A 57,671-nucleotide genomic window follows, 5' to 3' on the forward strand; every position below is an offset into this window, starting at 1 on the left:
TGCGGCGATGGTGTGCTGCCTGCCCCGGGGTCCGTCACCACCAGCCCGGGGGAGAGCACCACCGCAAGGCTGCATGCCTGGGCCGGTGCCGTGCCGGTGTTGCGCAGGGTGGCGGTATAGGTGACGAGTTCGCCCTTGCGTGCCTGGATGCGGCCATTGGAAAGGGTGGCGGTCAGCTTCGGGCTGGTCTCAATTCCGCCCATCAGCAGGGGGTAGGGGGTGTAGAGTGTGAACTGGTTGTTGACATCCGCCGTGAGGTGAATGGTCCACCAGCCGGCGGCGGGAGCCGAGATGATATCGCCCCCCGGCGGCGGCAAGGATGCACTGGAGCTGTTGTTCCAGGTTACGTCATTGGAGAGGGTGCCCGTAAGGCTGTCACCGGCAGGGGAGGTGTACCAGATCGAACGGTTCGAATCCATCCCAAAATTGGCCAGACAGATCGCGGCGGCATCGGGCGGCACATGGAACTTGAGGGCGGCGGCTGTGGTCGATACCATTTGCAGAGAGCTCTTGCCGATGGCCAGGTTCATCTCGTCCCCGCTGTTCGCCATGCCATCCGGATCACTTTCCACGATTTTCAGACGGTAGGTGTTTTCATCGTCTCCCGCTGTCGTGACGAGAATCCGGTAGATTCCATGGCCGTATTGCCCGGCGGTGAACTGGACAAAGCTGGACCAGAGATTCGAGGTGGCGGCAGCCGGCGCAAAGGTCCGGTCCGCAATGACCGTTAGGCCATCGGGTGCGAGAAGTTCGAATCGTGTCGCATCCCAGGACAAGCCTTTGCGCTCATCCAGTTCGCCATTCGTCTGAAAGCATTCCGGATCGAAGAGTTCCAACCGGATGACAAACGCGTCCGGCACACCATAGGGGACGTAGAGGTAGTAGCAATGGGGCTGATTTCCGCCGGCACTGTTGCTCCACCAGTCACCATGACTGAGGGGTGCCTGGGGACCGTTGGTCTGTACGACGGCGGACGCGGTCAGCGGCGGCAGGACCACCTCCCCGGCAAGCGCCTTTCCGGCAAAGCTGGCCAGAACGAGCCCGATGAAAAGAGAGAATGGAGTGGATAAGCGGTTCATGTTTGCCTCCTGATTCGCCGGAGGAGTCAACTTCCGGCGGGCCGCTGCATCGTGGAGGTCAAGGGCGAAGGTGTCTGGTGATGCAGCCGTATGATACATTCGTTGCGTGTGCACCAGACCGCTGCCATCAGCACAGTGGTCTGGGTGGACTTATTTGACCAGGTTCATAATGCGTTTCTCGGTCTGATCTCCGGCGCGCAGCAGGTAGAGATAGACTCCGCTCGCCACGGGTAGATCATAGCCATCGGTACCATCCCAGCGCACCTCATGTTCGCCGGCGGACCACTCCTGATCGCAGAGCTGTTTGACGATCTGACCCAGCCGGTTGTAAATCGTCAAATTTGCCTTTCCAGCCTCGTGCATCCGGAATCGAATCCGGGTTTCGCTGTTGAAAGGATTGGGATAGTTTTGCGACAGCTCAAATTGAGCCGGCCGGGCGGCGGTGACGGCGATGGGTCCGTGCCAGGCTACCTTGCCGCTGTAGTCGATATCCTGAAGCTTGTAGAAATAGGTGGCGCCCTTGGTGACGTCGGTGTCGAGGAATTCGTACCGGTGCTCCGAGGAGGTCGTTCCTGCCCCCTCGATCAGTTCAGACGTGACCTTGACGTAGTGTCCCTGCTCGGAATCGGCGCGCCAGAGTTGGAACCCGTAATTTTCGGTCTCAGATGCGGTGATCCAGTGCAGCAGGATCCCGCGGTTGTCGAAACGGGCGAGAAATTCTGTCAGCTCAACCGGAACGCTGTTATGGAAAAAATAGGTATGGCAGTTGTCGCCGAGGTCGGGGTCTTCCGTCGTGGTGGTCAGGCAGATCTCGCCGGTGGCGTCGCCCTCATGGACGACCGCCACCTGCAGGGTAATCCGGTACTCTGCGCCCGTCACCAGAGAGGGTAGCGCCCAGCGCAGGGGATTGGCGGCCGTGTTTTCCGGTGCCGGATTCGAGGTCTGCAGTTCCAGGGCGGGATCCAACTGCATCGTCAGGATCGGCGATATCGAAGGATCAGGACCGTTGTTGGTCACATCGATGGTGAATTCGATGTATTGCCCGATCTGGGCCGAGTCGGCACTGGTGGCGACATTTAGGAACAGATTGGCGGCGGGTTGTCGCTCGGGCACCAGCGGCGTGGTCATGTAGCCGGCATTCCACCCCAAAGCGTTGGCATGGTCGGCCAATGTGAAGAGGGGTGTCTGGCCGCTGCTCGTATCGGCATCCGAATCGACGAAATCATTCAGACCCCGATTCGGCGGGCTGAAGTACATGGTCTGGACTTTCTCGAAGCGCAGGTAGAATTCACCCGGGAGCAAATCGCCCGATACCAGGATAAGAAACGAGCCGTCACTCTGCGTGCGCAAGGCGGTCAGGGATTCATAGGTGCCGCCGCTGAGGCGGTGAAACAACTCGACACGAACACCCGAAAAACCGCGCTCCCCGGCACCCTGGATGCCGTCCTTGTTCAGATCCATCCAGGCATAGCCGCTGATGGAAGCCTGCCCGAAGCTCCTGCCGCTGAAGAGAATCAAAAAGAGAATAATCAGCAGGCAGAACCACCACAGCCGGACCACCTCGGTGCTCCAGGTGCGCGATTCAAATTCGCTCGAATTCTTTTTCACTACAGTTCTCCTCGACATGCTTATGTCCCATTCATGCCCCATTGAATATCCCTGTCATGGAGAGGCGGCGCCACAGAAACCGATCGCGAACGGGGTGCACAGGATATTTCAACTTCTTGTTATTAAATAATATATTTAACAAATTGCATCGCCGGTGTGAAGTGAATTCATACCCGCTCAGTCAAATTGTGTGCCAATCCCCATTTTTTTTGTGCAACCGCCAAGGTAATCCTTGTTTTTTTAACCGGAGTTTGATATAATGGTCCGTCCGGGCGAGCCGTTTCGGGAAGAGCATGCGGCTTACGGCTTTAACCATCTAAGGATTACCTTCATGAAAAAATTCACTGTGCCGTGCACCCACTTTGCTGCCGTGTTTGTTCTGCTGCTTCTGTGCCCTGACTTGCAGGCGCAGAGCTCGCAGACGATCGAAAAGGGCCGGATCACCCTGCCCAATGGTTGGAAACTGACACCAGTGGGCCGACTGGTATCCCTGGGCGACCTGCCCTTGAACATCGTGCTTTCTCCCTCCAAAAGGCTGCTGGCCGTCGCCAACAATGGCCAGAGCGATCAATCCATCCAGCTCTTTGACCGCAACAAAAATATCATGACCGATTCGGTGGCTATCGCCAAGTCCTGGGTGGGTCTGGCCTTCTCGGAGGACGAAAAATATCTCTATGCCTCCGGAGGCAACGACAACTGGATCCTCAAATATGCCGTTGTCAAGGGCAAATTATCCGCGGTTGATACCCTGATTATCGGCAAACCCTGGCCCGAGCTCATCTCGGTAGCGGGCATCGCCCTCGATACCCCACGCCATCTCCTCTATGCCGTGACCCGGGAGAACAATTCGCTCTATACCCTGGATACAGAGAGCGGGCAGGTCGTGGCCCGTTTCCCTCTTGGCAGCGAGGCCTATACCTGCCTCCTCGCGCCGGACGGCTCCATGCTCTATATTTCCTGCTGGGGCGCCAATAGGGTCATCCTCTTCGACACCCGGCGGCAGCAGCTGGCCGGCTCGATCCCTGTGGGGGATAATCCGAACGAGCTCTGTCTCAGTAGCAAGGGGGAGTGGCTCTTTGTCGCCAACGCCAATGACAACAGCGTCTCGGTCATTGACACCCGGGCCCGCAAGGTGATCGAGACTCTTAACACTGCGCTGTTCCCTGACGCTCCGAGCGGCTCCACGGCCAACAGCCTCGCTCTCAGCGAGGACGGCGGGACCCTCTATGTCGCCAACGCCGATAACAATTGCCTTGCCGTCTTTAACATCGAGGAACCCGGCGCCAGCGTCAGCCGCGGTTTCATCCCGACGGGCTGGTATCCCACCTGCGTGCGCGTAGCGGATCATCGGATTTATGTCGCCAATGGTAAGGGCCTTGCTTCGGCGGCCAATCCCTACGGCCCCAATCCGGCCAGAAACCGCAGCGAGGTGGGCTATCAACAGGGGAGCCAGCAGAAGGAGCAGTACATTGGCGGCCTCTTTCGCGGCGTTTTGGCCATCATCGACGAGCCAGATGCCGCTCAGCTCGGTGTTTACTCCCGGGCGGTTTATGCCAATACTCCTTACACCAAGGCCGGAGAAACCCTGAGCGAGGGCGAATCGGGCAATCCGATACCGATGCGCATCGGCGACCCCTCGCCGATCCGGTATGTCTTCTATGTCATCAAGGAAAACCGCACCTATGACCAGGTGCTGGGCGATCTGCCTCAAGGCAATGGCGATACAACCCTGGTCCTTTTCGGCGACAAGATCTCGCCCAACCATCATGCTCTGGCGCGCGAGTTTGTCCTCCTGGACAATTTCTATGCCAATGGCGAGGTGAGCGCCGACGGCCACAACTGGAGCCTCGGGGCCTACGCCACCGACTATCTGGAAAAGACCTGGCCGACCAGCTATGGCGGCCGAGGCGGGTTTTATACCGCGGAGGGGAAACGCGAGATCGCCAACCCCCGCGACGGCTTCCTTTGGGACTTCTGCAAACGCTATGGCGTCAGTTATCGCACCTACGGGGAGTTTGCGGATAATTACAAACCCAACATCCCGGTGCTGAAAGACCACTTTTGCCGCTATTTCACCGGCTGGGACCAGACGGTGCGCGATACCACCCGGTTTTATCAGTGGAAGCGGGATTTCGACAGCCTCTATGCCGCCGACGCCGTGCCGCAGTTGAATACCATTCGCTTCATCAATGACCATACGGAGGGATTGGTGGTCGGCCGGCCGACGCCTTTTGCGCATATGGCCGACAACGACCTGGCGGTCGGCCTCTTCATTGACTATCTCAGTCATCATCCAATCTGGAACCAGACCGCTGTCTTCATCGTAGAGGATGACGCGCAGAACGGCCCCGACCATGTCGACGCCCACCGCTCGGTGGCCTTGCTGGCGGGCGGCTTCGTCAAGAGCGGCCTCGTTGATCATACCATCTATTCCACCGCCTCGATGCTGCGCACCATCGAGTTGATCCTCGGACTGCCGCCAATGAGCCAGTACGATGCGGCCGCTACCCCCATGTGGCGCTGCTTTGCACAGACCGCCGGCCATGCGCCCTATCACGCTCGGCCGATCACGGTTGACCTCAATGACCGGAATATCAAGGTGAGCAAATGGTCGGAACTGAGTGTAAAATTCGATTGGTCGAAAGAAGACCGCTGCCCGGACGGCCTCTTCAACGAGGTGATCTGGCGGGCGGTAAAGGGGTTGGAGCGGCCCTGCCCGCCGCCGGTGCATGCGGCCTTTTTCCTGCCGGCCGGTGAGGAGGAAGAGTAAAAAAAAGTCCGTGACGTATAGTCACGGACTTTTTTTACCATGGGATGGTGTCTGCCTGGATGTAAAGACCAGGCGAGTAACGGAATTTCAGATCAGCCGTTCGGAGACCGACTTGGCCTGCATGAACAAGCCTAGATAGTCCATGCCGCCGGCCTTGGAGTCGGTGCCGGACATGTTGAAGCCGCCAAAGGGATGGGCGCCGACCATGGCGCCGGTGCACTTGCGGTTGATGTAGAGGTTGCCGACGTGGAATTTTTTCTTGGCTTCTTCGATCTGATAGCGGTCGCGGGTCCAGACCGCGCCGGTGAGACCGAATTCGGTGCTGTTGGCGATGTGGATAGCCTCTGCGAAATTCTTCGCCTTGATCACCGCCAGCACCGGCCCGAAGATCTCCTCCTGGTCCAGGGGCGTGCCCGGCTGAATATCGGCGAAGATCGTCGGCTGGATGTAGTAGCCGTCGCCAGGGGCCTTGGCCCCGCCGCAGATGAGGCGGCCGTCCTTCTTGCCGATCTCGATATAGCCGAGGATCTTTTCCTCCGAGGTCTTGTTCGCGACGGGACCCATGTAGGTGGCGGGATCCTCGGGGGGGCCGACCGTCAGCTTTTTAACTCGTTCGCTGAGCAGGGCGATGATCTGGTCATAGACTTCCTCGACCACGATGGCGCGGGAGCAGGCCGAACATTTCTGCCCCTGAAAGCCGAAGGCCGAAGCGGCAATGGCGGTGGCCGCCTCTTCCAGGTCGGCATCGGCAGCGACGACGATGGTGTCTTTGCCGCCCATCTCGGCGACGACGCGTTTGACCCAGATCTGGCCCGGGGAAACCTGGGCGGCGAGGTTGATGATGCGCAGGCCGACTTCTTTGGAGCCGGTGAAAGAGATGAAGCGGGTCTTGGGATGGGTGACAATATAGTCGCCGATCTCGCCGCCGCTGCCGGGGATGAAGTTGAGCACGCCGGCCGGCAGCCCCACTTCCTGCATGATTTCGACGAGCAGATAGCCGATACAGGGGGTGTCTGAAGCGGGCTTGAGCAGCACGGTATTGCCGGTGACGATGGCCGCGGCGGTCATGCCGGTGAGGATGGCCATCGGGAAATTCCAGGGCGGGATGATGGCGCCGACGCCGAGAGGGATATAGTTCAGTTCGGGGAACTCGTTGGGAAAGGGGGTGGCACCCTTGACCTCACTCCAGCGCAGGGCTTCACGAGCGTAGAATTCGAGGAAATCGATCGCTTCGGAGGTGTCGGCATCGGCCTCGGGCCAGCTTTTGCCGATCTCGGTGATCATCCAGGCGTTGACCTCGAGTTTGCGCCGGCGCATCACCGCCGCCGCCTTGAGCAGAACGATGGCTCGCTCCTTGGGGGCGACCCAGCGCCATTTTTCGAAGGCTTCCAGGGCGGCCTTCATGGCGAGATCGACCTCGGCTTGTCCGGCCTTGTGAAAGGTCCCCACCACCTGGTTGGTGTGGGAGGGATTCATGGACTTGAAGGTCTTGCCGGTGGTCACGTCCTTGCCGCCGATATACAGCGGATATTCGCGGCCGGACTGGCCAGTGACCCGCTTCAGGGCCTCTTCCTGTTTTTGTCGGTTTTCCGGCTTGCTGAAATCGGTGAAAGATTCATTGCGGAACGGGGAAAGCATAAGGCTCCTCCTGGGGATGGGGTCCGACGGGCGCGGTGAAAAGGAAGGGCCGCGCCGCACGATTTCACGCCTTATTTTAGCGGATTAAAGGCTGAAAGTCAAGGCAATTCTGGCAGACTCCGGGGTGGGAGCGAGAGGGGGAGGGTGGCAAGAAGACGAGGCGGGAGCGAGTGAGTGGGAGCGAGGCCTCACAGATTGAGCAGGCGGATGCGCTCCATATCGACATAGAAGGAGTGGAACGCGACCTGAATCAGCGCGGCCAGGAGTTCCTCCTCGATATTTTGCACCATCTGCTGCAGCATCCGGTCTTCATCGTCGGCGATGGCATAGAGCAGCATCAGCCCCATGGCGGGGCGCAGCGGCAGGAGGGGGATGAGTTGCTGAAGGGCGCTCGCCGCGATCCGGTCCCCTTCGAGGCCCAGATCCCCGGCAAATTGACGGAGATGTTCGAGCTGCATGGCCATGATCAGCCGCGCCACTTCAGACCATTGGCCCGCTTCGAGGTGCTTCAGGCTCTCCAGGCCAAAACGGGCATCCGTTTCACTCGCGGCGAAGTCCTGGAGGATCTGGCACAGCCGCTCCCTGGCGCCTTCGGGGCTGAGGGTTTCTCCGGGTGCCAGGATGCGGATCAGCGCAGCCGCGCGCTGCTGCCGCCGCTCGGCCCGCGAGGCCGTGTAGAGTTCATAGACAGGCATGTTGATCGAAAACCAGCGATTGCGCGGCTGGAGATTGCCGGTTTGCACCATTTCCTGGGCGTCGAGATACATTTGCTCCAGATCGTGGTACTCGCTGCGTTCCAGGGCGTGTTCAATGACCACCTCGATGGGGGCCTCCTCGTCCCATTCCTCCCCCGACTTGACCAGATGCATCAGCATCGTCAAGCACTCGGTCATGCGACCGCAGCAGTAGGCGCACACCGCCGCCAGCAGCGCTGTCTCCCCCAGAAGATCCGCACGGACGAGCGGAGCAAGGAGGGTGAGGCTCGAGCGCGGCTGGCCGAGGATCAGGGCCGCCTCGGCCCGGGCTGCCGGCGAGAAGAGTTTTTCCTGCTGCAGCAGATAGGAGTAGATTTTTCCGGCCGCGGCATGTTGACGTAATGCCATGTCGCAACGGGCTTGCAGGAGCAGCGCGGGTTCATTCAGACTGTTTTCGGCGACGACAGGGACAAGAAGCTCCACCGCTTTGGCATACTCTTTTCTGGAGATAGCCTGCCGGACTGCAGCAAGGGGATCGTCGGTCATTTTACATCCTGCGATAGGGATCTACAGCAAGTTTTCAGGATTCAGGCCCTGCAATTCCGGCGGCACGAAGCGGCCATCGCGGCGCACCAGCTGGCCGTCGAACCAGATCGCGCCGCCACCGAATTCGGGGTTTTGAATGCAAACCATATCCCAGTGAATCTGAGAGGAATTGCCATTGGGCGTATTGTCGAGGCAACTGCCCGGTGTCAAATGGAACGAACCGGCAATCTTTTCATCGAAGAGGGTGTCGAGCAGCGGCCGGGTGATATGAGGATTAACCCCCAGGGCAAATTCGCCGATATAGCGGGCTCCGTCATCGCTATCGAGCACCTGATTGAGGATCGTGCTCTGATTCGAGCGTGCGGCGAGGATGCGCCCTTGACTGAATTCTAGTTCGATGCCTTCATGGACCGTCCCCCGGAAGATGCTGCTGGCGGTGAACCGGACCTGGCCTTCCACGGACTCCCTGAGGGGCGCGGTATAGACTTCGCCATCGGGCAGATTGTACTGGCCGGCGCAGGGAATCACTGCCATCCCCTTAATGGAGAAGGTAAGGTCGGTCCCCGGCCCCTCGATGTGCACCCGATCCGTCGCTTCCATCAGCCGTACCAGTGGCGTCATCGCCGCGGCCATCCGGCCATAGTCGAGTGTGCACACGTCGAAGTAAAAGTCCTCGAAAGCCTCGGTGCTCATCTGTGCCTGCTGCGCCATCGCGGGATGCGGCCAGCGCAGCACCACCCAGCGGGTTTTAGGAATGCGGATGGCCTGGTGCACCGGCTGCCACCAGTGCCGCTGGTAAAGCCGCATCTGCTCCTCCGGCACATCGGCAAGCTCGGCGCTGTTGAGCGTGCCGCGCAGGCCGATATAAGCCTGGACATCCGCCAGTTGCGCCGCCTCATGACGCCCCAGGAGTTCCATCCCTTCACGGCTGCTTTGTCGGTACAACTCTCGCAGCACTGTGCTCTGCCGCAAGGTGACAAGGGGCAGCGCGCCTGCCTGAGCGATTTCACGGAGCAGCGCCGTGATCGCCTCCGCCGGTATGTCGATCGCTTCGAGATAGACCTTTTCGCCGCTCTGCAATCGCAAAGCATGGCGGACGATGATGCGGGCGAGCTTATGGAGGCGTGGATCCAGCATAGGGCGTTCCAGCAAGTTCGGGTTCAAAGATCGATACCGTGGTTAAATATACGCAAATGGCACCCCATTGTCAACATGCGCAGCGGCAATACTGCACTTTGGCCTTGATATTGAGTGCATCGTTTTATACCTTAAGGTAGACCAGACCGGCTCGCCGGCCTGGCCGGGTGGCAGAATGGGGATGCTCATCAATTTACGGAGCCCGTCATGGGAAAAAAGGTAGGATTGCTCCTCCTGCTGGCAGGAAGCTTGTCCGCAGCGGATATAGAAAGCCGTATCGTCCGGGTGACGGTCTACCCGGGCATGGCCCTGGTGGAACGGCAAGCCAGCCCGGTCCTTCAGGCCGGGACCAACCCGCTTGTCCTCAACGGCCTGCCGGCAGCGCTGGTCGATGAATCAGTCCATGCCCGAATCACCTCCGGACAGGGATTGGTCCTCGATGAAGTGAATGTCGAAAAATGGTTCCTCGCCCGCTCCGGAGAGAGCGAGATTCACAAGTTGGAGGAGGCCATCCGCGACCTGGAGCGGCAGATCAGCCAGCAGGAGGGGGAACAAAAGAATCTTGTCACCCGGGAAAAGTTTCTCCAGTCCATTCAAGCCACTACAATCCCTGCCGCGGGCCAGACAGCGGCCGCGATGCGGCCCGATCCCGCCTCCTGGAACAGTACCCTCAGCTATCTCGGCACCGCGCTGCAAAAAATCTATGATGGGATGGTCGAGGTCGAATTCAAAATCCGTGAACTCAAGGCCGACAAAGAGGCCCTCGAAAAGCAGCTAGCCGAACAGCAGTCGGCCAAACCGCGCGAAGAAAAGTCGATCACCTTGAACATCCGGGCTGAAAAACCGGTTACCGGTCAGATCAGCCTCACCTACCTCGTGAACGCCGTGGAGTGGTGGCCGGCCTATGAATTCCGCGCTCTACCCGCCGAACGAAGTCTGGAACTGATCTATTCGGGGATGGTGCGCCAGAAAACCGGAGAGGACTGGGAGGACGTGGAGCTGGTCCTTTCAACCGCCCAGCCGGCCCGGGAAGCCACCGCGCCCGAACCCTCTCCGTGGAATGTACGGATCTGGGAGCCGACGCGGGCCTTTCTCAAGTCCGCCAATGCCGAGATGGAAACCAGTAACCTGAAGGCGGATCTGACCAACGTGGCGGGGGCTGCCGCGGCTCCGTCCCAGGCCAGTGTAGAGGAGCGTTCGACCTCCGTCCTTTTTGCCATTCCCGGGGTGCACCGCGTCGCCAGCGGCGATGAACCTGGCAAGGTGCTGATCGCCCGGAAGAATTTTGCGGCGCAAATGAACTACATTACGCTCCCCAGGCGCTCCCCGTTTGTCTATTTTCAGGGGCGGTTCACCCATGATGCCCTGTATCCCCTCTTGCAAGGCCCTGCGATGATCTATGTCGATGGCGATTATGTCGGCAGGACGACGATCAAACCACTGGCTGCAGGCGAAAGCGTCGATCTCTCCCTTGGAATCGATGAAGGTCTCAAGGTCAAGCGCGAGCTGGTGAAAAAATTCGAGCGCAATACGGGGACGCTGAGCAAGAAGCGTGAGATAGAGTACGATTACCGGATTACGGTTGCGAGTTACAAGAAAGAGGCGGTTGAGGTCAAGGTGGTGGATCATCTACCCCGATCGCAGCAGGATGAAATTGAAGTCAGCGATGTGCGGCTCCTCCCCGAGCCCGCTCTCTGGGATAAGGATCAGCAGCAGCTGACCTGGTCGCTGACGCTGAAGCCCGGTGAAAAGCGGGAACTGAATCTCCACTTCACCATTTCCTATCCGCGGGATGCCCGCGTGACCGGACTCGAATGAGCAGAATGGAGGCGGGTCTGCCTTCTGGCGGGCCCCGGCTTTTTCTCCCGTCCTGAAGTCAGCTTCGCGAGATGCCTTTTTACTGCCGCTGCAGGATGATCATCGTGATGTCATCATGGGTGGGCGCCTCGGCGGCAAAGAACTGCAATCGGCTGATCAGTTTTTCGCCCATCTGTTCCGCGCTGCCCTTGGTCATGGCGGCCAGGCTGGCGCGCAACCGTTCCTCCCCCCAAAAATCTCCCTCCAGATTGCGCGCCTCGACCAGCCCATCGGAGTAGAAAAAGAGCGTTTCACCCGGATTGAGCGTTACGCTGTGAGTGGAATAGAGGGCCTTAGGTTGGATGCCCAGCGCGGGATCCCCTTTCGGCCATTCGGTCACATCATCGCCCCGAATGAGGAGGGGCGGCTGGTGCCCGGCATTGATAAAGCGCACCAGACCCTCCTCTGCCGTGATCTCGAAGTAGATCATCGAAGCGAAGCGGTTGGCCATGGTGTCGCGGATGTAGATGCGGTTCATCTTGCGGCCCAGCTCCGAGGGATCGTTGCACTCCGGCGCGAGTGCGCGCAGGGTGGCCTGGAGCTTGGCCATGAGCAGAGCCGCCCCCAGCCCCTTGTCGGAGATATCCCCGAGTGCAAATCCATGGCGATGGCTGTTGATGGGCAGATAATCGAGGAGATCGCCGCCCACCTCGTTGGCGGGATGATAATAGAGCCAGATCGACCAGCCGGCGATGACCGGCGGTTGATCGGGGATCAGGGCCTTCTGCACGATCCGGCCCGCCTGAAGCTCGCTGCGGGCCAGCATTTTATCCTTGACCTCAAGCATTAGGAGAAAGATCAGGAGGATGATGCCGGAAAGGCTGGTGTCATTACTGGCCTGGATGTTTTGAGAATGCCACTCACACCGGGGGGAGACGGTCAGCAGCAGGGCGATGATCAGCATCAACCGTCGGAAACTGCTCATATGCAGCAGCAAGCTTTTAAGCAGCCATAACGTGGTGGCAAAAAAACGCCACACGCTTCTCATGGCGCGCAACCGACTGCGTTGTTCATCGCTGAGATAGAACTGCTTCAGCTCGGCGTTCTCCCTGCGGATTTGGGACCAATAGCCTCCTTTCCGCAGATCGTCGCGAAGCACCTTGCGCAGGTGCGGGTCGGCTGTCGATTCATGTCCGGTCATGATGTGCTCCCTTTGCGAGAATCCATCTGTTTGTACGCAGAGTGGGCGGAAAAGTAACACCGCAACCAGCCCCTGTTCATTTCATTTGCCTTTTTGCGGGGAAAGATGTAATTTTAGCGGTGCAAAAAGGGCTTAGAGGAGGAACCGAATGTCCATGTCGCGCAAGGAATTCATGAAAACCGCAGGGAAAGGCCTGATGGCGGCCGGAGCGGCTGCGGCGGCGCCGGCCCTGGCCAGGGGCAAAAAGAAAAACACCCAGAGCAACGGTGGCTTCAAAATGGAGATCAAGACCAGGCGTCTTGAACTGCGCCATGCCTGGACCATTGCCCGCAACACCAGCACCTACAAGGAATATGCTTTTGTAAAACTTGAAAAAGACGGTATTTATGGCCTTGGTGAAGCTGCGCATAACGTCCGTTACGGCGAGTCGCTCGAATCGATCATCGCCACCCTCGAAAAGGCGCGGCCGATCCTCGAACACGGTGATCCCTGGCAATTCGTCGACCTCAATGCGGCGGTGCAGGCCGTTTGCGAAGGCCAGACGGCCGCCAAGGCGGCCATCGATATCGCCATGATGGACTGGATCGGCAAGTCGCTGGAGATCCCCCTCTATCAGTTCTGGGGGCTGGACCCGAAGAAGGCGCCCCGGACTACCTTTTCCATCGGCATCGACACCATGGAGATGGTCAAGCAGAAGGTCGAGGAGGCGGCGCCCTATCCCCTGCTCAAGATCAAGATGGGCAAGGAGAATGATGAGGAGATCCTCGAGGCTGTGCGCAGCGTCACTAATAAGACCCTGCGCGTCGATGCCAATGAGGGGTGGAAGGACAAGGAACTGGCGCTGCGCAAGGTGGAATGGCTGGCGGCCAACGGCGTCGACCTCGTCGAGCAGCCAATGCCCAGCCAGATGCTCGAGGAGACCGCCTGGGTGAAGGAGCGCGCTTCGATCCCCATCATCGCCGATGAATCGGTCAAGACCAGCGCGGACATCCCTAAACTGGCCGAAGCCTTCGACGGGATCAACATCAAGGTGGACAAGGCGGGGGGGCTGCAGGAGTCGCTGCGGATGATCTGGATGGCCCGCTCCCTTGGCCTCAAGATCATGCTCGGTTGCATGGTCTCCAGTTCCCTCTCGATCACGGCCGCAGCGCACCTCTCTCCCCTGACCGACTTTCCCGATCTGGATGGCAATCTGCTGTTGGCGCAGGATCCCTTCACCGGGGTGAGGGTGAAGGATGGCTGGTTGATCCTGCCCGACGGGCCGGGGCTGGGCGTGAAAGGAAGTTTTTGATTGAAAGTGCTGCTCTTTGATATCGACGGCACCCTGGTCCTCTCCGGCGGGGCCGGCCTTCGCGCCATGAACCGGGCTTTTGCGGATCTTTATGACCTTCCGGATGCCTTTGCGGGGATACAATTGGCCGGTCGTACGGACCGCGCGATTCTCCAGGATGGCTTGGCCCGATACCAGCTGGCCTGGTCCCCTGAAGCGGAGGAGATCTTCAAGCAGCGCTACTTTGAGCTCTTGCCGGAGGAGATGCTGCTGCCGGCGGCGGGCAAGCGGATCATGCCCGGCGTCCTGCCGCTGCTCGAGATTCTCTCGCAGCGGCCCGGGCTTCATCTCGGGCTGCTGACCGGCAACTGGCGCACCAGCGGTTATCTCAAACTGGCCGAATTTGGACTCGACCGGTATTTTACCTTTGGAGCGTTTGCGGATGACTCGGGGGCGCGCGAGGAACTGCTCCCCTTCGCCGTGACGCGGTTTGCCGCGGTGCACGGTCGCCGGCCGCTGCCGCACGAGGTCTATGTCATCGGCGATACGCCTCACGACATCCAGTGCGCCCGGCCGCATGGCGCGGTCGCTGTGGGCGTCGCAGCCGCTGCGCATTCCGCCGCCGATCTGGCGGTGCACCATCCCGATTACCTGTTGGAAGATTTGCAGGATACCGCGGCCGCGCTGCAGGTCCTGGGCTGAGCGGTTTGAGCGTCCATGCACGGTGCCGGCTACGCCAGCAACGCCCGGATTTCATCGACCATCTGGTCCCGGCCGACGGTGACCTGTCCCACTTTCTTTTTCACCCACTCGCTGCGTTCCTTGATCTCATTTTGCTCGCTGCGCATGGCGCGCAGGTCCTTGATCGAGACCTGTCCGGCGGCGAACTCGTCGGATCCGGCGATCACCGCGACCGGAATCATCTGCAGGTCGGCGTATTTCAGCTGTTTGCCGAGACTCTTCTCCCGCCCGATGTAGAGTTCGGTGTTGAATCCGGCGGCGCGCAATTCCCTGGCGATCTTTTGATACTCGATAATCCGTTCGCGGTCCATGACGGTGACCAGGACCTCCGCGGTGGAGGGACGGCCCGGCGCACCGCCGATTTTTTGCAGCGCAGAGAGCAGCCGGTCGACTCCGATCGAGGCGCCGGTGGCGGGAATCTCCTCGCCGAGGAACTTGCCGATCAGGTGGTCGTAGCGGCCGCCGCCCATAACGCTGCCGAAATTCCCCAGTTTCTCATCGATCAGGACCGCCTCGAAAATGGGCCCGGTGTAGTAATCGAGGCCCCGGGCGATGGTAGGATCGATGATCACACGGTGGTCCGCGATCTCCATCGCATCAAGGTAGTGATGAATCTCTTCGAGCTCGCCGATGCCCTCTCCGGCGCCCTCGACCTCGGCAAAGAGGCGCTTCAGGGCGTTGAGGGTCTTGACGCGCCCCGCTTCGCCGATGGTTAGAAACTGCACGATCCGCCCAATCTGCTCCGTATCGAGATGTAGCCCGGGGATGGGATCTCCCGAGGCATCGATGCGGCCGGGCCCGAGTTCCTTCTTGATATTTTCGAGACCCTGCTTCTCCAGCTTGTCGATGATACGGAAGAGGGCGTGCGCCCGGTCCGCTGGAATATTGGCGTAGGTGAGAAGCGAGTTGAGCACCTTGCGGCTGCTGTAACGGATGCGGTAATTCAGCCCCAGCTTGTCCAGAGATTCGTGCATGGCGGCGATGATCTCGGCGTCGGCCATGAGGGAATCGGTGCCTACCGTGTCGATATCGAATTGGGCGAATTCACGGAAGCGGCCCGGATCGGGTTTGTCGTAGCGCCAGACCGGCTGGAACTGATAGCGCTTGAAGGGCCGGGGGAGCTCCGGATGGTCGGCGACAAAACGGGACATCGGCACCGTCAGGTCGAAGCGCAGGCCGACCGCGCTGCCGTCGGGCTCCTGGAAAAGATAGATCTGCTTGTCGGCCATGGCCCGCCCGACGATGCGCTCGAGGCAGGAGACCCCCAGTTCATTCTGCTGCTGGATCGAAAGCGCGCTGAGGGGGATGAAAACGAGCCCACCCTCCTCACGGAGCACCGGCTGCAACGTAGTTCGGGCGGCGGGAAACTCCACCAGCAGATGGTCAAATTCATCCCGCGTCAGCTCGGCGGTGGCTTCGCTGTAGGCCAGCAGCACCCGCTTGTATTCAAGAGCGGGGGTGGCGATCGGGACAAAACCGTAGGATTCGAAGACCTCCTTGATGACCGCGACCATCCGGTCCCGCGCAAGCATCTCTGCGGGCAGCAAATCCTTGAAGCCTTTGAGGGACAATTCCATGACCTTCTCCCATTAAAAATAAAAAGCTCATTAACGAGGAATACAGATAATGAGCCAGAATACGGCGAAACCTATGTACGGATAAAACCGGGTACCGATGATGGGGCTCGAACCCATGACCTCCTGATCCACAGTCAGGCACTCTAGCCAGCTGAGCTACATCGGCATGGATCCTGCAGCGGGGCAGGTCCGGAATGCGAACATAAGTTTACAATTTTTTTACAACAAAGTCAAGGTCTTATTTTTCGCTTGATTCGGATGGCGGGATTGGCTATCTTTCTTGCTCGATGCAACCATCATACGCTTTGCTGAGGGTGACGAACCATCGTGATAGACAACATTATCTTCAATTTTGATTCCACGCTTATTCATACCGAGGGGGTGGAGCTTATTCTCGAGCAGGCGCTGCAGCGGCAGGAACCGCGGCGCCGTGCCGGTTTGATGGAAACCCTGAGCCAGACCTCGATGCTGGCGGATATCGGCGAGCTGTCCGTTGCCGATGCATTGCACCAGTGTTTTGCCTTGGCGCAGGTGACGCGGCCGGATGTCGAGGTCGTAGCCGCGCGGGTCCGTGAGGCGCTCAATCCCTGGGTGGTCGAGTCCCTGGCCGCGCTGCAGCAGGCGGGCAAGCGCCTTTTCATTTTCAGCACCGGATTTGAGGAATTGGTCCGTCCGGTGACCCGGGCGCTGCAGGTGCCCGACGACCATGTTTTCACCAACCAGTTGATCTACGATTACAAGGGGGAGGTGATTGGATTCAACGAGAAAAATCCCCTCTTCCTCAGTGCCGGCAAGGGTTTTCTGGTCGAGCAGCTCAAGAACGATGGCCGGCTGCCCGGCGGCACGGCGGTAGTCGGCCGCAGTGCTTCCGACCTGGCTATTCGCAAGAATAATGTCGCCCAGATCTTCGTCTACTACGCCGGGGCCCGCACTCATGAGGAGATACGCCGCCAGGCCGATTTCGTGGTGGACCGTTTCGACCACCTGCTGCCGCTTTTTTTTTCGGAGGAGGAACTCTCCAACGAAAAGATGCAGGTTTATTACGAGCAGAACGGGCATACAGAAGTCACCGGCAAGCCCCGGATCCTGCTGTTGGAAAATATTCACGACGAGGCGGTGCAGCGCTTTCGGCGGGAGGGACTCGAACCGCGGCTATACAAGGGGGCGATGCGCGCCGAGGAACTAAGCAACCAGGCGTCCAGCGTCCAGGTCCTCGGCATCCGCTCGCAGACCCGGGTGACGGCGCGGCTCCTCGCCGCCCTGCCCGGCCTTTGGGTGATCGGCGCCTTTTGCATCGGCACCAACCAGATCGACCTGGGGGAGGCCGCCAGAGCCGGCATCCCGGTGTTCAATGCGCCCTACAGTAATACCCGCAGTGTCGCGGAGCTGGTGGTGGGCGAGATCATCATGTTGATGCGGCGCATCCCGGAGAAAAGCCAGGCGGCGCACGCCGGCCTCTGGCTTAAGAGTGCCGAGGGCTGTTCGGAGATCCGTGGCAAGACGGCGGGCATCATCGGTTACGGCCACATCGGTTCACAGGTCTCGGTGCTGCTCGAAAGCCTCGGCATGTCGGTCTGCTTCCACGACATCGTCGACAAATTGCCGTTGGGCAATGCCACCCGGGCTGCCAGCCTGGAAGATCTGCTGGATCGCGCCGACGTGGTCACCCTGCATGTGCCGGATACCCCGGAGACCCGCAACCTGATGAACGCGGCCCGGATTCGGCGGATGAAGCGGGGCGCCTGTCTGATCAATTCGAGCCGGGGCCGGGTGGTGGACCTGGTGGCACTGCGGGAGGCGCTGGACCAGGGCGCCCTCGCCGGAGCAGCGGTGGATGTCTTTCCCGAGGAGCCGAACCAGACGCAGGAGAGTTTTTCCTCGCCGTTGCAGGGTGCGGCCAATACCATCCTCACCCCCCATATCGGCGGCAGCACCGAAGAAGCCCAGGTCAACATCGCCCACTATGTCAGCGACAAGCTGCTGCGCTTCCTCCAGACCGGCGCGACCACCGGGGCGACCAATTTTCCTGAAGTCGATCTGCCGCGTGTGGCCAACACCCACCGCATTCTCCATGTGCACCATAATGTGCCTGGCGTCCTGGCCAAGATCAACAACCTCTTCGCCCGCCGCAATATCAATGTCGCCGGACAGTTGCTGCAGACTCGCGGCGAAATCGGCTATCTGATCGTCGATGTGGACCAGCAGGTCTCCAGTCAGGTGCTGGATCTGATGGGACATATCGCCGAGACGATCAAGGTGCGCAAAATCGCCTGAGGCTGTCTCCGGTCCGCTATAAAAAAAGCCCGTACGCATCGGGATGGCACGGGCTTGATGGTTTACGTCTGTGCTAGAAGCGGACACTGGCGCCCAGCTTGATGAGCAGTAGATCCGTCCTTGATTTGCTGACATCGTAGCTGACCTTGCCATTCTCGCGGCGGATCGAGCCTTTTTTGAGATACTCCGCTTCACCCCCGCGCAAATAATGGCCCTGCAGATCGACCAGAATCTGCACCTTGCCGCTGCTCTCCTGCCAGACCGGTATCATGCAGCCGCCGCCGAATCCCCAGCTGAAAGCGCTGTCATCGAAATTGGTGGTGCTGAAGACATCGTGATCGCCGTCGTCCCACTCATCATGCCAGTCATCATCCTTGATGCTGGTCTCGGTGAAGAGATAGTCGAACCCCAGCAAACCATCCACATAGGGCTGGACTGCCCCCTGCCGGGTCTGGGCACGCAGGAAAAGATGTCCGAGCAGGATCGAATTGGTTGTCGTGACGTCCACCATGACATCGGGGATCGAGGTGGAGAAGGGCTCGGTGCGGGTTTCGGACCCGTAAATGAGATAATTGAACGACATGCCCACGGCAATCGGACCGGCGCCGGGGGCCCAGAGGAACTCGCCGCCGAAGCCGCCGCCGGTATTCACCTGGTCCGCGAAATCTTTCTGCGGGATTCCCGCGAGGAATCCCAGACTACCTTCGAGTCCGGTCTGTGCCAGCAGCGGGCCCGCCGGCAGGAACAACACTGCCATCATCAGGGTAAGTAGGGTTCTTTCACTTCGCATGTGCTACCTCCTTGCTTCGCGTGGTGACGACGAATAAAAGCAGCAGGGCCGCCAGCAAGGCCATGCCACCGCCGAAAGCGAATGCGGCGAGGGGTGAAAACCGGTACCAAAGCACCCCCATGATCGCGCTGGCTGGCAGTGCGCTCAGCCCGATGGCCAGGTTATAAAGGCCAAAGGCTGAGCCGCGCAGTTCCGGCGGGACCAGGTCGGCCACCAGAGCTTTCTCCGCCCCTTCGGTAAGGGCGTAGAAGAGGCCGTAGAGGGCGAAAAGAGCCCAGATCTGCCAGCTTGCGGCCGCTAGCCCGAAGCCCAGGTACACCAGAGCGTAGAGCAGCCAGCCGAGAGCGATGACGCGTCTGCGCTCGATCCGGTCCGAGAGCGCGCCACCCGCTGTGGATAAGGCCATTTTGACCACATGGAAGAAGGCCCACAACAGTGGAATCAGGGCCGGCGCTACACCTAAATCCTTCGCCCGCAACAATAAAAAGGCATCGCTGGAATTGCCCAAGGTGAATACCAATAGTACGGCCATATAAAGGTGAAAGTTTCGGTCGAAAAGAGAGAGCCGGAAGGAGGGAGGGGTGGCAGCGCGTTCAGGCCGGATCTCGCGGGCGCCGAGGACGAGAATGGCCACGCTCAGAGCTGCGGGCAGGACCGCCAGCCAGAAGACCAGCCGGTAGTTATCGGTGGCAAGCGCCAAAACAGCCATTGCCAGGAGGGGACCCAAGACCGCTCCGGCGTGGTCCATGGCGCGATGAAAACCGAAGGCCCGGCCGCGAGCGGCCGCGTCGGTCGAATCGGCGATGAGGGCGTCACGCGGTGCGGTGCGGACGCCTTTGCCCACCCGGTCACTGAAGCGGACGAGCAGCACGTGCCAGCCCGCCGTCGCCATGGCGATGAGGGGCCGGGTGACCGCCGAAAGGGTATAGCCCGTCACGGTCAGCGCCTTGCGCCGGCCGAGACGGTCGGAGAGCCAGCCCGAAAAAAGTTTGAGCACAGCCGCGGTGGTTTCAGCAATCCCCTCGATGAGGCCGAGCATCTCGGCGGTAGCACCGAGGGTTGAGGTCAGAAATAGCGGGAGCAGCGGATAGATCATTTCGCTGCTGGCGTCATTGCAGAGGCTGACCAGACCGAGGACGATGACGTTGCGCGCAAGTCGGGGTTTGTCGGATTTCATGGGTTCCTTCCTGTGCCGGAGTCCGGCAGCGGCCGCAAGCTGTCCATTTCCGGTTTGCTGAGGTCAGGGCGTCAGGGGTGGCACCGGATAGGCGCGGCGGAAAAGCTGGTTTTTGCCATTATCGAATTCGAGGCGTAAGGAGATCAGGACCATCTCCGCCTGTGCGGCCCCGGCGGAATCATACGGCGCAACGTAAACGCCGTAGCGGACCTTTTTGCCGGCCCCCGCCGGCAAGGCGAGTTTGAATTCCAAAGCACTGCGATCCGTACCCCACTTTTCCTTGAGCAGGCGCGGATTCTCCTGGTAGCTCCTGAGCGGTTGATCGAGCAGGAAGAGGCGCGGCTTGAGGTCGACTGCAGCAAGGGTTTGCCCCTTGAGGGCAACGAGCCAGCCGGATCCTTCCTCGGCTTTGACGAGCCGCGTCAGGAGTACGGCCGGGCCTGCTGCATTAGTGACCTCGAGTTCACAGAGGATGAGAAAGCCGTATTGGCTACGCTCTTCATCGTAGACTGGGAGGGTGAGAGATTCCCCCTCCTCCACCTGAAGCGTCGAAAGGGCAAGCTGACGGCTGTCACGCGCGATCATCAGCGCCGCAACGGCGACGATCAAGGCGATGAGAGCGATGAGGAGTGTGCATACTGGCATGGGGGCTTTATTGTGCATGGGTGGCCTTTCCGGCTCTGTCTGACACGCTGATGGCAAAAAAAGGGTTAAAAAGCGAAATAATATGGGAAAATATTTACTTTTTTCCAATTTTATTTTATATTCGGAGGGGAAATCCGTGGCCCAAAAGCCGCCCGCATGGGCTGTTGCTGCAGGACTTTCCTCATCATGGAATCTGAAAGGGAGCCGTGCATACCACCGAATCGGCCATTGTCTCAACGCTGCTCTATTTTGATATTTTTGAGTATCCGCTCAGCAGGGAGCAGCTGTATCGCTTTCTGATGCAGGTCAAGCCGGAACGGGAGGAATTTGACCGCGCCCTCGACCGGCTGCTCCTTGACAACCAGGTGGGGATGACGGCGGGGTGGCATTTTCTGGCCGGCCGCGAGCAACTCGTCCTCAAACGGCAGGAGGGCGAATCCCATGCCCAACGGCTCTGGAGCATGGCCTATCAGGCCGCCGGACGCATGCGGCATCTGCCCTTTGTCCGTGGCATCTATCTTTCGGGAGACCTCTCCAAAGGCGTAGCCGGCCCGGAAAGCGACATCGATTTTTTCATCATCACAGCCCGGCGCAGGGTCTGGATTTGCAAGCTGTTTCTTGCCCTTTTCCGCCGCATCAGCCGGTGCAACCGCCACAAACTCCTCTGTTTCAACTATCTCCTTTCGGAAAGTCACCTCGAGCTGGATGAGCGCAACCTCTTCACCGCCGCCGAAGTGATCGGCCTGGCCCCGCTTTATGGCCTGCGGGTGTTCCGCCGTTTTCTTGCCCATAACGAGTGGGTGGCGAGCTATTTTCCACGTTACCGCAGAGCGCCGAACGAATCCTGCTGCGTCTATCACGGCCAAAGCCGCCGTCAAAAGATCACCGAGTTCTTTTTCCGCAATCCCCTCGCGGATGGACTGGAATTTCTGCTGCCGCGCCTGTGGCGGCTGGCCTGGGGCTGGAAATACCGCCGTAAACCGCAAACGCGATCGGCCCTGCTCAAGGGGATCCATCGCAGCTACAGCAAGGCGCACGGCTATCCCACCGACCGCGAAATCATGCAGGAATATTCCCGACGTCTGGAGGAGGCCTCCTGATGATGTCCTCCGCGGAGCGGGAGAGGTATTATGCGCAGGTAGCGCAGTATTTCGATGCGGAAGCCCCTCTCTTCGAGCTTCATTATCGCAACAATCCCGTGCTGCAGCGCATCCGCGCTGATTTCCGCCGTATCACCACGACGGCTACCTTCGGCTCCGGTCTCGAGATCGGCTGCGGCCCGGGCCTTGACATCGCCTGGTTCGCGGCGCGGTATCCGCAGGGGCGCTGGCGGGCCATCGATGTGGCCCCGCGCATGGTCGAGCAGGCGCAGGCCAAGCTCGCCGCCCTCCCCGGTGTCGATGCGCGCGCCGCAGTGGGGTCCCCGGAAGATCTTGCGACGCTCTTTCCGGGTGAGACTTTTGATCTCATTTATTGCTATTTTGGTGCGCTGAATACCGTGCCCGATCTGCGCGCCGCCGCGGCGGCTCTGGAGCGTGCCTTAACCCCGCAGGGGACCCTGGTCCTCACCTTCGTCAATCGCTGGTTTCTCCTCGATATGCTCTGGAACCTGCTGCGGCTGCGGCCGCGCCGGGCTCTGGCGCGGGTGACCGGCGCCTGGGCCGGCTACGCCCCCGGGCGGCCGCTCGCCAGCTCGGCGTGCTCAGCCCGCAAGGTGCGGCGCGCCTTCGCTCCCGAATTCGCCGTGAAGCGGCACAAGGGGTATTCGATTGTCTATCCCGCCTGGTACCGGCACCGTTTTCTGCCGGTCGAGGGCTGGCTGGGCAACCTCCTCTGGTCCATCGATGCACTGCTCAACCGCACCCCTTTCTGGAATCTCGGCGAGTACAGCCTCTACCTCTTCAAACGCCGCACTTGACGGCGGAAAATCTCTTCGGGCGCCAACATGAGATCGACCTGTGCATCCTGAAAACCATTTTTACCGTCCCGCTTGGGTCGAAATTGACCTTGACGCGATAACGGCCAATTACCGGCAGATCCGCGCCGCCCTGGGCGAGGTACAGCTTTGCGCGGTGGTCAAGGCCGATGCCTATGGCGCCGGGGCCGTCATGGTCGCACGTCACCTGCAGGCGCTCGGCGTCGCCCGGATGGCGGTCGTCTCGCTCGATGAAGCGCTCGAACTGCACCGGGCCGGTGTCCGCACCCCCCTGCTCAACATGGGCCCGATCTTTCCGCACCAGGCTCGTGTGGTGCTTGAGCAGGATTTCGAACAGATGGCGTACCAGCCGGAGGTGCTCGAGGCCCTTGCACGGGAGGCAAGGTGGACCGGGCGCAAGGCCCGAATCCATCTCAAGGTCGATACCGGCATGAGCCGCTACGGCGTCCCACTGGCGGAAGCAGCTGCCATGCTGGAACGGCTCGCGGCATCGCCCGATCTCGAGTGCTGCGGCGTCATGACCCATTTCCCGATGTCGGATGGGCTGGACAAGAGCTTCGCCCTGTTGCAGATCGCCGGCTTCACCGCCCTGCGCCGTGAAACCGAAGCCAGGGGGATCCGGATTCCGCTCTGGCATATGTGCAACAGCGGCGGTGTGCTCGATTTGCCCCAAGCGCATCTGGACATGGTGCGCGTCGGCCTGTTGCTGCACGGCTACTATCCATCGCGCGAGGTGCGCCGCCCCTTCGATCTGCATCCTGCGATGCAGGTCAAGACGCGCATCGCCGCGCTGCGCACGATCGGCCGCGGCGATACCGTCGGATACGGCCGCCGCTGGATGGCGCAAAGAAGTGAACGGATTGCGGTGCTGCCGATCGGCTATGCCGATGGCTACGACCGCAAGCTGCGCAACATCGGTGAGGTGCTGCTTGGGGGCAGGAGGGCTCCCATCGTCGGCGGGCTGTGCATGGATGCCTGCTTCATCCGGGTGACAGAGTTTTCTGAAGCGGCAGAGGGCATGGAAGTGACCTTGATGGGCCGCGATGGGGCAGAGGAGATCTCGCCGCACGACATTGCCGCGTGGATAGATTCGGTCTCTTATGAGGTAATGGCGCGCTGGGGCCGTCGGCTGCCGCGTGTATACCGCCGCGACGGCGCTCCGGTTGCGGTGCGGAATGATCTCGAAACCCCGATTTTAACCCTTTGAAATTTCCAAATTATGCTGTATACTGGAGAGTCCTTTTACTTTACGAACGGGAGGCTTGTTCATGTCTGTCCCTACAGTACGCAGGGTGGGTGTGCTGACCGCGGGCGGGGATTGCCCCGGGCTGAATGCGGTCATTCGCGCGGTCGCCAAATCCCTGATGCTCAAGGCCGACATCGAGGTCATCGGTATCGAGGATGGCTTCGAGGGCTTGATCCAGAACCGGATGCGCAAGCTCAATTATGAAGATGTATCCGGGATCCTGCAGAGAGGCGGCACCATTCTAGGCACCTCCAACAAGGCCGATCCCTTCGCCCAGGCCACTGTGATCGGCGACCGGATCGTGAAGGAAGATGTTTCGGCGCAGACGATCGCCAACATTGACCAATGGCAATTGGATGCCCTGGTTTGTATCGGCGGGGATGGCTCGATGTCCATTTCGCGCAAACTGGTGGAGAAGGGCGTGCCGGTCGTGGGCGTGCCGAAGACGATTGACAACGATCTTTACGGGACCGACGTCACCTTCGGTTTCGATACGGCTGTCTCCATTGCCACCGATGCAATCGACCGGATTCATACCACGGCACAATCCCACCATCGCGTCATGTTGGTGGAGATCATGGGCCGTTACGCCGGCTGGCTGACCATCTCCGCGGGGATCGCTGGCGGCGCCGATGTGATCATCCTGCCGGAGATGGAGTACGATCTGGAGTACATTTGCGAACGGGTGGTCGCGCGCAGCCGTTACGGCAAGCGTTTCAGTATCGTTGCGGTCTCGGAGGGTGCCAAGCCCAGAGGCGGTGAGGTGGTGGTCAGCCGTGTGGTCAAGGACAGCCATGAATCGATCCGTCTCGGCGGTGTCTCCATCAAGCTGGGCAATGACATCGAGGATCTCACCGGTCTGGAGACGCGCGCGACGGTGCTGGGTCATCTTCAGCGCGGCGGACCGCCGACGGCCAATGACCGCATCCTTGCGACCCGTTTTGGCGTCGGCGCGGCCGACCTGGTCGCTTCCGGCCAGTTCAACCGCATGGTGGCGCTGCGCGGCACCGATATCGTTTCGGTACCCATCACCGAGGTGGGCGGCCGCTCGCGCACCGTGCCAGACGATTCCCCCTTGCTGGATGTGGCCGAGTCGGTCGGCGCATCGCTTGGGGCCAAGCGGTAACCGCTGTCGATTCCGTTCCTCTGCAGCATTGCATTGCATCCCCTTGCATCCGCATCCACCCTGCTTCTGCTGTACCGCACCCCAAGCCACTCTGCCCGGCGCGACGCTCGTGAGAGCCGTGCCGGGGGTGTCGGCATCGGCCGAAATCGCACTATATGGCACGGACTTTGCTCCATTTGCATGGCAGTTACTCTGGCCAGCCATGGATAAGCACCGAGCGCCGGTTCGGGCCATAGAGCTGTAACTATAATACCTTTAATAGCAACACTGCTGCAAGAATCGCCTGTATCAACCGGGGCTTTGCGGAAGGGCGGAAAATGAGTTGCTGCAGTACACTGTATCAGTGTGGAGCAATTGGATACGGGCTCTTATGAAAACGCAAGCACGAGTTTGGACCATCGAACACGAAGAGCATATCATCGGCCCCTTGAGTTCCTACGCTCTGGCCTTGTGGGCGGTGCAAGGGCTTCTGTACCCGCATGATGTGCTGAAGGATGGCGAACAACGCCGCTGTGAGGCGGGGTATCTCGAGGGCATGCAACCGTTCATTCGCAATAATGGCCACCTGCGTCGCGCCAAACTCTGGGCGATCGCCGGCGGCAAGGGCGGGGTGGGCAAATCGGTGCTCACAGCCCTGCTGGGTGTGGCCCTGGCCCGGAGCGGCAAGCGGGTGGTGATAGTGGACGCCGATTTTGACGGGGCCAACCAGCGGCAGCTCTTCGCATTGCGTCAGGCTTCGCCCAACATCTGGCGCCTCGTCGACGGGCAACAGGCTCTTTCCGAGGCCGCGCTGCCGACCAGCGTGCCCAATCTCCGCCTGATCACCGCGCCTGAAACCGCTCATGATGCCGATCAGGCGACCATTCTGCGGCGCATCCGGTTCATCCGCGCCCTGCGCAGCCTCGATGCAGAATATGTGCTGCTTGATTTTGGCCCTCGCACCGACCTGCGCGAATTGAGCTATTTTTCGACCGCGGACCTGAATCTGGTGGTTTCCACCGCGGAACCGACGGCTCTGGAGAATCTGGCCAAGTTCGTCAAGTCAGTCGCCAAGCAGAAACTGCAGCTGGCGGTGGAGAGCCTGAGCCCCAGCCGCAGCGCCCTGCAATCCGGCGAGAGGGAGGAAACGCCGCTGGTTGAAATGGCCGCTGCCCGCTTTAAGCAGCTCGGGATTTCAGCGGACGAGATGATGCGCCGGGTGGCTGGCAGTTTCTCCTTGCGCGTGCTCTTTAATCAGGTGACCGATGATCACTATCGCAAGGAGATGCACTTGCTCAATACCTATCTCGCCCATGAAGTGGGCGTGCGGGCGGAGATCAGCGGTGCGGTTTCCTTCGATCCGGTCATTCGCGCGGCTATCCGTGCCAACCGCCTTTTTGCCCTGGATCCCACCACCCCGGTGATGCGGCGTATAGACGAGATCATCCATGGCCTTTGTCAGGTCAAGAACCAGCCGCCAGCGCGCTACGAGCTGAAGCGTACGACAGCGCGCGAGATCGACGGTTCGGCGTTGATCTGCGGCACCTGGTGTCCAGCCTGGGGCGAATGCAATTTTCAGAATCCCGGGGATGTTTGCCCTGTCAAAAATATGAGCTAAAGCCCGAGGGCAAAAAAAAATCCCGATCCGAAAGGACCGGGATTTTTTTTGTTTTTATGTCAAGCTTACAGTTTGGTGACTTTTTCAGCCTGCAGACCCTTGGCGCCCTGGGTGACCTCGAACTCCACCTTGTCGCCCTCATCGAGGGTGCGGTAGCCGGTGCCCTGAATGGCGTTGAAATGGACGAAGACATCGCCGCCTTGTTCGCGGGTGATGAAGCCGTAGCCCTTGGAGGCATTAAACCACTTGACAGTTCCTGTTTCCATCTGGAAACTCCTTGCTTAAAAAAGATGAATTACTGTGTACCACTTTACTCGTCTCGCCAGGGCATAAAAAAATCGCGTGAATAGCCTCTTCTGCCATTCTACACGATTCCTTGGATCTGTTGTCTAACAAACTCCATTACCGATTTAGAAAGGCGGGCACAAGCGTACATTTATGGTGCATTATTATACGATGTTTTAAACAAATATGCAAGTATTTTCTGAATTATTTTCATCCGGTTGCGGCCCGGCTTGCTGCTGGGGCCGGCCGGGTGGCCGCGGGTTCGTCCACAGCGTCGTGTCCGGCCGCAGGGCGGGGGAAGCGCAGAAGCTCAACGCCTCCGCCACTCCGCGCGAGATTCGCCCCTGCGGCCTGCGGCTCAAATAATTACCTTGCTTTTTGAAAATCAACCGCTTATTTTATTTGCACCGGCTGCTGAAATGATCCATCCGGGCTGCAGCCTACCTTGCACACGAAAATCCGTGCCTCCTGCGCGGAGACAACACGGCATACCCTTCCTTTTCCTGTTCAGAGGCCCCGCATGTTGCAAGATCTGATTCCGATCCTGCTTCTCTTCGCGATTGCCGCGATCATGGGCGTCGCCATACTCCTCCTGACCCATCTTTTCGGCCCCAGCCGGCCCAACCCGGTCAAGCTCTCGGCCTACGAGTCCGGCAAGATCCCGGTGGGTGGCCCGCGCGTCCGTTTTTCGATCCGTTACTATGTCATCGCCATGCTCTTTGTCCTTTTTGATATCGAGCTGGTCTTCTTCTACCCCTGGGCTGTGGTCTACCGCCAGTACCTCTCCCTCGGCGGATTCATCTTCGTGGAGATGATCGTCTTTATCGCCATGCTGCTGGCCGGTTTCCTCTACGCCTGGAAAAAAGGAGCGCTGGAATGGGAATAGAGAGCAGACTGCCAGAAGGCATCCTTACCACCACCCTCGATGCGGTGATCAATTGGGGCCGTAAGAACTCCCTCTGGCCCATGCCCTTCGGCACCGCCTGCTGCGCCATCGAGTTCATGTGCGTCCTCGGGCCCAAGTACGATATGGGCCGGTTCGGCGCCGAGGCGATGCGGTTCTCGCCGCGCCAGTCCGACCTGCTCATCGTCGCCGGACGCGTCAATATCAAGATGATCCGTATTTTGCAGCAAATCTACCGCCAGATGCCCGATCCCAAGTGGGTGATTTCGATGGGAGCCTGCGCCTCCTCCGGCGGAGTCTTTGACACCTACTCGACCGTCCAGGGGATTGATAATTTCATCCCGGTGGATGCCTATGTGCCGGGGTGCCCGCCACGGCCCGAGACCGTGATTGACGCCGTGATGAAAATCCAGCAAAAAATCGAAAAAGAGCGGTCACGAGAATACCGCTGAGCGCCTTCAACCCATCGGGATGGAATGATATGGCCACGAATCAGGATATCCTCGTCACGATCAGCGCACGCTTTGGCGGCCATCTCCGCATTAGCGAGGCCGCGGACGGGCAGCTGGTGATCACCGCCCCCAGGGAGGAGCAAATGGCCTTACTCCGCTTTCTCAAGGAGGAGAACGGCCTTCAATTCGACTATCTCATGGACCTTTTCGGTGTAGATTACCTCGAAATGGGAGGCGAAGAGCGCTACGGGGTGATCTTTTCGCTCTATTCAAGACCGCTCAACCACCGTGTGCGTGTGCACATCTGGGTCCCGGAGCAGGATCCGCACCTCGAGAGCGTCACCCCCCTCTGGTCCGCTGCCAACTGGGCCGAACGGGAGGTCTATGATATGTACGGCATCACGTTCACCGGCCATCCGAACATGAGCCGCATTCTCTGCCCGGATGACTTCAGCGGATTCCCGTTGCGCAAGGATTTTCCTCTCCAGGGCATCGGTTACCGGGAGAACTTTGAAAAGATCGAAAATCCCAAGACCAAACAAGATAGGCGGCAGCGGCCGCCGTCGGGAAGCGCATGAATAAAAAAGAGCAAGCCCTAGATACCCCCGAGCCCAATTTCCACGATTTCGTCTACCAGCCCCAGGAGGAACGGCTCTTCCTTAACTTCGGGCCTTCGCATCCCGCCACCCACGGCACCCTGCGGTTGCTCCTTGAGCTGGATGGCGAGCAGATCATCGACTGCACCCCCGAAATTGGTTATCTGCACCACGGTTTCGAAAAGCTGGGCGAGTACCGCACTTACAATCAGGTGGTCACCATCACCGATCGTATGAATTACGTCTCGCCCTTCAATAATAACCTCGCCTACATCCTTTCGGTCGAAAAACTCTTCGGCCTCGAGGTGAGCAAGCGAGCACAGTATTTCCGCGTGATCCTCGCCGAGCTCGGCCGCCTCATGGACCACGCCGTCTGCATCGGCACCCACGCCATGGACCTGGGCGCCTTCACGGCGCTGCTCTATCTTATTCGCGAGCGCGAGAATATTTACAATCTCTTTGAACTCCTCACCGGCACCCGGCTCACCGTCAGCTACGCCCGCGTCGGCGGCTTCGCCCGCGATCGCGGCATCCCTGACGACTTTTTCCCACGCACCCTCGCCGTCTGCGATGGCCTGCTCAAGACCGTCGATGAGGTGGACCGGCTGCTCTCGCACAACTCGATCTACCTCGGCCGTACCCGGGAGGTCGGCATCATCACCCCCGCCGCCGCGGCCGATTACGGCATCACCGGCCCCTCCCTGCGTGCCAGCGGCATCCCCTTCGACCTGCGCGAGGCGGCCCCCTATTCCGGCTATGAGGATTTCGATTTCGATATTCCCGTCGGCAACACCGGCGATGTCTGGGACCGCTATATCGTGCGCCTCGAGGAGATGCGCCAGTCGGTCCGCATCATCCGCCAGGCCATCGCCAACTTCCCGGAGGGCGAACTCTATGCTGATGCGGATTCCAAGCTGATCCTGCCCACCAAGGATGAGGTCTATGGCTCGATCGAAGGACTGATCCACCAGTTCGAAATCATTATGCTCAACCGTGGCGCCCGGGCGGTCAAGGGCGAGGCTTACATCCCCACCGAAGCTCCCAACGGCGAGCTTGGCTTTCACATCATCAGCAATGAGGGTAATGGCCCCTACCGCTTCCGGGTGCGGCCCCCCTCATTCTATAACTTTCAGATCATTCCCAGTTTGCTGCGCGGCCGCCTCCTCTCCGACACCGTGGCCGTGCTCAGCAGCCTGAACATTATCGCGGGCGAGCTCGACCGCTAATTCCCGAGGACCAGAAAAGATGAGTATGGCATTCAGCGATGCAGACCTGGCGAGGGTAGCCCAACTCCTCGATCATTACCCCGATAAAGAAGCGGCGCTTCTTCCGGTGCTCCACATCGCCCGATCCGAATTTGGAACCCTGACCCCGGAGGTGATGGAGTATGTCGCTGGGCTGCTCGGGCTATCCCCCCTCCAGGTCATGGATGTGGTCTCCTTCTATACCCTCTATCCACGGCAAGAGGAGGGACGCTATGTGATCCAGATTTGTGCCACCCTCTCCTGCGCGTTGCTCGGTGCTGAATCCCTGGCCGATCATCTCGAACAGAGGCTGGGGATCAAGGTGGGGGAGACCACGCCCGATAAAAAGTTCACCCTCAAGAAAGTGGAGTGCCTGGGCTCTTGCGGCACCGCCCCGGTAATGCAGATCAATGACGTGTATTACGAGAATCTGACCGTCGCGAAGATCGACGACATTTTGGCGAAATTGCCCTGATCAGGCAGGATAGAGGCGCATGAGCGAGAAATATTTCCTCCACAATATCGGCAACCCGGAATCGAGGGAACTGGATTTCTATTTGGCCAACCAGGGTTGGTCGGCCTGGAAGAAGGTCGTGCAGCAGGGCGATCCATCTGCGGTCATTGAGGAGGTAAAGAAATCGGGGCTGCGCGGCCGCGGCGGGGCCGGCTTCCCAACCGGAATGAAATGGAGTTTTGTGCCGCGCGATTCGGAAAAGCCGAAGTACTTGGTTTGCAACGCGGATGAGTCCGAACCCGGCACCTTCAAGGACCGTTATCTGATCGAGCATGAGCCGCACATGCTCCTCGAGGGCATCGCCATCGCCTCGTTCGCCATCGCCGCCCACAGCGCTTATATCTACATCCGCGGCGAATTCGCCATGGGCGCGCAGGTTCTGGAGGCCGCTATCGCCGCGGCGGAGGCGAAGAACCTGCTCGGCCATAATATCCTCGGCAGCGGTTACAACCTCCAGGTCACCGTCCACCGCGGCGCCGGCGCCTACATCTGCGGCGAGGAGACCGGCCTGCTCGAGTCACTCGAGGGCAAGCGCGGCTGGCCGCGCCTGAAACCGCCCTTTCCAGCGATCGTCGGGGCCTTCAAGAGCCCGACGGTCGTCAACAACGTCGAAACCCTCGCCAACCTGCCGTTGATCATCAACCGCGGCGCCGCGTGGTTCGCCGCCATCGGCCCCGATGCCAAAAATACCGGCCCCAAGCTCTATTGCGTCAGCGGCCATGTCAACCGCCCCGGACTCTACGAATTCCCGATGGGCAAGAACCTCAAGGAGCTGATCTACGACGACTGTGGGGGCATCCGCGGTGGTAAAAAACTAAAGGCGGTCATTCCCGGCGGCTCCTCGGTGCCGGTGCTGCGAGCCGATCAGATCGACGTGCGCATGGATTTCGAGTCTCTGGCCGCGGCCGGCTCCATGCTGGGCTCCGCCGGGGTAATCGTGATGGACGAGGAGACCTGCATGGTCAACGCCCTCTACAATCTCGAGCGGTTTTACGCCCACGAGTCCTGCGGCCAGTGCACCCCTTGCCGCGAAGGCACGGCCTGGATGGCCAAGATCCTGAAACGCCTCGAGATGGGCGGCGGCCGCTCCAAGGATCTGCCGCTTCTGGAGGATATCGCCCGGCACATCAATTTTCGCACTATCTGCCCGCTCGGCGATGCAGCGGCAATGCCGGCGGCTAGTTTCCTCAAACAGTTTCGCGACGAGTTCGCCGCCCACGCTGAACTCGGCCACTGTCCGCAGCGCAAATAACCGGACCTCTAACGACAGAACGAATCCATGCCCACTTTCAAGCTAGACGAAAAAGAGATCACTGTAGAGCCCGGGACCTCCATCCTCAAGGCGGCCCTGGCTCATGGCATCGAAATTCCCCATTATTGCTATCATCCGGCCCTGACCATCGCCGGCAGCTGCCGTATGTGCCTGGTTGAGCTGGAGGGCAGCCCCAAGCTGGTCCTCTCCTGTGCCACCGAGGTGAAGGAAGGGATGGTGGTGCACACCCAAACCGAAGAGGTCCGGGATGCCCGCCGTAGCATGCTCGAGTTCTTCCTCATCAACCACCCTCTCGACTGTCCGGTTTGCGACAAGGCCGGGGAATGCCTGCTCCAGGATTATACCTTCAAATACGGTTCCGCCCACAGCCGCATGGTGGAAGCCAAACGCGAGCGGCCGCCCAAGGATCTCGGCGGCAACATTATTCTCTACCGCAACCGTTGCGTCCTTTGCACCCGCTGCGTGCGGTTTTATGAAGATGTGGTCGGCGAGCCCTGGCTGATCGTCGAGAACCGCGGCTACCAAAGTGATATCTCCATCTTTCCCGGGCGCGGCCTGACCCACAAGATGACCGGCAATATCGTCGAAATCTGCCCGGTGGGCTGCCTCATCGACAAGGATTTCCTTTTCAACGCCCGCGTCTGGAACCTCCAGCGCACGCGGAGCATCTGCCCGGGCTGCAGCAGCGGCTGCAACATCTTCATCGAGCACAAGGACAATAAAATATACCGCATCCGCTCGCGCGAAAATCAGGCCGTCAACGGTCCCTGGATCTGCGACGACGGCCGCTACAGCTACCATGCCGGCGAAAAGGATGAGCGCGTGCTTGCACCGCACGACAAGCAGGGCGTCCGCTTGAGCCAGGAGGCGACGTTGCAGGCCATCGCCGCTCGCTTGCGCCCGCTGCTGGCAGCGCAGGAGCTGGCGGAGGTGGGCATCGCCGGGTCGGCCCACGCCACGGTGGAGGATAACTATATGCTGCGCCGACTTTTCGCGGATGGCCTGGGCGTGAGGCAAATCTTGATCGACGCCCCGGCGACGGCGGGCAGCGATACCATTTATAAAAGCGGTTTCACTCTTCGCGCCGATAAAAGCCCGAACCGACGCGGGGCGGAACTGGCTCTAGGCAGCAACCGGGACCTCTGGGAGAAATTGAAAGAGGGCGGGATCAGAACCCTTTTCATGATCGGCGGCCCGGCAACCTCACTCACCCCTGAACAGCACGCGCTGCTCGCCAAACTGGACACCCTCGTGGTCTGGAGCCTGGCGGAAGACGATCTCACCCGCGCCGCGGACCTAGTCCTGCCTAGGGCCGGCTACGCCGAACAGGAGGGGACCTTTGTCAACGCGCAGGGCCGTGTGCAGCGAATCCATGCCGCGCTCCAGCCTCCCACCGGCGTCCGTCCAGTCTGGGAAACCGTGAACGCCCTGGCCGCTCTTCTGCAGCAGCCGCTGCCGCTGACTTCGGCCGCGGATCTCTTCAACGACCTCGCCAGCCGCCTCCCGGCCTTTACGGGTCTATCGTATTTCAAGCTGGCGGATGTTGGCATTCAATTGAGCTAAGGAACCGGTATGAACGAGTTGGGATTTGCCTGGATCGATATCGGCATCATTCTGGCCAAGATCATCGTCGTCATCGTGGTCAATCTGATCATCCTGATGATCATGGAACTGGCCGAACGCCGCGTCAGTGCCTTCATCCAGGACCGCCTCGGTCCCAATCGCGTCGGACCGGAAGGACTCTTCCAGGCCGTGGCCGATGGCATCAAGTTCTTTTTCAAGGAGGAGATCTTTCCGGCCGGAGCGGACAAATGGCTCTATACCGTCGCACCCCTGCTGGTGCTCGTGCCCGCCTTGATGACCTTCGCGGCCATCCCTTTCGGCCATGCCGTTGAGCTCTTCGGACGGACGATTTCGCTGCAGATTATCGACCTCAATATCGGCATTCTCTATATCTTCGCCCTGGTCTCTCTCGGCGTTTATGGCGTGGTCATCGGCGGCTGGGCCTCGAACAGCAAATATCCCTTCCTCGGCGGCCTGCGTGCCTCAGCCCAGATGATCAGCTACGAACTTTCACTGGGTATGTCGATCATTGGCATCGTCATGATCAGCGGCTCGCTGCGACTCAGCACCATCGTTGAGTATCAGAGCGGCCTGCTGTTCGGTTTTTTGCCGCGCTGGAACATTTTTTTGCAGCCCCTGGCCTTTATCATTTTTCTGGTCACCTCCTTTGCGGAGGCCAACCGGCTTCCCTTCGACCTGGCTGAATCCGAACCCGAGCTGGTCGGCGGCTACCACACCGAGTACAGCTCGATGAAGTTCGCGATGTTTTTTATGGGAGAATATGTCGCTCTGATCACCACCTCGGCGCTTCTGGCCACCCTCTTTTTTGGCGGCTGGGATTTTCCATGGGTCGATGAGGCGGCGCTGGGCCATTGGGGAGTGCTGTTGTCACTGCTCGCCTTCGCGCTCAAGACCGGATTCTTCCTCTTTTTGTTTCTCTGGGTGCGCTGGACGATACCCAGGTTCCGGTTTGACCAGTTAATGCGGCTCGGCTGGAAGATCCTGATTCCGCTGGCGTTGTTGAATATTGTGCTCACCGGGGCCGGTCTGCTCTTGGTGAAATGAAACCCTGGCAGCCGCTGCGGATATGTCGGCATGGCGCGCAAACTCGTTCCTACGCGGGACTTCTCGCGCCCACCCGCGCTGGACTGCGACCGGCCAAGCGGCGCGCGATTGTGTACTATAACGAATGGATAGGTAAGGAGATCTATGGGCGTTAAAAATGTCGGCTACCGCCCGGAACGCTGGGACCAGGCCTATCTCCCCGGCATCTTCAAGGGGATGTGGATCACGATCAAACATTTTTTTGGCAAGAAATATACCATCTCCTACCCGGAAGAAAAGTGGCCGGTGCCGCCAGGGCATCGCGGCGCCATCCGTCTCAACAAGGACGATGAAGGGCGCATCAAATGTGTCGCCTGCGAAATGTGCTCAACCGCCTGTCCGGCCCAATGCATCACCATGAAGGCCGGCGTCGCCCCCTGGCCGGACCGAGAGAAGTACCCGGTCGAATTCACGATTGACATGCTGCGCTGCATCCTCTGCGGCATGTGCCAGGAGGCTTGTCCCGAGGATGCTATCGAATTGACTGAAATATATGATTTTTCAGCATATAGTCGCGAGGACTTGATCTGGGACGAGGAGAGGCTGCTGCGGAATTATGACATTACGGCCGATGGCAAGTATTTTGAGCGCAGCAAGGCAGAGACGGGGATGTAGGGGGAGAACAGGCTCGGTGGCCGCACCGTCGGTCGCGGCTGGGCAGGCCAGGCTGGGGTGCCTGGGCCGCAGCGAAGTTCTTTTGAAAGAAAATAGCCCGGCGGCTCTGGCATCCCTTCGCTTGACCGACAGGGCGAGCCTTGACCAGGCGGGCTGAGTGTTTATCTTGGAATGAACCCTAACAGGATGTGCGCATGATTCCCATTCTTTTTTTCCTTTTTGCCGGACTGGCTATTACCGGCGCTATCCTGATGGTGACGCACCGGAATCCGGTTTACAGCGCCATTTTTCTTATTCTGACGTTTTTCTCGCTGGCAGGACTCTATTTTCTTCTTGGCGCTCAGTTTCTCAGTGTCGTTCAGGTGATCGTGTATGCCGGAGCGATCATGGTTCTCTTCCTATTCGTCATCATGCTCCTCAATCTCACCGAAGAGGTGCGTCTTCCCCTGGGACGCCCCTTCCAGATCGGGCTGGGGACGCTCTTCGCGGTTATCCTGGCGGCACAGTTCCTGATTTTTGTCGCAGCCGGGAGCGCCCTGTACGGCCGGCTTACCGGGCAGTATGCCGTATTCGGCGGGGTTGAAAACCTGGGCAGGACGCTCTTCAGCGCCTACCTCTATCCCTTCGAAATCGCCTCGGTGCTTCTGTTGACCGGCATCGTCGGCGCCATCATCCTGGGCAGCAGAAAACTGCCCAAGGAGCAGTAAGGAGCCGAAATTGATGGAAACCATTCCGCTGGATTATTTTCTCATCGTCGCGGCCGTTCTGTTTGCAATCGGTGTAGCTGGAGTACTGGTGCGCCGGAATGCTCTCGTCATTTTCATGAGTATCGAGCTGATGCTCAATGCAGTCAATCTCACCTTCATCACCTTTTCGGAACGCTGGCAGGCTTTGGATGGCCAGCTCTTCGTCTTTTTTATCATGACGGTGGCGGCGGCTGAAGTGGCCGTGGGATTGGCGATTATCATCTCCGTCTTTCGGCTGCGCGGCACGGTGCATGTGGATGAGATCAATCTGTTGAAAGGCTGAACGAAGCCTGGATCGATTCGGGTGGGAGCGAGCGCAGCGTGCAGCCGGGTGAACAGGTGACCGGCTGAGCCAGGGTTGATGATGCGGTTTCTCCAAGAGAATGAGAACTACAGGAGTGTCCATGTTCGATTTGGTTTGGCTGATCCCTCTTTTCCCCTTGCTGGGCCTGCTGATTAACGCTTTCACCGGATGGAAGAACACCGGCCGCACACCAGGCGTCATCGCCAGCACCGCGGTGGGCCTCTCCTTCGCCATGACGGTGGCCCTCTTCTTCGAACTGCTGCACCTGCCTCCAGCCGAGCGCTTGGTGGAAGTGCATCTTGCCAGCTGGCTATCCTCTGCAGCCATCGGCGCTGAAATCGGGTTCCAGCTCGATCCCCTCTCCATGGTGATGATCCTGGTTGTCACCGGCGTCTCCTTCATCATCCATATCTACGCCATTGGTTACATGCAAGGTGATCGCAGTTTCACCCGGTTTTTCATCTTTCTCAATCTGTTCGTCTTTGCGATGCTGATCCTGGTGACGGCGAACAACTTTTTGATGATGTTCATCGGCTGGGAGGGCGTGGGGCTCTGCTCCTATCTGCTGATCGGCTTCTGGTATGAGGAGGACTATAATGCCTTTGCCGGCCGCAAGGCTTTTATCGTCAACCGTATCGGTGATTTCGGCTTTTTGCTAGCCCTGTTTCTGATGTATGCCACCTTCCGCACCCTCGATTTCACCGAGGTTTTTACCAAAGCAGCGGGCTTGCCGATGGGCACTGGCATCATGACCGCAATCGCGCTGCTTCTTTTTGTCGGCGCCGCCGGCAAGTCGGCCCAGCTGCCGCTTTATGTCTGGCTTCCTGACGCGATGGCCGGTCCAACCCCAGTCAGCGCTCTGATTCACGCCGCGACGATGGTCACCGCGGGGGTTTATATGGTCGCTCGCGCCAACATCATCTACACCCTGGCACCGACTGCTGCTACGGTCGTTGCGGTAGTCGGCGCCCTGACCGCGCTCTTTGCCGCCACCATCGGCATGACCCAATTCGACATCAAACGGGTGCTCGCCTACTCGACCATCAGCCAGCTTGGCTACATGTTCATCGGTGTCGGTGTCGGCGCCTTCGCGGCGGGGATTTTCCATCTGATGACCCATGCCTTTTTCAAGGCACTGCTGTTCATGGCGGCCGGCAGCGTCATGCACGCCATGTCCAATCAGACCGACATGCGCATCATGGGCGGCCTGAAGCAAAAGATGCCGCGTACCTTTTGGACGATGCTCCTTGGCACCCTGGCCATCACCGGCATACCAGGATTTTCGGGCTTTTTCAGTAAGGATGAGATCCTCTGGCAGGCCTGGTCGGGGGCCCTTGGAAGTCCCGGGCTCTGGCTCATCGGCGCCTTTGCCGCTGCGCTCACCACTTTTTATATGTTCCGGCTGATTTTCATGACCTTTTTCGGAACACTACGCGCCGATGACAAGACCGCCCGCCACATCCACGAATCTCCCGGCGTGATGACCTGGCCGCTGATCATTCTGGCGGTTCTCTCGGTCGGCGGCGGCTGGATCGGCATACCGGCGGTGCTCGGCGGCGGCAATCACTTTGCGCATTTTCTCGCCCCGGTCTTCGCCGCGAGCGCGGGGATTACGGGTGCCGGAGAGACCGGTCCCCATCAGGCTGGGCATGACCTCGAACTGCTGCTCATGGGCGCGGTTCTCCTAGCGGTACTCTTCAGCCTTTGGCTCGCCTGGCTTTTTTACGGCCGCAAGTCCAACCTGCCGGCACGGACGGCCCAAAAGCTGGGCGGTGTGTATACACTGGTTTTCAACAAGTATTACGTCGATGAGCTCTACGGCGCCCTTATCGCCCGGCCCTTGCGACGGTTTTCCGAGTCCGCCCTGTGGCGTTTTATTGACGCACGCGTAATCGACGGCACAATCAACGGAACGGCCGCGCTGATGGGCGCCGGTTCACGGGTGCTGAGCCGCATCCAGACGGGAGTCGTGCAAAATTACGCCTTGCTCTTTGTGTTCGGCGTGATCGCCCTGTTGTTTTACCTCTTTTTTTAGCCTGTGTGCTGCAGCATCTTATTCTGGAGCTTGTTCATGATCGATCTGAGCGCCATACCGATACTGAGCCTCCTCACCTTTCTGCCCTTGGCCGGGGCGCTCCTGCTGCTCTGCGTACCGCGGCAGCGCGAGCAACTCATACGGCGATTCACCCTGGCCCTGACCATAGCGGTTTTTTTGCTCTCGCTGCCGCTCTTCACGCAATTTGACGGGACCAATCCCGGGTTCCAGTTTGAGGAACTGCGAACCTGGATCCCCTCAGTCGGCATCGGCTTCCATCTGGGCGTCGACGGCATCAGTCTGCTGATGGTTTTGCTGACCACTTTCCTGACCCCCCTGGTCATCCTCGGCAGCTGGAGCGCGGTGACCAGGCGAGTCAAGGAATATATGATGATGTTCCTGGCGCTCGAGACAGCCATGCTCGGGGTATTTCTCAGCCTGGATATGGTCCTTTTCTACATCTTTTGGGAGGGGATGCTCATCCCGATGTATTTCATCATCGGGGTTTGGGGCGGCGAGCGGCGGCTCTATGCGGCGATCAAGTTTTTCCTCTTCACGATGTTCGGCGGCGTGCTGATGCTGGTCGCCATCCTCGCCCTCTATTTCATGAATGGCAGCCAGAGCGGGGTTTACACCTTTGACTATCTTGCCCTGAGCCGGATGCTGATCGCCGGCAAACAGCAGGTTTGGCCGTTTTTCGCCTTCAGCCTCGCTTTCGCCATCAAGGTGCCGATGTTTCCCTTTCATACCTGGCTGCCCGATGCCCACGTCGAGGCGCCGACCGGTGGCAGCGTCATCCTCGCCGGCATTCTGCTGAAAATGGGCACATACGGTTTTCTGAGGTTTTGCATCCCCTTTTTCCCGAATGTCGCCGCAACCTATGGCGTCTGGATCATGGCCCTGGCGGTCATCGGGATCATCTACGGCGCCTTGGTCAGCTGGGTGCAACCGGACCTGAAAAAACTGGTTGCCTTTTCTTCGGTCAGTCATCTCGGCTTTGTCATGCTCGGGATTTTCGCCCTCACCCTGCAGTCGGTCCAGGGTAGTCTCATTCAGATGGTCAATCACGGCCTTTCGACCGGCGCCCTGTTCCTTCTGGTGGGGATGATTTATGAGCGCCGCCATACCCGTTTGATCGCCGATTTCGGCGGCCTAGCGCGGCAGATGCCGGTCTTCACGACCTTTTTTCTCATCATCACCCTCTCCTCGATCGGTTTGCCGGGGCTTAACGGCTTCGTCGGCGAGTTCCTGGTTCTGCTCGGCACCTTTCAGACACACCGGCTCCTGGCCATCCTCGCTGCGACGGGGGTGATACTCTCGGCCGTCTATATGCTGACCATGGTGCAACGGGTGCATTTCGGCAAGCTCGACAAACCGGAAAACCGGTCGCTCACCGACCTGAACCGCCGCGAGATCGCCACGCTGGTGCCGATCATCCTACTTTGTATCTGGATCGGCCTCTTTCCCGCCACCTTTCTGGACAAGAGCCAGGCGGCGGCGCAAAAGCTGCTAAGTGAATACCAGGCCAAGCAGGGCCGGGTCGCCCGCATCGATGAGATCCCCACCGCCCGATCGAGCGTGATCAATCCTAATTGAGAGGACCGTCATGGCGTTGACTGCTCCGCAAATCCAGCTGGACCTGATCGCACCCCAGCTCCTCCTCCTGGCCGCCGCCCTGCTGCTCTTGCTGCTGCCGCTTTTCTGGCGCGGCGTGCGCCGCGAGTTGCTCGCCGCCATCGCGGTCCTCGGCCTGGCTGCCGCCTTTGCTGCTGCGGCCGGCCTGTGGACGCGGCCGGGGACAGGCTTTAACGGCATGGTCACCCTCGACCGGTTCGCTCTGGCGTTTGATGGGATCTTCCTCCTGGGCGGCTTGCTGGCGGTGCTGATCTCCCTGAACCGGGTCGAGGATGAGTATGTCCAGTACGGCGATTTCTATGGATTGCTGCTGCTCGCTGTCGCCGGAATGACTATCCTGACCGCCACTCTGCATCTGATCATCATTTTTCTTGGCCTGGAGCTGCTTTCGATCGCCCTCTACGTGATGATCGGCTTTCGCAAGATGCGGGTCGATTCGACGGAGGCCTCACTCAAGTATTTCCTCCTCGGCTCCTTCGCCACCGGATTCCTGCTCTACGGCATGGCCCTGATCTATGGCGCCGCCGGCACCCTCGATCTACAGCGGATCGGCGCTGCTGTAGCGGCAGGCTCTGGCGGTTGGATGCTGCTGGCTGGCGGAATGCTCCTGCTTATCGGCTTTGCCTTCAAGGCGGCCCTGGTCCCCTTTCACATGTGGACCCCCGATGTCTATCAGGGCGCACCGACGCCGGTGACCGCCTTCATGTCGACGGCGACCAAAGCAGCGGCATTCGCGGCTCTGGCGCGGATCGTCACAACCGCCATGCCCTTCTCCGCTTTTAACTGGAGTGCGATTCTGCCGGTCCTTGCGGTACTGACGATGACCGTGGGCAATCTCCTGGCCATCACCCAGGAGAATACCAAACGCATGCTCGCCTATTCAAGTATCGCACATGCGGGTTATCTGCTCGTCGCACTCAGCGCGGGCAACGCCGCCGGACAGAGCGCCATCCTCTACTACCTGGTGGTCTACACGCTGATGAACGCAGGGGCCTTCGCGGTTATCGCCTGGTTCGGCCGCAGCAACCGCGAGGAACGGCTTACCTTCGCGAGTTATCGCGGGCTCGGCTACCGCTACCCCTTCGCCAGTCTGGCCATGGCGGTTTTCATGTTCAGCCTGGCGGGGATCCCGCCCACCGGCGGCTTTCTCGGTAAATTCTATCTCTTCGCCGCGGCTGTCAAGGCCGGCCAGACCCCCCTGGTCGTCATCGCGGTGATGAATGCGGTGGTTTCGGTCTATTACTATACCCGGCTGGTGGTCCATCTCTACATGCGCGAGGCTGAGGAACCGCTCGAAGCCGAGAAGCTGAACCCCGGTCTGATGGCGGCGCTGCTGCTGGCGCTGCTTGGGGTGCTTTGGCTCGGCGTTGCGCCGAATGGATTGATGGCCTTATTCAACGCCGCCGCCCTCGCTGCGATGTAATCCCGCGCAGTTCGCCCCAGGACACGCCCGGCCGTAAAGGTCGGGCTTTTTTTTATCCCGCGGCAGCGGGAAGAGGGGGTGTCACGGATTGGTGACAGCGACTCCTTCACAAGATGTATAATATGACATAATAATATAACAAAATGTCTCAAAAATATTAAAACAGTTCATTTTTTTCTTGACAATTATGACGGAAATTCGTATATATATACAGAGAGAGCGATGAACCAGGAAAAGCAACCGCTCCCGCTGCATCCAGCCCCGCACCCCCGGTTTGACATCTTGCAGTATTGCCCGGCCTTCTGATTCCCCTGTCACCTTGAAAAACAGCTATATCCATGATACATCGGGAAGTAAGCCCTGCACGGTCCGCTTCCCGGCGCATTTAATAAACGCTTCACTCATCCCACAGGCCGGAAAAGAGCCTGAAGTCATTCAAGAAAGGAGCACGCCATGTTTAATCCCTTCGCTGTCATCCGCAATTTCTTCCGTCAGGAAGAGGGACAGACCCTGTCCGAGTACGCTCTGATCCTGGTTCTGATTGCTGTTGTGGCGATCATTGCCGTCACCCTCCTTGGCAATCAGATCTCGACGGTCCTGACCCAGATCGCCAATGCCCTGTAAGCCGCCCGCCGATGATCTCGACGGCGCTCTTTTACGGGCCAAGTAATTTGTCGGTGAGGCTGTCATCTGTGAGGAGAACCCAGCTTCCCGGTTTTGTCAACGGTTTTACCAAGGGCTAATCACCTGCAACAGCAGGTCCGGACTACTGATCGGGGATCAGTGTCGGTGCGCGGGTCAAGTGGATTGCGGGTGTGATACCGGTCCTGAGAACGCGCAGGTGGTTAGCCCTTATTTATTTTCGGGTGAGTTATGCCGCTGTTATTCCATTATCTGGTTCCTCTGCTGATCGCCGCCGGGTGGTACGATTACTACGGGCGGCGTATCCCCAATGCCATCACCCTGCCGCTGGCGGGTGCCGGTATGCTGTTGCAGACGTTCTGTGGAGCCGGATTGGCGCAGGCTCTCCTCAGCCTGACGCTTGGCGGCGGCTTCTTCTTTCTATGTTATCTTTTGGGGATGATGGGAGCCGGTGACGTCAAGCTGATGGCGGGCGTCAGCGTATGGCTTGATCCCGCGGCGGCTGCTGGTGCGCTGGTGTGGAGTATCGGATGCGGGGGACTCATGGCCGTAGCGATGGTGATCGGGCGGGCGGTGCGGTTGAAGTGGCTGAAGCAGGGAGGGGCGAGCCTTGAGGCGGCGACCCTTCCTTATGGAGTCGCCATAGCCATGGGTACCTGGCTTTCATTTGGTCTGATCAGGTAGGGTGGGCTTATGATCAGCAGGTTCAAAAAAGTTGGACGGGATGTATCGGGGCAATCCGCTGTTGAATTTGCCCTAGTTCTGCCGCTGTTTATTCTGATGGTCGTCACGATTGTCGAGTTCGGGCGGTTGTGGATGACGGTTAATGTGATGACCAGCGCAGCGCGCGAGGGTGCCCGGGTCGCCGCCGTTTCCAGGCCCGACTATTCTCTGGTCAATTCGGCCGCCCAGTCGGTCCTTGCCGCCAGTCAGATCAGCGGGGCCACGGTGAACCTCTCCGGCCCCAATTCAAGCGGCGATGTGCGCGTGACGGTCAGTCTGGTCTATACCTCGATCACAGGCAACATCATCCCGCGCCTGCGTTCCTTGCAGCTCACACGAACGTCCACGATGCATTGGGAAGATTAGCTCCGGGAGATTCCATGTTCGTCATGAAGCAGAAAGTCGTGATGCCGCTGACCCTCCTGGTCAGCTTGCTGGCCACCCTGGCGGTTTACCGTTATCTGCAGGGGCAGCAATCGCGCGCTCCAGCTGGCGCCAAGGCCCCGCAAACGGTGCTGGTTGCGGCGCAGGACCTGGCGGTGGGAGTCAAGATCGCCGGAATCCATGTGAAAGCAATGGAGTGGCCCAGAGAGTTGCTGCCGGCCGGGACCTTCAGCGATACAGCGCTGGTGAGCGGGCGCATCACCCGGGTGCCGGTAGTAGCCGGCGAACCCATCCTGGATTCCAAGCTGGCCCCTCAGGGATCGGGCAGCGGCTTTTCCAGCCTGATTCCGCCTGGCATGCGTGCGCTGACGGTCTCGGTCAATGTGGTCAGCGGGGTGAGCGGATTCATCCTCCCCGATGCGCGGGTGGACGTCCTGGTTACGGTCGCTTCACCGAATAACAAGGAGGAGTCCAAGACCAAGATCATCCTCGAGGATGTCCTGGTACTGGCTGTCGATCAGACCTTTGAGCGGGAGGATGATGATCCGGTCAAGGTGCAATCGGTGACGCTGCTGGTCGATCCCGGTCAGGCCGAAAAGCTGGCCCTGGCCTCAAGCGAAGGCAAGCTGCAGCTGGTGCTGCGTAATTCGGCCGACCGCGATGCCCAGGGGAGCCGGGGTGTGCAGCTGCGCGAGCTCATCAATGGCGCCGGCAGTGTGGAGAACCGTGCCCTGACGCGGCCGCGCGCAGCGGAGCCCGCAGCGGCGGTTGCACCGCCGCCTGCCCGCACCGTGGAGGTGCTGCGGTCGAGCAAACGTGAAGAAATATCGTTCGTGCAGCCGGAAAAAGCGGCTGCAGGAGATCGGCCCTAAGGCGTTCATTGAAGAGAGGATTCTATGACAAGGAAGATGCATAAGGTAGGGGCAAAAGTCCTGGACTGTGCGGCCGGGTGCTGCATCGGCAGGAGCGGCCGTTGGAACCGGAGAAAAGCGGCTGGCCACCCAGGCATCGTCTCCGCCCTGGTGCTGCTGCTGCTGGCATCGCCCCTGTATCCGGCGGCCCGCGGCGAGGTGAGGGTCATGCTGGGTCAATCCCAGGTCCTCTCCTTTACCGATCCGATCAAGCGGATTTCCATCGCCAATCCCGATCTGGCCGATGCAACCGTCGTGACTCCCTATCAGGTGCTGGTCAACGGCAAACTGGCCGGTGCGACCAGTCTGGTGATCTGGGATGAGCAGGAGGCCTTCACGATCTACCGGGTCGAGGTACGGGAAGAGAGTTTCCCCCAGCAGATCCTCCTCAAAGTGCGCTTCACCGAGATCAATCACAATGCCTTGAGAGAGCTCGGTCTTGATTTCTGGAAAAAGAATCTGGATCTTGCCGGCAAAAAGGGTAATCTGGGGATCTTCAGCGGCAAGGTTAACGCTCCCAGTGATCCGCTTGGTCTTGGCGATGCGGTCGATATCTTTTTTTCGCTGCCCGGGCTTGATTTTTCCACGATCATGCGCGCCCTGGAGGAGAAGAGTCTTCTCTCGGTGCTTGCCAAGCCCAATCTCTGCGCCGTCAACGGCGCCGAAGCGAGCTTTCTCGCCGGTGGTGAGTTCCCGGTACCGATCGTCTCTGGGGCAGCGGGCACCCAATCGGTGACCATCCAGTTCAAGGAGTTCGGCGTCCGCTTGCGCTTTCTGCCGCATATCATCGATTCGACCACGGTGAACCTCAAGATCGCCGCCGAGGTCAGCAGCCTCGATTTCGATAACGGCATCACCCTCAGCGGCTTTAATGTGCCGGCGCTGAGCGCACGCAAGGCCGAAACCACCGTGGAACTGCCGCAGGGCCGTTTTCTCGTCATCGGTGGGCTGCTTTCACGGGAGATGACCCGGCGCGTCAGCCAGCTGCCGCTGCTCGGCAGTATTCCGGTGCTGGGACAGCTCTTTAAAAGCAGCCGCTTTCAGCAGAAAGAGAGCGAACTGCTCATCGTCGTCACGCCCGAGATCGTCGGCAGCGCACTGCAGGAGCCTGCGGCTGATGAGACACAGTTGAAATGGTAAATTCAGACAACGAGGTGATCCATGCGCTCCTTGAGACGCGATGAACGCGGTGAGGTGCTGGTTTTCACAGCAACTATTTTTCTGACCCTGCTGCTTTTTGCCGCCATGGTGACCGATCTCGGCTATGTACTGACGGCGCGCAATCAGCTGCAGAGTGCGGTGGATTGCGCCGCTCTGGCCGGGGCGGCGGGATTGATGAACGGCAGCGATCGGGCCACGGCGATGGCGATCCGCTATGCCTCAAAAAACGATTGCATCCAGCAGCCGGTGATTATCTCCAATGAGAATGTGACCTTTCCGGCTTCCAACCGTGTCCAGGTGTCCGCCAGCCGCACGCTGCAACTCTTTTTCCTGCCGTTGATCGGCTTGAACCAGCGCGTCATCCGCGCTTCGGCCACCGCCGAGCTGGGCTACGTCACTTCCACCAACGGCCTGGCGCCCTGGGCGGTTCCAAAAGAAGCCTGGCAGCCCGGCGACCGGGTGGTGATCAAGGCGGGACAGTTAGGCGAGATCGGCACCAATCCGGGCTTTTATTATCCGGTGGATTTTCCAGCGGTCAATCGCGGCAATCCGATCAGTGGAGCGAGTGAATACGAGGAAAACATCCGCGCCGGCTGTGATGAAACCGTAGAGATCGGCGACATCCTCCAGGTCGAGCCTGGCGAGATGCAGGGGCCGACGCGCCAGGGCGTCGATTATCTGATCGATGCCGACCACTGCGCGTATTGGGACGGTGAGAGGGTTGCCAATTCTCTCTTCACCGGCTACAGCTCACCGCGCGTGGTCAAGGTGCCCCTATACGATCCGTCGAAACCGCCCGATTCGGGCCGCAACACCATCGAAGTCATCGGCTTCGCGGCTTTTTTTGTCGAGGGGATGGTCGGCAAGACGGTGATCGGGGTCTTCATCGAGGTCACCTCCCCCGGCGCCTCGGGCCATGGGTATTCGTTGTTGCGTTGTGTCCATCTGGTATGAGGCCGGGAAAGCCATGCACGGATCCTGTGATATCCTTCTCATCGATGCCAATCCCTTCACGCGTGAGGCGCTCGCCGAGCTGCTGCGAGGGTTCGCGGAGAACGCCTTTGAGGTGCTGGAGACTTGCGATGAGATCGCCCTTGACGCCGCGGCCCGATTACAGCCGCGGGTGGTGCTGCTTCACCTCCATCCGGCGCCTGATGCCCTGCTGGAATTTGCCGCCCGGTTGATGCAGCGGCTGCCCGAAGCCGCCCTCGTAGTCACCGCGGCGCATCTGGATCCCGGTCTCATCCGTCAGGCGATGCGCCAAGGGGCGCGCGAGTTCCTGCCGCAGCCCTTCCAGCCCGAAGAGGTCCGCTCCGCCCTGGCCTCTGTCCTGGCCATCTGCCACTCAGCGGGGCGCCCGGCTGAACGCTCGGCCCGGATCATCACGTTGTTTGGCGCCAAGGGCGGGGTGGGTGTCACCACCCTCAGCACCAATCTGGCCGTCCAGCTGGCGAAAAGCCTGCACCAGGAGATCCTGCTCCTCGATCTCAACCTCCAGTTCGGCAACGATGCACTTTACCTCAATCTGAAATCGCGGTTCTCCCTGAGCGATGTAATCCGCAATCTCGACGATCTCGACCTGGATTCGCTCAAACGGACGCTGCCGCATCATGCCTCGGGGATTACCCTTTTGCCGGCCCCTCTGCGCATCGAGGAGGCGGAGGAGATCAACGGTGCCAGGGTCGCACGGATTCTGCACCTGCTGCGGCCGCACTATGACTGGATCCTGATCGACAGTCACCCTTTTTTCAACGAGGTGTCCATTCAGGCTCTCGATGAAGCCGACCGCATCCTGCTGGTTTCGCTGCTCGACCTGCCGACTATTTTCAACACCAAGCGCTGTCTCGAGCTTTTTCAGAAGATGGGTTATCCTCAGGAGAAGGCCCTGTTGGTGCTCAACCGGCACCAGCCCTACGATGGCGCCGATCTCGAGGAGATGGAAAACCTGCTGGGATACCCGGTCTATGCGCGCATTCCCAATCAGGATTTCAGCACCGCCATCGCCTGCGTCAACCAGGGAGTGCCGGTGAGTCTCAAGGCGCCCGGCGCCAAAATGAGCCAGGGGATCGCGGCACTGATGCAGCAGCTCAGCGGCCGGGGCGGCAGTGAGGAAGATTCGGGAGCCGTCCGCGGCGGCCTGTTCACGCGTTGGAGGAAATAGGTCCATGGGACTGATCGATCGGCTCAAACAACAAGAGGTTGCGCCGCCTCCGGCGGAACCCGCAGCCCTGCTCACCCGGCGGGTTCAGCCGGGCAGCGGCACCCCGTTTGCGGTCGTACCGCCGGATAATCCCCGGCATGATCTCAAGGAAAAGATCCATCGCCGCCTCATTGACAAGCTCGATCTGGCCAAACTCGACACCATCCCGAAAGAGGCCTTGCGCAGTCAGGTGCGCGAGGTGGTCGAGACCATGCTCGCCGAGGAGAACGGCTTGGCGTCCGAGATGAACAACGACCGGCTGGTTGAAGAGATCCTCGACGAAACCTTCGGACTCGGGCCGCTCGAGCCGTTGCTCGCGGATCCGACGATCTCGGATATTCTCATCAATACCCACCGCAAGGCCTATGTCGAGCGCTTTGGCAAGCTGGAACTCACCCGGACCGTCTTCAAGGATGATGCCCATCTGATGAACATCATCGACCGCATTGTCTCGCGGGTGGGCCGGCGCATCGACGAATCCAGCCCGATGGTGGATGCCCGGCTTATGGACGGCTCGAGAGTCAATGCGATCATTCCGCCGCTGTCCATTGACGGGCCGGTGCTCTCCATCCGCAAGTTCGGCATCCGTAAGCTCGGCATCGCGGACCTGCTGAGCACCGGCTCGATCACAGACGGCATCGCCCTCCTCTGCCAGGCTGCAGTCAAGGCGAGATTGAACATTCTAATCTCGGGGGGGACCGGATCAGGTAAAACCACCCTGCTCAATATCATGTCCAGTTTCATCCCCGAGAACGAGCGCATCGTCACTATCGAGGATGCAGCCGAGCTGCAACTGCAGCAGGAGCATGTCGTGCGGCTCGAAACGCGGCCGGCCAATCTCGAGGGGAGGGGGCAGGTGACCCAGCGCGATCTGGTGCGTAACGCCCTGCGCATGCGCCCGGATCGCATCATCGTCGGCGAGGTGCGCGGCGGCGAGGCCCTCGACATGCTGCAGGCCATGAACACCGGCCATGACGGCTCTCTGGCTACCCTGCATGCCAACTCCCCCCGCGATGCCCTGCGCCGCCTCGAAACCATGATCCTTATGGCCGGCATGAATCTGACCGACAAGGCGATGCGCGAACAGATCGCCTCGGCGATCAACATCATTATCCAGTCCGCCCGCCTCTCCGACGGATCGCGCAAGGTGATCAAGATCTCAGAGATTACCGGCATGGAAGGGGAGACGGTGACGCTGCAGGATATCTTCCAGTACGAAAAGCTGGGCGTGCGTGAAGATGGTCGTGTGATCGGCGGCTTCCGCACCACCGGCATCCGGCCTAGGTTTGCCGAGCAGCTCGAGGCCTCCGGCATCCAGCTGCCCGTCGATATCTTCGAACCGAAAATGGAGCCGAGTCTCCAGGAGAGCTGAAGCATGCTGATCGTGACCATCGTTCTGGTTTTTGCGGCTTTTGTCCTGATCTCCCTTATGATCTATATGGCCATCCGGCGGCAGAACAGCGATGCCCGGCTGATCCGGAAGCGGCTGAGCGAACTGGTTCGGGATGAGAAGCAGAAACCTGCGGAGATTCCCTTCATTATCCGGGATGACCATCTCAGCCGGATTCCGCTGCTCAACCGGGTGTTGGAGCAGCTGAACATATCGCGGGTGCTGGCGCGGATCATCCGGCAGGCGGATGTCCGCCTCAAGGTGGGCGAGCTGGTGCTGCTGATGGCGGTGCTTGCGGCCATCGGTGTGGTCGTGCCCTTGAAGTTGGGCAAGCCGGCCATGGCGCTGCTCACCGGCGGAGGGGCGGCGCTGGTGCCGCTGATTTTCCTGCAGTTGCAGCGCGGTAAGCGGCTCAAGGCCTTTATCCGTGAATTCCCCGATGCGATCGATATGATGACCAGCGCGTTGCGCGCCGGGCACGCCTTCACGCGCGCCATGCAGTTGGTCGCGGAAGAGGCTCCCGATCCCGTCGGCATCGAATTCCGCCGCACCTTCGAGGAATACAATCTGGGCATGCAGCTGCGCGACGTCCTGCTGAACATGACCGGTCGGGTGGAAAGCCTCGATCTCAAGCTCTTTGTGACCGCCGTGCTGCTGCAAAAGGAGACCGGCGGCAATCTGACCGAAATCCTTGAGAAGATCGGCTATACCATCCGTGAGCGCTTCAAGCTGATGGGCCAGCTGCGGACCTATACCGCCCAGGGCCGGATGTCGGCCTGGATCATCGGCTCGCTGCCCATTGCCTTCGTCGTTATTATCTCTTCCATGAGTCCGGGGTACATGACCCCGTTGATCGAAAAGCCCAGCGGTCATTTTATGCTGGGATTGGCGGTCTCACTGCAGCTGATGGGGATTCTCGTAATTCGCAAGATTGTCGCGGTCCGATATCAATAAGGAATTAGAGCCATGGATATTCTGCTCATTCTTGCGCTGGTTTTCAGCGCAACCTTTTTGGCGCTCACGGGACTGCAGCGACTGCTGCACAGGCGTCTGGATCCCACCTACAAACGCATGCAGGAGCTCGCCGGCAGCGGCAGTGCCGCGGGAGCCGGCGCGGCGGCAAAGCCGCGCGGTATGGCGCAGGCGCGGGTGGGTATGGCGCGGCTGCTCGAGGTGGTGGGGCGGCGCAAGCAGAAGGAAGGACGGGCTTCCGGTAAAATGATGCACAAGCTGATGAGCGCCGGCTATTATCAGGAATCGGCCTTGCGCCGGTTTATGGGCATCAAACGCCTCTGCGCCGTGACCAGTTTTATCCTTTTTCTGCTCCTCGGCCATTATGGCCGGCAGCCTCTGCCCATGATCTTCTTCCTCGGCCTGCTAGGCGCGATGATCTTTTATACCACACCCGACCTCGTGCTCAATTCACAAGTCAAGCGCCGTCAGCATAGCATCGCTGGCGGCCTTCCTGATGCCCTTGATCTCATGGTGATCTGCGTCGAGGCCGGTCTGGGCCTCAATGCCGCGATCCTCCGGGTGGGGCAGGACCTCGCCTTGCGCTGCCGCCCCCTCAGTGAGGAGCTGTTGCGCACGACCCAGGATCTCCGCACCGGGATATCGCGCGAGAGCGCCTTGCGAGCGATGAGCCAGCGCAATCAGGTCGAGGATCTTAAAATTCTCGTCGGTGCTCTGGTTTTGGCCGACAAGCTCGGGACAAGCATCGCCGACACGCTGCGGTGCCAGGCCGATTCTCTGCGCACGCGCATCAAGCAGAAGGCGGAAGAGCAGGCCGCCAAGGCGGGTGTCAAAATGCTGCTGCCACTGGTCCTGTTCATCCTGCCGGCGCTTTTCATTATCCTGTTGGGGCCGGCAGCCCTGATGATGCTGGAAACCCTCGCCAAATAGGAGAATCTCATGCCTTTATTGCATGTTCGGATGCAGCGCATCATCCCGGTGCGCGTGCTGACGGCCCGCCATTTTTTCAGCCGACTGGCAGGGTGGCTTGGGCGCCGCAAGCCGGTCGAAGGGGAGCTGCTGCACTTAATGCCCTGCCGCGCCGTCCATACCTGGGGCATGTCTTTTCCCATCGATATTCTCTTCCTCAACACCGACAGCCGGGTCCTCGCCGCCCTGTCCGAGGTGCCGCCCAATCGCGTGACTTCTCCTCAGGCCAAGGCAGTCCGCGTGCTTGAGGCTCCGGCTGGTTTTATCCAGCGCGAGGGCATTCGCCTGGGTGACAAACTGCTGATCCACAGCGACGACGATCACCAGCCCGGATTGGCGGCCTGGAGCTTCATCCTGCATTGGCCGCTCAACCTGGTCATGGCCATCCTCTGGGCGCAGCTGCTTGTTTTCATCATCGGACATGGTTGGGGGCACTTTTCCTATCTGGGCCTGGGCATCCTGGTGCATAATTCGCTGCTCCTTTTGCTCTTCCTTCTCCGTCGGCCGAGTCAGGATACCTCACACCGCTGGAGCGACTGGCTGGTCGCCCTGGCCACCATGGCCTGTGCCATGGCCTTGCGCCCGATCCAGGAGAGCCCGCAGGCCGGCATCCCGCTCGCGGCCGCACTGCAGCTGGCCGGGATCGCCGGCATTGTCATCTCTCTTCTCAGCCTCGGCCGCAGTTTTGGCATCATCCCCGCCAATCGACAGGTCCAGGTGGGCGGAGCCTACCGTCTGGTACGGCATCCCCTTTACACCAGCGAATTGCTTTTCTATGGCGGTTTCCTGCTCGGCAATCCTTCCTGGCAGAATATCCTGCTCGCCCTCTTGATCCTGGCCGGCCAGATCTGGCGCGCTCTAGCGGAGGAGAGCTTGCTGATGCACGACCCGGCCTATCAGCAGTATGCCCGGAGTGTGCGCAGCCGTTTCATCCCGCACCTTCTTTAAACCGCCGGTTGAGATGGTTTTAATCGCCATAAATGACTAAAAATAGAACGAAATGATAAAATTTACTAAAAAAATAAATATTTCACTTGAAATTGATGTGCAAATATTGTACATTTCGGTGAGAAGGCCGGCGCAGCCCAAGGGCTGCTTCTTTTTTAAGGCCGGGCAGGTGGATTGACCATGGATGAGGATGAGACCGACGATAGCACATACGCTTTGGGCGCTGGGCCTTTTCCTGATCGGTTGCGCGCCGGTGGCCGGAGCTCAGGAGATGGCGGTTTCCGTCGAAAAACAGCTCGAGTACTTTCTCAAGGTGCTTGAATTCGACCGGATGCTGCCACGCCATCAGGTGGACGAGCTGACGATCGCTGTGCTCTATCAGGAGGCGTTTCAGCCTTCGGTGGAAACCCGCAACGATTTTTTCCGAGCCTGCCGGGCTTATAACTCCCTGCAGGTCTCCGGGCTGCCGCTCCGTGTTATATACATCGGCTGGCAAGGCCTGGCGGATCTGGATGCTCGTTTTGCCCGGCTCGAGATCGCCGCTCTTTATGTTACGCCCTTGCGCGGGGTGCCGATTGGGCAGATCCGTCAGCTATGCCGGCTTCACCAAGTGACCACTCTGACTGGGGTTCCGGATTATGTCAAAGCCGGCCTCTCCGTGGGCATCGGGATGGCCCTGGAACGGCCTAAAGTCTTGATCAATCTCTCGACGGCGCGGGCTGAAGGTGCGGACTTTAGCTCCCAACTTCTCAGACTCTCTGCTGTCGTCCATTAGCGGGGATGCCAGCCTGGGCAGGATTGATGAGCACGCCTGAAAAGCAATGGTCGATTCGCGCCAAGCTAACCGTTTCTCTCACGCTCCTCATCGGCTTCATCACCACTTTTATCTACGTTTACTTCCCCGATTTCTATGCGCGTCAGGGTGTGGATGCTCAGAAGGCCAAGAGCCGCTCCATCGCCTTGATGACCGCCTACAGCATCAGTCCCGCCGTCATTTTTGAGGACCTGCCTGCGATCCAGGAGGTAGCTTATTCCGCACTGCAGAACCGCGATCTCCTCTATATCGTGGTTCGAGATGCCCGAGGCAAACTTTTGTTTTCGATTGACAAAGCGGGACGGATGCCTGCCGTCAACAAACAATTCGCACCTGATTCCCTGCTTGAGCGGGAGCGGATTCTGCAAACCCGGGCGGCCATTTTGCACAGGGATGAGGTGGCCGGCCAGCTCCTGATCGGCATGGGGCTGGATGGTGTCTACGAGGCCACCCGGCGTGCGCGGCAAAACATCGCCCTGCTTGCGGCGATGATCTTTCTCATCGGGCTGGTCGCCATTCTGATCAGCAGCAAGATCATCATTGATCCCCTCGATCACCTGATCCGGATCGTGGAGGCGATTTCAGCCGAGAGGCTCGAGCAACGCGCACCCGATTTCCCCAGCCGCGAGGCCTCCATACTCTCGCACAGTTTCAACCAGATGCTCGACCGCATCGCCCTGGCCCATGAGGAACTCAAAATGGTCAATAATGAGCTCGAAACCCGGGTGGAGAAGCGGACCCGCGAGCTGCGGGAGGAGATCAATGAGCGCCACCGCGTTGAGGACAGCTTGCGCACCTCGTTGGCGGAGAAGGAGGTCCTGCTCAAAGAGATTCACCACCGCGTCAAGAACAACATGCAGGTCATCACCAGCCTGCTCAATATGCAGGCCCGCACCATCGCAGACCCCGGGGTCCGCAGCCTCTTCACCGAGAGCCAGAATCGGGTCAAATCGATGGCCCTGATCCATGAAAAACTCTACCAATCCCAGGATCTGACGCGCATCCCCTTTGAGGATTATCTCCACAGCCTGATTGCGCATCTGCGCAATTCATTCAACAACAGCGGGGTGGAGATCACCATTTTCGCCGGAGGGGTCTCCCTGGCGATCGACCAAGCCATTCCCTGCGGACTCATCATCAACGAACTGGTCTGCAACGCCCTCAAGTATGCCTTTCCGGACGGGCGGGCCGGCCGGATCGAAATCCGGCTGTCCCGGATAGACGGTGATCGCATCGAGCTGGAGGTGGCTGATGACGGCATCGGTCTGCCGGCCGGATTTGATCCTGCCGGAGTCCAGTCTCTTGGTTATCAGCTGGTGCTCGCCCTGACCCGCCAGATGCGCGGTGAGCTAGAGGTTGCGGGAGGGCCGGGCACCCGCGTCACGATCCGGTTCGCAGCGAACTGACCCTTTTTCGGGAACAAGCATGTCCAAAGGCAGAATCTATATTGTTGAAGATGAGGCGATCATCGCCATGGATCTGCGCGACCGTCTACAGGCCCAGGATTGGGAGGTTGTCGGTCTCGCCTTTGCAGCCGAACAGGCGCTCCCCGAGATCGCCGCGCTGCAGCCTGATCTGGTGTTGATGGACATCATTCTCGCTGGCGGCATGGACGGCATTGAAGCCGCCGGTTTGATTGCTGCGCGTCATGGTATTCCCACCATTTACATTACCGCCAATGCCGATCCGGCCACTCTACAGCGAGCCAAGCTGACCGAGCCCCTCAATTATGTGATCAAGCCTATCGACGAGAAGGAGTTGCAGATCAATCTCGAGATGGCGCTCTACCGTCATGCCGCCGAGAAAAAAATCCGCGCCAGCGAGCGCTGGCTGCAGCGGCTGCTCTCGAGCATGGCGGAAGGGGTGATCGCCGTCGATCTGGCGGGCCATATCACCTACATCAATTCGGTCGCCGAGTCGCTTACCGGCTATGCAGGTGGCGAGCTGACCGGTCAACCCCTGGCGGCCTTGCTGCGCTGGCAGGAGCATCCCGGCCGGGAGGCGCGTCCGGTGAGCGCGCGGGAGATGCTGCAAGGTGATTTGGCCGAGAGCGGCCTGTTTTCTGTCCGGGCACGCGATGGGGGATCCATAGCGGTGGATGAGACCATTTCGCCCCTACTCGATGACCAGGGCAAGATGGTGGGGATGGTCCTGACCCTGCGGTCGCAGGGCGAGCACCATCCCGTGGAGGGGAGCAGTGATGCGACGGGTGAAACCTATGCCGCAGTGGTCGAGAATGCCCTCGAGGGTATTGCCATTGTCCGCGAGCTGAACTGCCTGTATGCCAACCCCGCGTTCTCGCGCATGACCGGATTCAGTGTGGCGGAGATCAACGGCCGTCCCCTGGCCGCTTTTTTTCTGCCCGAATATCGCGAACGCATCGAACAGCTTTCCAGCATGCGTGCTGCGGGCTTCAAGACCCCGCGGCACTATGAAGCGCGGCTGCTGTCGCGTGAAGGCCGCATTGTCGATGTCGATATCTCCGCAGCATCCATTCCGTATCAGGGCGGCATGGCGGAGATGATCGTCTTGCGCCAGCAGCGCCCGCCCGAGCCGGTGTCGGAGCCAGCCGCCGCCCAAAAAGCCCTTCCGCTGCGGGGCATGGCCCTGGTCAGCCTCGAGGGGTATCTGACCTTTGGCGACCCGGCCTTCCGGGCGATCTGGGGATTTGCCAGCGATGCCGGCCTGCTCGGTGCGCCCCTTTCCGGGCTCTGGCTGGAGAGCCGTGAGGGGGAGGTGTTTTGGCGTGCGCTGCAGAAGAAGGGACGTTGGAAGGGGGAGTTGGCGGCCCGGCTGGGTGACGAAACGAGCCGGTTGTTGCGTGTCAGCGCCCGACTGCTGCGCAATGCCGCGGGTCAGCCACTGGCCTACCTTCTGATCTGTTCGGACAGCGGAGCGATGCGGCAGCTGAGGGCGAGCCTCAAGACGGAGCACCGGATGGGTGATCTGATCTGTTTCAGTCCGCGCATGCGAACGGTTTCCGAAGAGATCCGGATAGCGGCTGCGGCGGACGCGCCGATTCTCATCCAGGGTGAAGGCGGCAGCGGCAAAGCCCTGATCGCCGAGACCATTCACCGGCTCAGCCGCCGCGCGGCTGCGCCTCTGTTGTCGCTCGACTGCACCGCACTCTCAGAGCGCGCCCTGGCAGCCGAACTCTTCGGCTTGAATCCCGCGCAGGCCGCAGACGGCATGCCCCCGAACAGCGTGCTGCAGCGCGCACGGGGTGGCACCTTGATGCTGGAAAATTTTACGGCTATGGCGCTCCATATGCAGCAGCGTCTCACCCGCCTCTTGCAGGAAGGGTTCTACGAACCGGAGGGCGGCCACGTTCCGCTGCGCGCGGAGGTTCGGATTATCGCCACGACTCCCATGGAACCGCGGCTCGAGATGACCGCCGGCAGGCTTCGGCAAGACCTCTTTTTCCAGCTCAGCAGCATGGTGATCCGGGTGCCAGCCTTGCGCGAGCGTCGCGAAGACCTCAAAGCACTGATCGCCTGGTATGTGCCGCGCCTGGCCGAGCAGCTCGGTGTCGCGGCTGTTGAGGTCACGGCGGCGGCGCAGTATGCGCTGCGCAACTACAGCTGGCCGGGAAATGTCGAGGAACTGCGCAATGCCCTGCAGCATGCCCTGCTACGCTGCCAGGGGCAGCCGATCGGGGTTGAGCATCTGCCGTCCACTGTGGCGGCGGCCTACTCGCTCGGTATGACCGGCACGCGGCGGGTTGGCCGGGCGCGAAAGTTGAGCCAGGATGCTGTGCGCCTGGCGATGCAGCAAGCGCATGAAAACAAGGCCAGAGCGGCGGAGATCCTCGGGGTCTCTCGCGCCACGCTCTACCGGTATCTGGAAGAGGGGGAGTGAGTGTCGGGTCACCGGAAAGGCCTGCGGCTTCGTCTTTCGAATATTGAACCGGAGTATCAGCGCTTCAACGCCGCCTTGCTAAAAATCCAGTCGGGGATGACCTGATCGAAAGCGATCTTGTGGATGATCACTTCCGTCCCCTGTCCCTGCTTGAATAGATCCTTGTACAGCATTTTCATCGGATACCATCGTCCTGCCACCCGCTGCACCTCTGTGAAGGTAACCTCTTTGAGCTGCTTGCCGCTCTTGGCGTATAATTCCTGCCGCAGCGGAACATCCCGTTCCCTGTCGATCCAGAGCTTCTGCCGAGGATAGGCCGCATCCGTCACCTTGGCGGTGAGTTCCAGTACCCAGGCTGGACGGCCGGCGATCTCTTCCTCGCCTGTGACCCGCCCCGTATAGATCTCCTCCAGTTTGCGGTCATCCATTAAATCCTCATAAGAGAGGTCGCTGCCCATCACCGATTGCCGCAGGAGGTGCCCGGAGATTATCAGGATGCGGTCGCTGGCAGGCGAGTAGATCCACATTTGACCGGAGAGTTTGAGCATTTTGGTCCCCTCATCCGCGGCTGGCGAGAGATATTCGGTAAAAGCCTTGCGGGTGCCCTCCGCATAGCTTTTTGCAGTGAGGGTCCGGCTGCCGCGGCGCCCATGGATGGTCATGGTGGACTCGACCACCCGGGTGCGGGCGGAGAGGTTCCGGTCGACCCGGGCGAGGATCGCCCCGGCCTCCTCGGCGCGTAGGCCCGGTGCAGCGAGTAGCAGAAGGGTGACTGGGAGGGACAGGTTTTTCATGTATCCAGCTCCGTGAACAGCTGTGCTGTGCTGCGTCGATAGATGCCCAGACCGGAGAGCGCATTGCCCAGTGTCATTGATAGCAGACCGGGGATGAAGCCGATCCAAAAGTCGACCGTCGTGATCCTTGTGCGCACGACGGAGGGCATCATCAAGGTTGAGGTCTTGACCGCGTAGCCGATGTCGAGTCCCACCTTCTGCAGATACCAGGCCAGGCCGAGACCGATGAAGGTACCGGATACCGAGCCCAGGAGCCCGATGAGCAGCGCCTCGGCGATCAAGGTTTGATAGAGATGGTTTTTGTCCTCACCGAGCGCAAGGCGCACGCCGAATTCGCCATAGCGACGCAAACCGCCGATGAG

The 57,671-nt window shown here is 59.9% G+C and carries 51 protein-coding genes and 1 tRNA gene (2 of these 52 running past the window's edge); 38 read left to right on the top strand and 14 right to left on the bottom strand.

Annotation, left to right across the window (positions count from 1 at the left end; all coding sequences use genetic code 11):
- Positions 1-1,079, bottom strand: the beginning of a protein-coding gene (locus PLH32_04795; GenBank protein HQJ63912.1) for an SdrD B-like domain-containing protein. The gene continues 1,087 nt to the left of window position 1, outside the view; 1,079 of the gene's 2,166 nt are visible here — the first part of the coding sequence; its start codon is at positions 1,077-1,079; its stop codon lies off the left edge, out of view.
- Positions 1,080-1,229: 150 nt separating this feature from the next.
- Entirely contained in the window at positions 1,230-2,687 is a 1,458-nt protein-coding gene (locus tag PLH32_04800) for an SdrD B-like domain-containing protein (protein ID HQJ63913.1), read from the bottom strand.
- A gap of 331 nt (positions 2,688-3,018) precedes the next feature.
- Here PLH32_04800 and PLH32_04805 point away from each other — a divergent pair, with 331 nt between their 5' ends.
- Positions 3,019-5,457, top strand: a complete 2,439-nt coding sequence (locus PLH32_04805) for a beta-propeller fold lactonase family protein (protein ID HQJ63914.1) — start codon at positions 3,019-3,021, stop codon at positions 5,455-5,457.
- Positions 5,458-5,544: 87 nt separating this feature from the next.
- On the opposite strand, the gene pruA is transcribed toward PLH32_04805, so the two are convergent.
- The 3 genes from pruA to PLH32_04820 form a co-directional block, all read right to left on the bottom strand.
- Positions 5,545-7,095, bottom strand: a complete 1,551-nt coding sequence (gene pruA, locus PLH32_04810) for an L-glutamate gamma-semialdehyde dehydrogenase (GenBank protein ID HQJ63915.1) — start codon at positions 7,093-7,095, stop codon at positions 5,545-5,547.
- Positions 7,096-7,283: 188 nt separating this feature from the next.
- Positions 7,284-8,336: a hypothetical protein gene (locus PLH32_04815; protein HQJ63916.1), complete on the bottom strand. Its 1,053-nt coding sequence runs from the start codon at positions 8,334-8,336 to the stop codon at positions 7,284-7,286.
- Positions 8,337-8,357: 21 nt separating this feature from the next.
- Positions 8,358-9,473, bottom strand: coding sequence for an aminopeptidase (locus PLH32_04820; protein HQJ63917.1), 1,116 nt, complete (start codon positions 9,471-9,473; stop codon positions 8,358-8,360).
- Positions 9,474-9,680: 207 nt separating this feature from the next.
- Here PLH32_04820 and PLH32_04825 point away from each other — a divergent pair, with 207 nt between their 5' ends.
- Positions 9,681-11,291, top strand: a complete 1,611-nt coding sequence (locus tag PLH32_04825; GenBank protein ID HQJ63918.1) for a mucoidy inhibitor MuiA family protein — start codon at positions 9,681-9,683, stop codon at positions 11,289-11,291.
- A 79-nt stretch (positions 11,292-11,370) separates the two neighbouring features.
- On the opposite strand, the gene PLH32_04830 is transcribed toward PLH32_04825, so the two are convergent.
- Positions 11,371-12,471 (bottom strand): PP2C family protein-serine/threonine phosphatase, encoded by a 1,101-nt coding sequence (locus PLH32_04830; GenBank protein ID HQJ63919.1) that lies wholly within the window; start codon positions 12,469-12,471, stop codon positions 11,371-11,373.
- A gap of 148 nt (positions 12,472-12,619) precedes the next feature.
- Between PLH32_04830 and PLH32_04835 the strand changes: the two genes are divergently transcribed.
- Both PLH32_04835 and PLH32_04840 read left to right on the top strand, forming a co-directional pair.
- Positions 12,620-13,762: a dipeptide epimerase gene (locus PLH32_04835; GenBank protein HQJ63920.1), complete on the top strand. Its 1,143-nt coding sequence runs from the start codon at positions 12,620-12,622 to the stop codon at positions 13,760-13,762.
- 6 nt (positions 13,763-13,768) lie between these two features.
- The gene (locus PLH32_04840; protein ID HQJ63921.1) at positions 13,769-14,443 is read left to right on the top strand and encodes a haloacid dehalogenase-like hydrolase; all 675 of its coding nucleotides are present in this window, start codon (positions 13,769-13,771) and stop codon (positions 14,441-14,443) included.
- A gap of 29 nt (positions 14,444-14,472) precedes the next feature.
- On the opposite strand, the gene hisS is transcribed toward PLH32_04840, so the two are convergent.
- Together hisS and PLH32_04850 are read right to left on the bottom strand one after the other, a co-directional pair.
- On the bottom strand, positions 14,473-16,059 hold the full coding sequence (gene hisS / locus PLH32_04845) for a histidine--tRNA ligase (GenBank protein HQJ63922.1): 1,587 nt from the start codon (positions 16,057-16,059) through the stop codon (positions 14,473-14,475).
- Positions 16,060-16,151: 92 nt separating this feature from the next.
- A tRNA-His gene (locus tag PLH32_04850) sits at positions 16,152-16,225 on the bottom strand.
- Positions 16,226-16,386: 161 nt separating this feature from the next.
- Between PLH32_04850 and serA the strand changes: the two genes are divergently transcribed.
- On the top strand, positions 16,387-18,333 hold the full coding sequence (gene serA, locus PLH32_04855; GenBank protein ID HQJ63923.1) for a phosphoglycerate dehydrogenase: 1,947 nt from the start codon (positions 16,387-16,389) through the stop codon (positions 18,331-18,333).
- A 73-nt stretch (positions 18,334-18,406) separates the two neighbouring features.
- Here serA and PLH32_04860 read toward each other — a convergent pair whose 3' ends face one another.
- The 3 genes from PLH32_04860 to PLH32_04870 all read right to left on the bottom strand — a co-directional run bounded on the left by PLH32_04860 (position 18,407) and on the right by PLH32_04870 (position 20,963).
- Positions 18,407-19,123: a hypothetical protein gene (locus PLH32_04860; GenBank protein ID HQJ63924.1), complete on the bottom strand. Its 717-nt coding sequence runs from the start codon at positions 19,121-19,123 to the stop codon at positions 18,407-18,409.
- Positions 19,113-20,300, bottom strand: coding sequence for an MFS transporter (locus PLH32_04865; protein HQJ63925.1), 1,188 nt, complete (start codon positions 20,298-20,300; stop codon positions 19,113-19,115). Before PLH32_04865 ends, PLH32_04860 begins: the two co-directional genes overlap by 11 nt.
- A gap of 63 nt (positions 20,301-20,363) precedes the next feature.
- Complete coding sequence (locus tag PLH32_04870; GenBank protein HQJ63926.1) at positions 20,364-20,963, bottom strand: hypothetical protein; 600 nt, start codon at positions 20,961-20,963, stop codon at positions 20,364-20,366.
- A 188-nt stretch (positions 20,964-21,151) separates the two neighbouring features.
- Here PLH32_04870 and PLH32_04875 point away from each other — a divergent pair, with 188 nt between their 5' ends.
- The 5 genes from PLH32_04875 (at position 21,152) to PLH32_04895 (ending at position 26,850) form a co-directional block, all read left to right on the top strand.
- A complete protein-coding gene (locus tag PLH32_04875; protein HQJ63927.1) occupies positions 21,152-22,045 on the top strand; it encodes a hypothetical protein in 894 nt (297 codons plus the stop codon).
- Positions 22,045-22,863 (top strand): class I SAM-dependent methyltransferase, encoded by an 819-nt coding sequence (locus PLH32_04880; protein HQJ63928.1) that lies wholly within the window; start codon positions 22,045-22,047, stop codon positions 22,861-22,863. The genes PLH32_04875 and PLH32_04880 overlap by 1 nt, the downstream gene beginning before the upstream one ends.
- 40 nt (positions 22,864-22,903) lie before the next feature.
- A complete protein-coding gene (gene alr, locus PLH32_04885; GenBank protein HQJ63929.1) occupies positions 22,904-24,088 on the top strand; it encodes an alanine racemase in 1,185 nt (394 codons plus the stop codon).
- Between the two features lie 61 nt (positions 24,089-24,149).
- Positions 24,150-25,253 carry an ATP-dependent 6-phosphofructokinase gene (locus PLH32_04890; protein ID HQJ63930.1) on the top strand — a complete coding sequence of 368 codons (1,104 nt, stop codon included), beginning with the start codon at positions 24,150-24,152 and terminating at the stop codon, positions 25,251-25,253.
- A gap of 370 nt (positions 25,254-25,623) precedes the next feature.
- On the top strand, positions 25,624-26,850 hold the full coding sequence (locus tag PLH32_04895; protein ID HQJ63931.1) for a P-loop NTPase: 1,227 nt from the start codon (positions 25,624-25,626) through the stop codon (positions 26,848-26,850).
- A 65-nt stretch (positions 26,851-26,915) separates the two neighbouring features.
- Here PLH32_04895 and PLH32_04900 read toward each other — a convergent pair whose 3' ends face one another.
- Positions 26,916-27,116: a cold-shock protein gene (locus tag PLH32_04900; GenBank protein ID HQJ63932.1), complete on the bottom strand. Its 201-nt coding sequence runs from the start codon at positions 27,114-27,116 to the stop codon at positions 26,916-26,918.
- A gap of 539 nt (positions 27,117-27,655) precedes the next feature.
- Here PLH32_04900 and PLH32_04905 point away from each other — a divergent pair.
- From PLH32_04905 to PLH32_05040, 28 genes are all read left to right on the top strand, one after another.
- Positions 27,656-28,021, top strand: coding sequence for an NADH-quinone oxidoreductase subunit A (locus PLH32_04905; protein ID HQJ63933.1), 366 nt, complete (start codon positions 27,656-27,658; stop codon positions 28,019-28,021).
- Complete coding sequence (locus PLH32_04910; protein HQJ63934.1) at positions 28,012-28,491, top strand: NADH-quinone oxidoreductase subunit B family protein; 480 nt, start codon at positions 28,012-28,014, stop codon at positions 28,489-28,491. The genes PLH32_04905 and PLH32_04910 overlap by 10 nt, the downstream gene beginning before the upstream one ends.
- A 29-nt stretch (positions 28,492-28,520) precedes the next feature.
- A complete protein-coding gene (locus PLH32_04915) occupies positions 28,521-29,069 on the top strand; it encodes an NADH-quinone oxidoreductase subunit C (protein ID HQJ63935.1) in 549 nt (182 codons plus the stop codon).
- Complete coding sequence (gene nuoD, locus PLH32_04920; GenBank protein ID HQJ63936.1) at positions 29,066-30,313, top strand: NADH dehydrogenase (quinone) subunit D; 1,248 nt, start codon at positions 29,066-29,068, stop codon at positions 30,311-30,313. Before PLH32_04915 ends, nuoD begins: the two co-directional genes overlap by 4 nt.
- 19 nt (positions 30,314-30,332) lie before the next feature.
- The gene (locus PLH32_04925; GenBank protein ID HQJ63937.1) at positions 30,333-30,806 is read left to right on the top strand and encodes an NAD(P)H-dependent oxidoreductase subunit E; all 474 of its coding nucleotides are present in this window, start codon (positions 30,333-30,335) and stop codon (positions 30,804-30,806) included.
- Positions 30,807-30,825: 19 nt separating this feature from the next.
- Complete coding sequence (gene nuoF, locus PLH32_04930; GenBank protein HQJ63938.1) at positions 30,826-32,097, top strand: NADH-quinone oxidoreductase subunit NuoF; 1,272 nt, start codon at positions 30,826-30,828, stop codon at positions 32,095-32,097.
- A 27-nt stretch (positions 32,098-32,124) separates the two neighbouring features.
- Complete coding sequence (locus PLH32_04935; protein ID HQJ63939.1) at positions 32,125-33,681, top strand: 2Fe-2S iron-sulfur cluster-binding protein; 1,557 nt, start codon at positions 32,125-32,127, stop codon at positions 33,679-33,681.
- Positions 33,682-33,690: 9 nt separating this feature from the next.
- On the top strand, positions 33,691-34,746 hold the full coding sequence (gene nuoH / locus PLH32_04940; protein ID HQJ63940.1) for an NADH-quinone oxidoreductase subunit NuoH: 1,056 nt from the start codon (positions 33,691-33,693) through the stop codon (positions 34,744-34,746).
- Between the two features lie 144 nt (positions 34,747-34,890).
- A complete protein-coding gene (locus PLH32_04945) occupies positions 34,891-35,400 on the top strand; it encodes an NADH-quinone oxidoreductase subunit I (protein ID HQJ63941.1) in 510 nt (169 codons plus the stop codon).
- A 194-nt stretch (positions 35,401-35,594) separates the two neighbouring features.
- Positions 35,595-36,107, top strand: coding sequence for an NADH-quinone oxidoreductase subunit J (locus tag PLH32_04950; GenBank protein HQJ63942.1), 513 nt, complete (start codon positions 35,595-35,597; stop codon positions 36,105-36,107).
- A gap of 13 nt (positions 36,108-36,120) precedes the next feature.
- Positions 36,121-36,429 carry an NADH-quinone oxidoreductase subunit NuoK gene (nuoK, locus tag PLH32_04955; protein ID HQJ63943.1) on the top strand — a complete coding sequence of 103 codons (309 nt, stop codon included), beginning with the start codon at positions 36,121-36,123 and terminating at the stop codon, positions 36,427-36,429.
- A 121-nt stretch (positions 36,430-36,550) separates the two neighbouring features.
- Positions 36,551-38,485, top strand: a complete 1,935-nt coding sequence (gene nuoL / locus PLH32_04960) for an NADH-quinone oxidoreductase subunit L (protein ID HQJ63944.1) — start codon at positions 36,551-36,553, stop codon at positions 38,483-38,485.
- 36 nt (positions 38,486-38,521) lie between these two features.
- Complete coding sequence (locus tag PLH32_04965) at positions 38,522-40,081, top strand: NADH-quinone oxidoreductase subunit M (GenBank protein HQJ63945.1); 1,560 nt, start codon at positions 38,522-38,524, stop codon at positions 40,079-40,081.
- A gap of 10 nt (positions 40,082-40,091) precedes the next feature.
- Positions 40,092-41,543, top strand: a complete 1,452-nt coding sequence (locus PLH32_04970) for an NADH-quinone oxidoreductase subunit N (GenBank protein ID HQJ63946.1) — start codon at positions 40,092-40,094, stop codon at positions 41,541-41,543.
- Between the two features lie 453 nt (positions 41,544-41,996).
- Positions 41,997-42,167 (top strand): Flp family type IVb pilin, encoded by a 171-nt coding sequence (locus tag PLH32_04975; protein HQJ63947.1) that lies wholly within the window; start codon positions 41,997-41,999, stop codon positions 42,165-42,167.
- A 249-nt stretch (positions 42,168-42,416) separates the two neighbouring features.
- Positions 42,417-42,869, top strand: coding sequence for a prepilin peptidase (locus PLH32_04980; protein HQJ63948.1), 453 nt, complete (start codon positions 42,417-42,419; stop codon positions 42,867-42,869).
- Between the two features lie 9 nt (positions 42,870-42,878).
- On the top strand, positions 42,879-43,274 hold the full coding sequence (locus PLH32_04985) for a TadE/TadG family type IV pilus assembly protein (protein ID HQJ63949.1): 396 nt from the start codon (positions 42,879-42,881) through the stop codon (positions 43,272-43,274).
- Between the two features lie 14 nt (positions 43,275-43,288).
- A complete protein-coding gene (gene cpaB / locus PLH32_04990; protein HQJ63950.1) occupies positions 43,289-44,164 on the top strand; it encodes a Flp pilus assembly protein CpaB in 876 nt (291 codons plus the stop codon).
- 24 nt (positions 44,165-44,188) lie between these two features.
- Complete coding sequence (locus tag PLH32_04995) at positions 44,189-45,343, top strand: pilus assembly protein N-terminal domain-containing protein (GenBank protein ID HQJ63951.1); 1,155 nt, start codon at positions 44,189-44,191, stop codon at positions 45,341-45,343.
- Between the two features lie 21 nt (positions 45,344-45,364).
- A complete protein-coding gene (locus tag PLH32_05000) occupies positions 45,365-46,318 on the top strand; it encodes a pilus assembly protein TadG-related protein (GenBank protein ID HQJ63952.1) in 954 nt (317 codons plus the stop codon).
- Positions 46,319-46,331: 13 nt separating this feature from the next.
- Positions 46,332-47,525 (top strand): AAA family ATPase, encoded by a 1,194-nt coding sequence (locus PLH32_05005; GenBank protein ID HQJ63953.1) that lies wholly within the window; start codon positions 46,332-46,334, stop codon positions 47,523-47,525.
- Between the two features lie 4 nt (positions 47,526-47,529).
- Entirely contained in the window at positions 47,530-48,936 is a 1,407-nt protein-coding gene (locus PLH32_05010) for a CpaF family protein (GenBank protein HQJ63954.1), read from the top strand.
- Between the two features lie 3 nt (positions 48,937-48,939).
- Positions 48,940-49,908, top strand: a complete 969-nt coding sequence (locus PLH32_05015) for a type II secretion system F family protein (protein HQJ63955.1) — start codon at positions 48,940-48,942, stop codon at positions 49,906-49,908.
- A gap of 12 nt (positions 49,909-49,920) precedes the next feature.
- A complete protein-coding gene (locus PLH32_05020; protein ID HQJ63956.1) occupies positions 49,921-50,856 on the top strand; it encodes a type II secretion system F family protein in 936 nt (311 codons plus the stop codon).
- A 9-nt stretch (positions 50,857-50,865) separates the two neighbouring features.
- Entirely contained in the window at positions 50,866-51,843 is a 978-nt protein-coding gene (locus PLH32_05025; protein HQJ63957.1) for a DUF192 domain-containing protein, read from the top strand.
- 190 nt (positions 51,844-52,033) lie between these two features.
- A complete protein-coding gene (locus PLH32_05030; GenBank protein ID HQJ63958.1) occupies positions 52,034-52,618 on the top strand; it encodes a YfiR family protein in 585 nt (194 codons plus the stop codon).
- 26 nt (positions 52,619-52,644) lie between these two features.
- Entirely contained in the window at positions 52,645-54,063 is a 1,419-nt protein-coding gene (locus PLH32_05035) for a histidine kinase dimerization/phosphoacceptor domain -containing protein (protein HQJ63959.1), read from the top strand.
- 19 nt (positions 54,064-54,082) lie between these two features.
- Positions 54,083-56,515, top strand: coding sequence for a sigma 54-interacting transcriptional regulator (locus PLH32_05040; GenBank protein ID HQJ63960.1), 2,433 nt, complete (start codon positions 54,083-54,085; stop codon positions 56,513-56,515).
- Between the two features lie 56 nt (positions 56,516-56,571).
- On the opposite strand, the gene PLH32_05045 is transcribed toward PLH32_05040, so the two are convergent.
- A complete protein-coding gene (locus tag PLH32_05045; GenBank protein HQJ63961.1) occupies positions 56,572-57,309 on the bottom strand; it encodes an outer membrane lipoprotein-sorting protein in 738 nt (245 codons plus the stop codon).
- Positions 57,306-57,671, bottom strand: partial view of an ABC transporter permease gene (locus tag PLH32_05050; GenBank protein HQJ63962.1) — the 3' end only. The gene runs 909 nt beyond the window's last position; 366 of the gene's 1,275 nt are visible here — the last part of the coding sequence; its start codon lies off the right edge, out of view; the stop codon is at positions 57,306-57,308. Before PLH32_05050 ends, PLH32_05045 begins: the two co-directional genes overlap by 4 nt.

The sequence above is a fragment of the bacterium genome (genome assembly GCA_035419245.1).
Classification (GTDB): domain Bacteria; phylum Zhuqueibacterota; class Zhuqueibacteria; order Residuimicrobiales; family Residuimicrobiaceae; genus JAKPUX01.

Excerpts from the sequence above, each read along its gene's own strand:
- PLH32_04805 (HQJ63914.1), top strand. The coding sequence starts at position 3,019 with ATGAAAAAATTCACTGTGCCGTGCACCCACTTTGCTGCCGTGTTTGTT.
- pruA (HQJ63915.1), bottom strand. The coding sequence starts at position 7,095 with ATGCTTTCCCCGTTCCGCAATGAATCTTTCACCGATTTCAGCAAGCCG.
- PLH32_04815 (HQJ63916.1), bottom strand. The coding sequence starts at position 8,336 with ATGACCGACGATCCCCTTGCTGCAGTCCGGCAGGCTATCTCCAGAAAA.
- PLH32_04820 (HQJ63917.1), bottom strand. The coding sequence starts at position 9,473 with ATGCTGGATCCACGCCTCCATAAGCTCGCCCGCATCATCGTCCGCCAT.
- PLH32_04825 (HQJ63918.1), top strand. The coding sequence starts at position 9,681 with ATGGGAAAAAAGGTAGGATTGCTCCTCCTGCTGGCAGGAAGCTTGTCC.
- PLH32_04830 (HQJ63919.1), bottom strand. The coding sequence starts at position 12,471 with ATGACCGGACATGAATCGACAGCCGACCCGCACCTGCGCAAGGTGCTT.
- PLH32_04835 (HQJ63920.1), top strand. The coding sequence starts at position 12,620 with ATGTCCATGTCGCGCAAGGAATTCATGAAAACCGCAGGGAAAGGCCTG.
- hisS (HQJ63922.1), bottom strand. The coding sequence starts at position 16,059 with ATGGAATTGTCCCTCAAAGGCTTCAAGGATTTGCTGCCCGCAGAGATG.
- PLH32_04860 (HQJ63924.1), bottom strand. The coding sequence starts at position 19,123 with ATGCGAAGTGAAAGAACCCTACTTACCCTGATGATGGCAGTGTTGTTC.
- PLH32_04865 (HQJ63925.1), bottom strand. The coding sequence starts at position 20,300 with ATGAAATCCGACAAACCCCGACTTGCGCGCAACGTCATCGTCCTCGGT.
- PLH32_04870 (HQJ63926.1), bottom strand. The coding sequence starts at position 20,963 with ATGCACAATAAAGCCCCCATGCCAGTATGCACACTCCTCATCGCTCTC.
- PLH32_04880 (HQJ63928.1), top strand. The coding sequence starts at position 22,045 with ATGATGTCCTCCGCGGAGCGGGAGAGGTATTATGCGCAGGTAGCGCAG.
- PLH32_04890 (HQJ63930.1), top strand. The coding sequence starts at position 24,150 with ATGTCTGTCCCTACAGTACGCAGGGTGGGTGTGCTGACCGCGGGCGGG.
- PLH32_04895 (HQJ63931.1), top strand. The coding sequence starts at position 25,624 with ATGAAAACGCAAGCACGAGTTTGGACCATCGAACACGAAGAGCATATC.
- PLH32_04900 (HQJ63932.1), bottom strand. The coding sequence starts at position 27,116 with ATGGAAACAGGAACTGTCAAGTGGTTTAATGCCTCCAAGGGCTACGGC.
- PLH32_04905 (HQJ63933.1), top strand. The coding sequence starts at position 27,656 with ATGTTGCAAGATCTGATTCCGATCCTGCTTCTCTTCGCGATTGCCGCG.
- PLH32_04910 (HQJ63934.1), top strand. The coding sequence starts at position 28,012 with ATGGGAATAGAGAGCAGACTGCCAGAAGGCATCCTTACCACCACCCTC.
- PLH32_04915 (HQJ63935.1), top strand. The coding sequence starts at position 28,521 with ATGGCCACGAATCAGGATATCCTCGTCACGATCAGCGCACGCTTTGGC.
- nuoD (HQJ63936.1), top strand. The coding sequence starts at position 29,066 with ATGAATAAAAAAGAGCAAGCCCTAGATACCCCCGAGCCCAATTTCCAC.
- PLH32_04925 (HQJ63937.1), top strand. The coding sequence starts at position 30,333 with ATGAGTATGGCATTCAGCGATGCAGACCTGGCGAGGGTAGCCCAACTC.
- nuoF (HQJ63938.1), top strand. The coding sequence starts at position 30,826 with ATGAGCGAGAAATATTTCCTCCACAATATCGGCAACCCGGAATCGAGG.
- PLH32_04935 (HQJ63939.1), top strand. The coding sequence starts at position 32,125 with ATGCCCACTTTCAAGCTAGACGAAAAAGAGATCACTGTAGAGCCCGGG.
- nuoH (HQJ63940.1), top strand. The coding sequence starts at position 33,691 with ATGAACGAGTTGGGATTTGCCTGGATCGATATCGGCATCATTCTGGCC.
- PLH32_04945 (HQJ63941.1), top strand. The coding sequence starts at position 34,891 with ATGGGCGTTAAAAATGTCGGCTACCGCCCGGAACGCTGGGACCAGGCC.
- PLH32_04950 (HQJ63942.1), top strand. The coding sequence starts at position 35,595 with ATGATTCCCATTCTTTTTTTCCTTTTTGCCGGACTGGCTATTACCGGC.
- nuoK (HQJ63943.1), top strand. The coding sequence starts at position 36,121 with ATGGAAACCATTCCGCTGGATTATTTTCTCATCGTCGCGGCCGTTCTG.
- nuoL (HQJ63944.1), top strand. The coding sequence starts at position 36,551 with ATGTTCGATTTGGTTTGGCTGATCCCTCTTTTCCCCTTGCTGGGCCTG.
- PLH32_04965 (HQJ63945.1), top strand. The coding sequence starts at position 38,522 with ATGATCGATCTGAGCGCCATACCGATACTGAGCCTCCTCACCTTTCTG.
- PLH32_04970 (HQJ63946.1), top strand. The coding sequence starts at position 40,092 with ATGGCGTTGACTGCTCCGCAAATCCAGCTGGACCTGATCGCACCCCAG.
- PLH32_04975 (HQJ63947.1), top strand. The coding sequence starts at position 41,997 with ATGTTTAATCCCTTCGCTGTCATCCGCAATTTCTTCCGTCAGGAAGAG.
- PLH32_04980 (HQJ63948.1), top strand. The coding sequence starts at position 42,417 with ATGCCGCTGTTATTCCATTATCTGGTTCCTCTGCTGATCGCCGCCGGG.
- PLH32_04985 (HQJ63949.1), top strand. The coding sequence starts at position 42,879 with ATGATCAGCAGGTTCAAAAAAGTTGGACGGGATGTATCGGGGCAATCC.
- cpaB (HQJ63950.1), top strand. The coding sequence starts at position 43,289 with ATGTTCGTCATGAAGCAGAAAGTCGTGATGCCGCTGACCCTCCTGGTC.
- PLH32_04995 (HQJ63951.1), top strand. The coding sequence starts at position 44,189 with ATGACAAGGAAGATGCATAAGGTAGGGGCAAAAGTCCTGGACTGTGCG.
- PLH32_05000 (HQJ63952.1), top strand. The coding sequence starts at position 45,365 with ATGCGCTCCTTGAGACGCGATGAACGCGGTGAGGTGCTGGTTTTCACA.
- PLH32_05005 (HQJ63953.1), top strand. The coding sequence starts at position 46,332 with ATGCACGGATCCTGTGATATCCTTCTCATCGATGCCAATCCCTTCACG.
- PLH32_05010 (HQJ63954.1), top strand. The coding sequence starts at position 47,530 with ATGGGACTGATCGATCGGCTCAAACAACAAGAGGTTGCGCCGCCTCCG.
- PLH32_05015 (HQJ63955.1), top strand. The coding sequence starts at position 48,940 with ATGCTGATCGTGACCATCGTTCTGGTTTTTGCGGCTTTTGTCCTGATC.
- PLH32_05020 (HQJ63956.1), top strand. The coding sequence starts at position 49,921 with ATGGATATTCTGCTCATTCTTGCGCTGGTTTTCAGCGCAACCTTTTTG.
- PLH32_05025 (HQJ63957.1), top strand. The coding sequence starts at position 50,866 with ATGCCTTTATTGCATGTTCGGATGCAGCGCATCATCCCGGTGCGCGTG.
- PLH32_05030 (HQJ63958.1), top strand. The coding sequence starts at position 52,034 with ATGAGACCGACGATAGCACATACGCTTTGGGCGCTGGGCCTTTTCCTG.
- PLH32_05035 (HQJ63959.1), top strand. The coding sequence starts at position 52,645 with ATGAGCACGCCTGAAAAGCAATGGTCGATTCGCGCCAAGCTAACCGTT.
- PLH32_05040 (HQJ63960.1), top strand. The coding sequence starts at position 54,083 with ATGTCCAAAGGCAGAATCTATATTGTTGAAGATGAGGCGATCATCGCC.
- PLH32_05045 (HQJ63961.1), bottom strand. The coding sequence starts at position 57,309 with ATGAAAAACCTGTCCCTCCCAGTCACCCTTCTGCTACTCGCTGCACCG.